At 69.6% G+C, this 56,849-nt stretch carries 53 protein-coding genes and 3 pseudogenes (2 of these 56 running past the window's edge); 34 read left to right on the top strand and 22 right to left on the bottom strand.

All coding sequences use genetic code 11. The annotated features are described in order from the left end of the window. The 3 genes from ACIBJH_RS04230 to ACIBJH_RS04220 all read left to right on the top strand — a co-directional run. Window positions 1–497, top strand: the end of a protein-coding gene (locus ACIBJH_RS04230) for an FtsK/SpoIIIE domain-containing protein (protein WP_399115279.1). Its footprint begins 805 nt before the window's first position; 497 of the gene's 1,302 nt are visible here — the last part of the coding sequence; the start codon falls outside the window, past its left edge; the stop codon is at window positions 495–497. 11 nt (window positions 498–508) lie between these two features. Continuing rightward, complete coding sequence (locus tag ACIBJH_RS04225; RefSeq protein ID WP_399115599.1) at window positions 509–706, top strand: hypothetical protein; 198 nt, start codon at window positions 509–511, stop codon at window positions 704–706. A gap of 242 nt (window positions 707–948) precedes the next feature. Beyond that, window positions 949–2,355, top strand: coding sequence for a replication initiator (locus tag ACIBJH_RS04220; RefSeq protein ID WP_399115598.1), 1,407 nt, complete (start codon window positions 949–951; stop codon window positions 2,353–2,355). A 400-nt stretch (window positions 2,356–2,755) separates the two neighbouring features. On the opposite strand, the gene ACIBJH_RS04215 is transcribed toward ACIBJH_RS04220, so the two are convergent. The 3 genes from ACIBJH_RS04215 to ACIBJH_RS04205 all read right to left on the bottom strand — a co-directional run bounded on the left by ACIBJH_RS04215 (window position 2,756) and on the right by ACIBJH_RS04205 (window position 5,912). After that, window positions 2,756–3,838: a hypothetical protein gene (locus tag ACIBJH_RS04215; protein WP_399115278.1), complete on the bottom strand. Its 1,083-nt coding sequence runs from the start codon at window positions 3,836–3,838 to the stop codon at window positions 2,756–2,758. After that, window positions 3,835–4,317 carry a hypothetical protein gene (locus tag ACIBJH_RS04210; protein WP_399115277.1) on the bottom strand — a complete coding sequence of 161 codons (483 nt, stop codon included), beginning with the start codon at window positions 4,315–4,317 and terminating at the stop codon, window positions 3,835–3,837. Before ACIBJH_RS04210 ends, ACIBJH_RS04215 begins: the two co-directional genes overlap by 4 nt. Before the next feature lie 146 nt (window positions 4,318–4,463). Further along, a complete protein-coding gene (locus ACIBJH_RS04205; protein ID WP_399115276.1) occupies window positions 4,464–5,912 on the bottom strand; it encodes a recombinase family protein in 1,449 nt (482 codons plus the stop codon). Between the two features lie 23 nt (window positions 5,913–5,935). Here ACIBJH_RS04205 and ACIBJH_RS04200 point away from each other — a divergent pair, with 23 nt between their 5' ends. From ACIBJH_RS04200 to ACIBJH_RS04185, 4 genes are all read left to right on the top strand, one after another. Beyond that, entirely contained in the window at window positions 5,936–6,061 is a 126-nt protein-coding gene (locus ACIBJH_RS04200) for a hypothetical protein (protein ID WP_399115618.1), read from the top strand. A gap of 135 nt (window positions 6,062–6,196) precedes the next feature. Next, window positions 6,197–7,138: an ABC transporter ATP-binding protein gene (locus ACIBJH_RS04195; RefSeq protein WP_399115275.1), complete on the top strand. Its 942-nt coding sequence runs from the start codon at window positions 6,197–6,199 to the stop codon at window positions 7,136–7,138. Beyond that, complete coding sequence (locus tag ACIBJH_RS04190) at window positions 7,135–8,493, top strand: ABC transporter permease (RefSeq protein ID WP_399115274.1); 1,359 nt, start codon at window positions 7,135–7,137, stop codon at window positions 8,491–8,493. The genes ACIBJH_RS04195 and ACIBJH_RS04190 overlap by 4 nt, the downstream gene beginning before the upstream one ends. Before the next feature lie 13 nt (window positions 8,494–8,506). Then, complete coding sequence (locus ACIBJH_RS04185) at window positions 8,507–11,239, top strand: alkaline phosphatase family protein (RefSeq protein ID WP_399115273.1); 2,733 nt, start codon at window positions 8,507–8,509, stop codon at window positions 11,237–11,239. Between the two features lie 92 nt (window positions 11,240–11,331). Here the strand turns inward: ACIBJH_RS04185 and ACIBJH_RS04180 are convergent, their stop codons facing one another. The 5 genes and pseudogenes from ACIBJH_RS04180 to ACIBJH_RS04160 all read right to left on the bottom strand — a co-directional run. Beyond that, window positions 11,332–12,804 carry a metallophosphoesterase gene (locus ACIBJH_RS04180; protein WP_399115272.1) on the bottom strand — a complete coding sequence of 491 codons (1,473 nt, stop codon included), beginning with the start codon at window positions 12,802–12,804 and terminating at the stop codon, window positions 11,332–11,334. A gap of 67 nt (window positions 12,805–12,871) precedes the next feature. Then, complete coding sequence (locus ACIBJH_RS04175) at window positions 12,872–14,038, bottom strand: serine hydrolase domain-containing protein (RefSeq protein ID WP_399115271.1); 1,167 nt, start codon at window positions 14,036–14,038, stop codon at window positions 12,872–12,874. A 37-nt stretch (window positions 14,039–14,075) separates the two neighbouring features. Then, window positions 14,076–14,531, bottom strand: a complete 456-nt coding sequence (locus ACIBJH_RS04170; RefSeq protein ID WP_399115270.1) for an organic hydroperoxide resistance protein — start codon at window positions 14,529–14,531, stop codon at window positions 14,076–14,078. Window positions 14,532–14,659: 128 nt separating this feature from the next. Continuing rightward, window positions 14,660–15,127: a MarR family winged helix-turn-helix transcriptional regulator gene (locus ACIBJH_RS04165; protein ID WP_399115269.1), complete on the bottom strand. Its 468-nt coding sequence runs from the start codon at window positions 15,125–15,127 to the stop codon at window positions 14,660–14,662. Further along, window positions 15,124–15,777 (bottom strand): annotated as a pseudogene (locus tag ACIBJH_RS04160) (energy-coupling factor ABC transporter ATP-binding protein); the annotation flags it as partial. The gene ACIBJH_RS04165 and the pseudogene ACIBJH_RS04160, both read right to left, overlap by 4 nt. Window positions 15,778–16,037: 260 nt before the next feature. Here ACIBJH_RS04160 and ACIBJH_RS04155 point away from each other — a divergent pair. Further along, window positions 16,038–16,391 (top strand): SsgA family sporulation/cell division regulator, encoded by a 354-nt coding sequence (locus ACIBJH_RS04155; protein ID WP_019066592.1) that lies wholly within the window; start codon window positions 16,038–16,040, stop codon window positions 16,389–16,391. 21 nt (window positions 16,392–16,412) lie between these two features. On the opposite strand, the gene ACIBJH_RS04150 is transcribed toward ACIBJH_RS04155, so the two are convergent. From ACIBJH_RS04150 to ACIBJH_RS04135, 4 genes are all read right to left on the bottom strand, one after another. Continuing rightward, a complete protein-coding gene (locus ACIBJH_RS04150) occupies window positions 16,413–18,035 on the bottom strand; it encodes a penicillin-binding transpeptidase domain-containing protein (RefSeq protein WP_399115268.1) in 1,623 nt (540 codons plus the stop codon). 182 nt (window positions 18,036–18,217) lie between these two features. Next, entirely contained in the window at window positions 18,218–19,849 is a 1,632-nt protein-coding gene (locus ACIBJH_RS04145; protein ID WP_399115267.1) for a penicillin-binding transpeptidase domain-containing protein, read from the bottom strand. A gap of 82 nt (window positions 19,850–19,931) precedes the next feature. After that, window positions 19,932–20,129, bottom strand: a complete 198-nt coding sequence (locus tag ACIBJH_RS04140; RefSeq protein ID WP_399115266.1) for a DUF397 domain-containing protein — start codon at window positions 20,127–20,129, stop codon at window positions 19,932–19,934. Further along, window positions 20,086–20,961, bottom strand: a complete 876-nt coding sequence (locus tag ACIBJH_RS04135; protein ID WP_399115265.1) for a helix-turn-helix domain-containing protein — start codon at window positions 20,959–20,961, stop codon at window positions 20,086–20,088. Before ACIBJH_RS04135 ends, ACIBJH_RS04140 begins: the two co-directional genes overlap by 44 nt. A 118-nt stretch (window positions 20,962–21,079) precedes the next feature. Here ACIBJH_RS04135 and ACIBJH_RS04130 point away from each other — a divergent pair, with 118 nt between their 5' ends. Both ACIBJH_RS04130 and ACIBJH_RS04125 read left to right on the top strand, forming a co-directional pair. Beyond that, a complete protein-coding gene (locus tag ACIBJH_RS04130; protein WP_399115264.1) occupies window positions 21,080–21,304 on the top strand; it encodes a hypothetical protein in 225 nt (74 codons plus the stop codon). After that, a complete protein-coding gene (locus ACIBJH_RS04125) occupies window positions 21,301–21,711 on the top strand; it encodes an ATP-binding protein (RefSeq protein ID WP_399115263.1) in 411 nt (136 codons plus the stop codon). Before ACIBJH_RS04130 ends, ACIBJH_RS04125 begins: the two co-directional genes overlap by 4 nt. A gap of 44 nt (window positions 21,712–21,755) precedes the next feature. Here the strand turns inward: ACIBJH_RS04125 and ACIBJH_RS04120 are convergent, their stop codons facing one another. Then, the gene (locus ACIBJH_RS04120; RefSeq protein WP_399115262.1) at window positions 21,756–22,103 is read right to left on the bottom strand and encodes a hypothetical protein; all 348 of its coding nucleotides are present in this window, start codon (window positions 22,101–22,103) and stop codon (window positions 21,756–21,758) included. Between the two features lie 238 nt (window positions 22,104–22,341). Here ACIBJH_RS04120 and fxsT point away from each other — a divergent pair, with 238 nt between their 5' ends. After that, window positions 22,342–24,744, top strand: a complete 2,403-nt coding sequence (gene fxsT, locus ACIBJH_RS04115) for an FxSxx-COOH system tetratricopeptide repeat protein (RefSeq protein WP_399115261.1) — start codon at window positions 22,342–22,344, stop codon at window positions 24,742–24,744. Window positions 24,745–24,905: 161 nt separating this feature from the next. Here fxsT and ACIBJH_RS04110 read toward each other — a convergent pair. The 3 genes and pseudogenes from ACIBJH_RS04110 to ACIBJH_RS04100 all read right to left on the bottom strand — a co-directional run. Next, window positions 24,906–25,140: pseudogene (locus tag ACIBJH_RS04110) on the bottom strand (penicillin-binding protein); the annotation flags it as partial. Between the two features lie 67 nt (window positions 25,141–25,207). Continuing rightward, complete coding sequence (locus tag ACIBJH_RS04105) at window positions 25,208–26,587, bottom strand: hypothetical protein (RefSeq protein ID WP_399115260.1); 1,380 nt, start codon at window positions 26,585–26,587, stop codon at window positions 25,208–25,210. Window positions 26,588–26,609: 22 nt separating this feature from the next. Continuing rightward, window positions 26,610–28,352, bottom strand: coding sequence for a dolichyl-phosphate-mannose--protein mannosyltransferase (locus ACIBJH_RS04100; protein WP_399115259.1), 1,743 nt, complete (start codon window positions 28,350–28,352; stop codon window positions 26,610–26,612). Window positions 28,353–28,447: 95 nt separating this feature from the next. On the opposite strand from ACIBJH_RS04100, the gene rsmI reads away from it, so the two are divergent. From rsmI to ACIBJH_RS04050, 10 genes are all read left to right on the top strand, one after another. Then, on the top strand, window positions 28,448–29,299 hold the full coding sequence (rsmI, locus tag ACIBJH_RS04095; RefSeq protein ID WP_399115258.1) for a 16S rRNA (cytidine(1402)-2'-O)-methyltransferase: 852 nt from the start codon (window positions 28,448–28,450) through the stop codon (window positions 29,297–29,299). A gap of 281 nt (window positions 29,300–29,580) precedes the next feature. Continuing rightward, window positions 29,581–30,009 (top strand): hypothetical protein, encoded by a 429-nt coding sequence (locus tag ACIBJH_RS04090; RefSeq protein ID WP_399115257.1) that lies wholly within the window; start codon window positions 29,581–29,583, stop codon window positions 30,007–30,009. A gap of 47 nt (window positions 30,010–30,056) precedes the next feature. Next, window positions 30,057–30,965: a TatD family hydrolase gene (locus tag ACIBJH_RS04085; protein WP_399115256.1), complete on the top strand. Its 909-nt coding sequence runs from the start codon at window positions 30,057–30,059 to the stop codon at window positions 30,963–30,965. Window positions 30,966–31,085: 120 nt separating this feature from the next. Then, the gene (locus tag ACIBJH_RS04080) at window positions 31,086–32,384 is read left to right on the top strand and encodes a ubiquitin-like domain-containing protein (RefSeq protein ID WP_399115255.1); all 1,299 of its coding nucleotides are present in this window, start codon (window positions 31,086–31,088) and stop codon (window positions 32,382–32,384) included. Window positions 32,385–32,501: 117 nt separating this feature from the next. Continuing rightward, window positions 32,502–33,398 (top strand): 16S rRNA (adenine(1518)-N(6)/adenine(1519)-N(6))-dimethyltransferase RsmA, encoded by an 897-nt coding sequence (rsmA, locus tag ACIBJH_RS04075; protein ID WP_399115254.1) that lies wholly within the window; start codon window positions 32,502–32,504, stop codon window positions 33,396–33,398. Beyond that, window positions 33,399–34,328, top strand: coding sequence for a 4-(cytidine 5'-diphospho)-2-C-methyl-D-erythritol kinase (locus ACIBJH_RS04070; RefSeq protein ID WP_399115253.1), 930 nt, complete (start codon window positions 33,399–33,401; stop codon window positions 34,326–34,328). It abuts the gene before it with no gap. Between the two features lie 193 nt (window positions 34,329–34,521). Further along, window positions 34,522–35,301: an MHYT domain-containing protein gene (locus tag ACIBJH_RS04065; RefSeq protein ID WP_399115252.1), complete on the top strand. Its 780-nt coding sequence runs from the start codon at window positions 34,522–34,524 to the stop codon at window positions 35,299–35,301. 166 nt (window positions 35,302–35,467) lie between these two features. Then, the gene (locus ACIBJH_RS04060; protein ID WP_399115251.1) at window positions 35,468–35,659 is read left to right on the top strand and encodes a hypothetical protein; all 192 of its coding nucleotides are present in this window, start codon (window positions 35,468–35,470) and stop codon (window positions 35,657–35,659) included. Between the two features lie 98 nt (window positions 35,660–35,757). Continuing rightward, window positions 35,758–37,755 (top strand): nitrate- and nitrite sensing domain-containing protein, encoded by a 1,998-nt coding sequence (locus ACIBJH_RS04055; protein WP_399115250.1) that lies wholly within the window; start codon window positions 35,758–35,760, stop codon window positions 37,753–37,755. 250 nt (window positions 37,756–38,005) lie between these two features. Further along, the gene (locus ACIBJH_RS04050; protein WP_399115597.1) at window positions 38,006–39,007 is read left to right on the top strand and encodes an N-acetylmuramoyl-L-alanine amidase; all 1,002 of its coding nucleotides are present in this window, start codon (window positions 38,006–38,008) and stop codon (window positions 39,005–39,007) included. Here the strand turns inward: ACIBJH_RS04050 and ACIBJH_RS04045 are convergent. After that, window positions 38,985–39,317: an NUDIX domain-containing protein gene (locus ACIBJH_RS04045; protein ID WP_399115249.1), complete on the bottom strand. Its 333-nt coding sequence runs from the start codon at window positions 39,315–39,317 to the stop codon at window positions 38,985–38,987. The genes ACIBJH_RS04050 and ACIBJH_RS04045 overlap by 23 nt on opposite strands. Here ACIBJH_RS04045 and ACIBJH_RS04040 point away from each other — a divergent pair, their 5' ends adjacent. The 7 genes from ACIBJH_RS04040 to ACIBJH_RS04010 all read left to right on the top strand — a co-directional run bounded on the left by ACIBJH_RS04040 (window position 39,318) and on the right by ACIBJH_RS04010 (window position 47,698). Next, window positions 39,318–39,989 (top strand): YdcF family protein, encoded by a 672-nt coding sequence (locus ACIBJH_RS04040; RefSeq protein ID WP_399115248.1) that lies wholly within the window; start codon window positions 39,318–39,320, stop codon window positions 39,987–39,989. A 28-nt stretch (window positions 39,990–40,017) separates the two neighbouring features. Continuing rightward, window positions 40,018–40,725: a WbqC family protein gene (locus tag ACIBJH_RS04035; protein WP_399115247.1), complete on the top strand. Its 708-nt coding sequence runs from the start codon at window positions 40,018–40,020 to the stop codon at window positions 40,723–40,725. Window positions 40,726–40,897: 172 nt separating this feature from the next. Beyond that, a complete protein-coding gene (locus ACIBJH_RS04030; protein ID WP_399115246.1) occupies window positions 40,898–42,700 on the top strand; it encodes an ABC-F family ATP-binding cassette domain-containing protein in 1,803 nt (600 codons plus the stop codon). Window positions 42,701–42,890: 190 nt separating this feature from the next. Beyond that, window positions 42,891–44,621, top strand: a complete 1,731-nt coding sequence (locus tag ACIBJH_RS04025; protein ID WP_399115245.1) for a PQQ-binding-like beta-propeller repeat protein — start codon at window positions 42,891–42,893, stop codon at window positions 44,619–44,621. Between the two features lie 52 nt (window positions 44,622–44,673). After that, entirely contained in the window at window positions 44,674–46,446 is a 1,773-nt protein-coding gene (locus ACIBJH_RS04020) for a PQQ-binding-like beta-propeller repeat protein (protein ID WP_399115244.1), read from the top strand. Between the two features lie 206 nt (window positions 46,447–46,652). Then, window positions 46,653–47,345 (top strand): LuxR C-terminal-related transcriptional regulator, encoded by a 693-nt coding sequence (locus tag ACIBJH_RS04015; protein WP_399115243.1) that lies wholly within the window; start codon window positions 46,653–46,655, stop codon window positions 47,343–47,345. 47 nt (window positions 47,346–47,392) lie between these two features. Beyond that, entirely contained in the window at window positions 47,393–47,698 is a 306-nt protein-coding gene (locus ACIBJH_RS04010) for a hypothetical protein (protein ID WP_399115242.1), read from the top strand. Here the strand turns inward: ACIBJH_RS04010 and ACIBJH_RS04005 are convergent. After that, the gene (locus tag ACIBJH_RS04005) at window positions 47,689–47,892 is read right to left on the bottom strand and encodes a DUF397 domain-containing protein (RefSeq protein ID WP_399115241.1); all 204 of its coding nucleotides are present in this window, start codon (window positions 47,890–47,892) and stop codon (window positions 47,689–47,691) included. The two genes, ACIBJH_RS04010 and ACIBJH_RS04005, sit on opposite strands and share 10 nt — an antisense overlap. Window positions 47,893–47,938: 46 nt before the next feature. Between ACIBJH_RS04005 and ACIBJH_RS04000 the strand changes: the two are divergent. Beyond that, window positions 47,939–48,406, top strand: a pseudogene (locus ACIBJH_RS04000) (class I SAM-dependent methyltransferase); the annotation flags it as partial. 97 nt (window positions 48,407–48,503) lie between these two features. Here ACIBJH_RS04000 and ACIBJH_RS03995 read toward each other — a convergent pair. Continuing rightward, a complete protein-coding gene (locus ACIBJH_RS03995) occupies window positions 48,504–48,824 on the bottom strand; it encodes a hypothetical protein (protein ID WP_399115240.1) in 321 nt (106 codons plus the stop codon). A gap of 21 nt (window positions 48,825–48,845) precedes the next feature. Continuing rightward, window positions 48,846–50,534, bottom strand: a complete 1,689-nt coding sequence (locus ACIBJH_RS03990) for a sodium:solute symporter family protein (RefSeq protein ID WP_399115239.1) — start codon at window positions 50,532–50,534, stop codon at window positions 48,846–48,848. A 147-nt stretch (window positions 50,535–50,681) separates the two neighbouring features. On the opposite strand from ACIBJH_RS03990, the gene galT reads away from it, so the two are divergent. The 4 genes from galT to ACIBJH_RS03970 all read left to right on the top strand — a co-directional run bounded on the left by galT (window position 50,682) and on the right by ACIBJH_RS03970 (window position 54,626). After that, on the top strand, window positions 50,682–51,740 hold the full coding sequence (gene galT, locus ACIBJH_RS03985) for a galactose-1-phosphate uridylyltransferase (RefSeq protein ID WP_399115238.1): 1,059 nt from the start codon (window positions 50,682–50,684) through the stop codon (window positions 51,738–51,740). Further along, on the top strand, window positions 51,740–52,705 hold the full coding sequence (gene galE, locus ACIBJH_RS03980; RefSeq protein WP_399115237.1) for a UDP-glucose 4-epimerase GalE: 966 nt from the start codon (window positions 51,740–51,742) through the stop codon (window positions 52,703–52,705). Before galT ends, galE begins: the two co-directional genes overlap by 1 nt. 10 nt (window positions 52,706–52,715) lie before the next feature. Further along, window positions 52,716–53,858 (top strand): galactokinase, encoded by a 1,143-nt coding sequence (galK, locus tag ACIBJH_RS03975; protein ID WP_399115236.1) that lies wholly within the window; start codon window positions 52,716–52,718, stop codon window positions 53,856–53,858. A 153-nt stretch (window positions 53,859–54,011) separates the two neighbouring features. After that, on the top strand, window positions 54,012–54,626 hold the full coding sequence (locus ACIBJH_RS03970; protein ID WP_399115235.1) for a Uma2 family endonuclease: 615 nt from the start codon (window positions 54,012–54,014) through the stop codon (window positions 54,624–54,626). On the opposite strand, the gene ACIBJH_RS03965 is transcribed toward ACIBJH_RS03970, so the two are convergent. After that, on the bottom strand, window positions 54,613–55,839 hold the full coding sequence (locus ACIBJH_RS03965; RefSeq protein WP_399115234.1) for an MFS transporter: 1,227 nt from the start codon (window positions 55,837–55,839) through the stop codon (window positions 54,613–54,615). The two genes, ACIBJH_RS03970 and ACIBJH_RS03965, sit on opposite strands and share 14 nt — an antisense overlap. Before the next feature lie 67 nt (window positions 55,840–55,906). Continuing rightward, window positions 55,907–56,362 carry a GNAT family N-acetyltransferase gene (locus ACIBJH_RS03960; protein ID WP_399115233.1) on the bottom strand — a complete coding sequence of 152 codons (456 nt, stop codon included), beginning with the start codon at window positions 56,360–56,362 and terminating at the stop codon, window positions 55,907–55,909. Window positions 56,363–56,623: 261 nt separating this feature from the next. Between ACIBJH_RS03960 and ACIBJH_RS03955 the strand changes: the two genes are divergently transcribed. Further along, a protein-coding gene (locus ACIBJH_RS03955) for a response regulator transcription factor (RefSeq protein WP_019066623.1) crosses the window boundary here: on the top strand, window positions 56,624–56,849 show its 5' end (the start). The gene runs 542 nt beyond the window's last position; 226 of the gene's 768 nt are visible here — the first part of the coding sequence; its start codon is at window positions 56,624–56,626; its stop codon lies beyond the right edge, outside the window.

Raw genomic sequence — 56,849 nt, 5'->3', positions numbered from 1 at the left:
AGAAACTGCGGCCCACACCGGTCGTCGTGATCGTCGACGAGATCGCGGAACTGTACCTGTCCGACGGCACCCGTGAGAGCAAGGCGGAGGCCGAGCAGTGCTCCACGCTTCTGCTGCGCCTGGGCCAGCTCGGGGCCGCGCTCGGCCTGCACCTGGTCGTCGCCGGCCAACGCGTCGGCTCCGACCTCGGCCCCGGCGTCACCGCCCTACGCGCCCAACTCGGCGGCCGGATCTGCCACCGCGTCAACGACCCCGGCACAGCCGAAATGACCCTCGGCGACCTCAACAAAGACGCTGTCGCCGTCGCTCAGACGATCACAGCGGAGGAACGCGGCGTGGCCGTGTGCACGGGCCCCGACGGCGGCTGGAGCCGAGCCCGCTCCCACCTCACCCCGACCGAAGAGGCCGTGTCGACGGCACGGAAGTACTCCGGCATGACCCCTGAACTGCCCACCCTCGACCGCGCCCTTGCGGCGCTGGAAGGAGACGACAATTGACCAGCGGAGATGTGATCAGTCAGGGTACGGCGTTCACGTTCGCGGTGATCTTCGGGATCATCACCGTCCTCCTCGTCCGCTCCCGCGACGTGCGCGCCTGGGAAGCGGTCTGCGTCGGCCTGTTCGGCGTCTACCTCGGCCAGACCCCGGTGGTCTTCACCATCCACGGCCTCGTCATCTGGCTGATCAGCGGCTTCTCCCACACCTGAGCAGAAGGGACCCACCACCATGCCCATGTCTCGCGTGAGGTGCCCGTTCTGCAAGGGCGACGGAGCCCGCAGAACCTGGACCGGACGACTGCGCCGCTGCCGCGTCTGCCGGGGCACCGGAACCATCCGCTGACCCACCCTCACCACCCCCAACCAGGCAAGGGAGCGACCCCCATGACCCACCACGCGCCACCAACCACCCACCGTGCCGCTTCGGCGGCCCACCCCGGAAGGTCACCACCATCACCCCGGAGTACACCCCGGCTGACAGGCGCGCCGCCCTCGACCGCGCGGCGCGCCTGCGTCAGCTTCCCGAAGCAGACCGCGACGCAATACGCATCGCTCAAGACCCTCAATTCCCGCGCTGGCTGGAGCAGATCACCGCAACCGGCGGCTGCGCCCACCCCGTCCACCTCTCCGGCTCGACCACCACCCTCGACGGCACAACCGGCGAGATCCTCCAGCACTACGACACGCGCACCGAGCCCGGCGAACGCCTCCTGGTCCGCTGCCGTAACCGACGCGCCACCGTCTGCGCCCCCTGCTCTCGCCTCTACGCAGGCGACACCTACCACCTCGTCCGCGCCGGTCTCCTCGGCGGCAAGAACATCCCCGTCACGATCCGCAACCGGCCCCGGCTCTTCGTCACCCTGACTGCCCCGTCGTTCGGGCCGGTCCACCGCGCCGGGGAGATCTGCCGACCGCGCCGGGACGGCGGCACCTGCGAACACGGACGCTCCCTCGGATGCGGTGCCGTCCACGCCCCAGATGCGCCAATCGTCGGCCAACCGCTGTGCGCCGACTGCTACGACTACCTCAGCCACGTGTTGTGGCACGCGCACGCCTCCAAGCTGTGGGACCGGTTCGTCATCGACGTACGGCGCCGCCTGGCCTCCTCGGCCGGCATCGTTCAGTCCCGCTTCGCGGCGCACGCCCGACTGTCCTTCGCCCGCGTTGCCGAGTACCAGAAGCGGGCGGCCGTTCACGTCCATGCCGTCGTTCGGCTCGACGGCCTGGCCGGACCTGACGACGAGCCTCCTGCCTGGGGAACGGCCGACCGGTTGATCGATGCCGTATGCGCCTCGGTTCGGCGGGTCCTGGTCCGCATGCCCTACAGCCCGGCCGTGGGTGAACTGGCATTGCGCTGGGGTGCCCAGGTCGATGCTCGCCCGCTGCGTGCTGACGGCGACGGACCCGACGACGACGCCGTGGCCGCGTACGTCGCGAAGTACGTCACCAAGGGTGCCAGCGAGACTGGAGCCGGCATCGACCACAGAGTTACCAGCTGGGACGAACTGGCCACCGCACCCGTGACCGAACACGTCCGCACCCTCATGCGCACGTGCTGGCGTCTCGGAGGCCTTGCCGAGTATGAGCCGCTGAACTTCCGCCTCTGGACACACACCCTCGGCTACCGAGGGCACATCCTCACCAAGTCCCGCGCCTATTCCACGACCTACGCAGCGCTCCGCGCCGAACGCGCCCACCACGTAGGCCACACCGAAATCCCCGATTCGATCACCGATCGGCACTGGCGCTACGCCGGCTCCGGCCACACCCCCGGTGCCGCACTCATCACCGCTGGAATCGCCGATGACATCGCCATGAACCGTGAGGTCGCCTGCGAAGAGCGTGAGGCGCCCCGGTGACCAGACACCGCAACGAACAGTGGGTGCGGGCCGTCGAGCGCCAAGCGGCCAAGTTCCCCACCCGGATAGGACCGAAGAGCGCTACGCGACTCGCGCGGCTCCTCGGACATACAGGGAAGGAGTCTTAAGGTGATCGACTCCAAGGGGTTCGGTGTCTGCGCTCAGCGGTCGGCATGGTTGACGAAGTAGCTCACGACGATGAGTACCCCGAGAATCCCTACACAGAGGATGCCGAGGGCCGTCCAGATACCCCCTCCGTCCACCGCAGAACGCACCCCGCCGGCCAGCCCACCGACGGCCATACACACGCCGATGACGACTGTTCGCGGGCTCTGGGGTCTCAGCCAGTGCCGCAGGTCTGGACGGCGGCGACCAGGCGACGGTGGGCCGGCGGAGTGTGTCATTGGTACCTCACCTTTCCCGGTTCCGCCGGGGCGTCCACATGGGTGTCACCTGGTGCCTTGTTCGCACCGGGCGGCGTGTAGTAGAAGTCGACCCCCGTCGCGACCACGGCGACCGGCACGCCGAATATCTTCTCCCCGAACTTGCCGATCGTGTTGATGAACGTGGGGCGATGGTGCTTCCCCGTGACGTCGCTCAGGAGCGCACCCTTGGCGAGGTGCTTGCTGGCCTCGCCGCCAGCCGCAGCGGGGGCGCCGCCGATCGCGCCCTGTACCGCTCCATTGATGTCTCCCTTCACGAGCGCCTCGCCGCCATCCATCCAGGCGCGGTAACCGAGGAACTCGGCAACGGGCTTGATCGTGCCGCTGCCCCACTTCTTGGGCGGCGTGTACTCCTCCGAGTCCGTCTGAGTCCGCTGCGCCTGCTCGGCGTCGGTGCTCGCGTCCTTGAGAGAGCCGTAGTACGTGCTGCCGAACTCGTGCTTGTCCTTGGTGAGTTGCCACAGGCCCCAAGAACAGGTCGAGTCCGCTTCCGCTGCCCGGCCGAGGATCGCGTCGATGCGCCGCTGCAAGGCGTCGAAGTCGTCCTGCGTCACCACCACCTGGGAATCTCCGTGCGACATCCGCTGTGGCTGGACGCTACGGCTTAGCGTGCCGTCGGCATGGATCGTGATGCCGGCAGGCGGGTTCTCGCAGAGAACCTTCAGCTCGTTCCTCGCCGCCTTGATCTTGTCGTGTGCGGAACTCAGCAGGTTTCCGATGCTCTCCGCTTCAGTGACGGCGTCGGTGAACTCGTCCGACACCCGGACGACAAACGGCTTGGTGACGGAGGCGTTCTCGCCCTTCCACTCGGTGCCCTGGGCAAGGCTGCGCATGCTCCCGGCCTCCTGGGCGACCTTGTTCAGCAGCACCGCCATGGCAGCCCAGTCGTCGGCCGCCGACTGTAGGGCGGAGAGATTGACATGGAAGAGTTCTTCGAAAGTCGGCATCAGCCCCCTGCCGTTCCCGGCGTCGCCGCCGTTGATGTCCGAAGGGTTCCGATCCGCTTCGGAATCCCTGGTCCCACGCTGAACAGCCGTCACATGATGGGACCTTCCGCCTTCGGAACAAGGGGTGCGTCGGAATCCGAGGTGGACGGCGGTACATCCAGGTACTCAGAGATCTTGGAGACCTGCATCTCCGCAGCAACGAACTGGTCATCCTGCTTCGACGACTTCACCGAGTAGTCGAGATGGTTGGAGATCTGCGCGCAGGCGTCGAGCAGCACCTGAAGCTGCTCATGCCAGCCCTCTCCGGCCTTGGCCAGAGCAGCGCCCATGGCGAACCCGTCGTTCTCCAGGCTCTTCGCGGCAGCCTCGGTGTGTGACTGCGCATGCCTGCCGGCGCTCGACAAGTGCTGGTGCAGCAGGAACGCGGCGTGGCCGATCTTCCCCATGTCGTCGGCCTTGACGATCAGGTCAGCGCCTCCGGGCGACGGTCCGCCGGGATCCATGTCGGGCGTGCCGTCCAGCCGCATCGCGGCCTTCGCCTTCAACTCCGCCCACTCCTGATCGAACGACATGCCTTCACGCCCCCGTTGTCGTGGATCCAACAAGGCTACCTCTGAGGACATATCAGAGATCGCCAGCGGCGATAGGAGGGTGTTAAGAAGAGTGCGGCCACCGTCAGCGAGCTGTGTAGCTCACCACTCCCGTTCTTTCTTTCTGACTAGTCCAGCGGGTTCGGCTTGATGTCCACCCGGCCCGTGTCGAACCCCCTGCCCTTCCGAGTAGGCGGACGAACGATCACGGCAGCGAACAGGAACCGATAGATCGCGTTCATGCGCTCGTAGTCCTCCGCCTCTTCCAGCCTCTGCCAGTTGGTCTCGGCATCCGGCCCGGCGATCCCCTCCAGGACGACGACCGGCCTCTTCACGGTCTTCCGCTGACGCTCCTTCACCCGCTTGAGGACAACGGCACGCATGGCATGGAAGTCGGCGGTCGTGAAGTCGTCGTCCGTGAGCCACAGTTGTTTCAGCTCCTCCAGCTTCGCCCGGTCCTTCTCGTCGGCGAGAACATCAGCCTCGGGGCGCGTGGTCGCGGCGGGCTCGTAGCCGGTGGTGTCCAGGTTGGTCAGGACCTTGATCGCGACATCCCGCGCGAAGGCTTCGAGAGGTACCGCAGATACGGATCGATCGCACTTCTGCTGATCGACGTCATCGGCGCGAGTGCACCGGTAATAGGCGTACCGGATGCTGTTCGTGCCGGCCATGCGGGCCCCACACGCGCACGTCACCACTCCGCGCAGCACGTAGTACCGAGTCGGCCGCTTCTGCTTGTCCTTGGCCTGCGCGGCCCGGTACTCCCTGAACCGCTGGACCTCGTCCCACTGGCCGCGATCGATGATGGCGGGCCACGTCCCCGTTCCCACTTCCTCGCCCTGGTGGATCCGGACACCCGCCACAAAGTTGGACGACAGCAGATGGCGGACGTTCTCCGGCTGCCACGTCTTGCCCTTGGACGACAGCACTCCCCGTGCGGTCAGGTCCTGGGCTATGCCCATGGGCGACTCACCGTCCAGGTACCGGCGGAAGACCTCGCGGACGATCTCCGCCTCTTCCTCGACGATCGCCTGACCGTTGCTTGTGTAGCCGTACGGACGGTTGCCCACGTGCGGTCTGCCTTCGCGGGCCTTGTCTTTGAGTGCTTCCTTCAACCGGCGTGACGTGTCGTCAGAGGAGCGGCACGCGTGGGCCACCTCGATGCGGAGGATGAACCGGTCGTCGGGGTCCGACAGATCGCGTCGGTTCGCCTCGCCGTGCAGGAGCACGCGCTTGTCGTCGGCTATCGACAGAAGCTCTTCGAGATCCTTGGGCTGCCGCATGAGGCGGTCGGGGTGGTAGACGATGACGTGCCGGATCTCTCCTTCCGCCATCACCCTCAACATGTCGTCCCAACCCGGCCGCTTGCGGTTGCGCTGCCACGCCGAACGGTTGTTGTCCACGTAGACGTGGGTTGCCCCGACACGGAGTTGGAGCCGTTCGGCTATCTCCCGGCAGATGCGTTCCTGTCGGTCGACTCCGGTCTGATCCTCGTCCTTGGTGTGGGAGATGCGGCAGTAGATCGCTGCGGGCTCGCCGGGGGTGATGGTGGCCTTCGCTAACTTCGATCGGCTCATGACAAACACTGTATGAGCCCGGTATGACATCGATCATCGTCGGCGCGGCCATCGGGGCCGTCTTCTTCAAGGAGCGGTTCGGGGCGCCCCGGATCGCCGCCGCCGTGCTGCTGGTGGCCGGGATCGGGCTGATGCTGCGGGCGGGTTGACCGTTCGGGTTGACCGTTCCTTCACCCGGCTTGCCGACGACTTGACGATCCGTTCCATGGGCGTTCAGACGGCTGTCTGTGTGTGTGATGTGTGGTGTCCCTAAGGTCCCTGAGGATTCAGGAGAGAAGGGGCTCATGGAGACACTCCACGCGGTCCGGGCGGGCGGGATCACCAAGTGCTTCGGCGATGTCGTCGCGCTCGACGCCGTCGATCTGGAGGTGACGCAGGGCCAGATCCATGGTCTGGTCGGGCCGAACGGGGCCGGCAAGACCACCCTGCTCGGTCTGCTGCTGGGGCTGGCCGTCGCCGACAGCGGGCGGCTGGAGATCCTCGGCCGGCAGGTCGGGAGGGCGTTCGCCGCTCCCGACGGCGTGGCCGGTTTCGTGGACGGCCCCGGCCTCTACCCCTCTCTCACCGCCCGGCAGAACCTCGCCGCGCTGGCCGCACTGCGCGGCGGCGGCGAGGCACATACGTCAGGCATAGACGACGTACTCGACCAGGTCGGCCTCACCGATGTCGCCGACGACAAGGCTCGTGGCTTCTCGCTCGGTATGCGCCAACGGCTCGGCCTCGCCGCCGCACTGCTCACCAGACCCCGGCTGCTCGTGCTCGACGAACCGTCCAACGGCCTTGATCCGGCGGGCAAGAGACATGTGCACAGGGTGCTCAGCGGACTCGCCGCCGACGGGACCGCCGTGGTGCTCTCCAGCCACCGTATGGACGACCTGGAGGCGCTGTGCTCGGAGGTCACCATCCTCGCCACCGGACGGGTGGTGTTCTCCGGCCCGTTGAGCAAGCTGGCCGCCGAGAGCCGTGAACTCGACTACAGATTGCGGACGTCCGACGCACCGGCCGCGCACCGGCTCGCCGCCGAGACGACCGGTGTCCGGATCGTCGACGACAGCGGCGTACGGCAGGACACCGAGATGCTCGTCGTCCGCGCACTGACACCCGCCCTCGACGAACTGGTGGCCGGACTCGTCCGGTCGGGCATCGCGGTGCGCGAACTCGCCCCCGTGGTCTCGCCGTTGGAGGCCGCGTTCCTCGCGCTCACCGATCAGGAGGCGGGCCGATGACCACCGCAACCGCAACCACCGTCGCCGAACGCACCGCCACAGCCCCCCGCGTCTCCGTCGCACGCGGCTACCGCTTCGAACTCGTCAAGCTCGTCTCGCAGTGGCGGGTCCGGCTGCTGGTGCTCGCCTGCTGGATCGCCCCCGCGCTCTTCGTCGCCGGGGTGAGCGGACAGAGCACCCTCCCCTCCGACACCCTCTTCGGCCGCTGGATGCACGCCACGGGGTGGGCCGGGCCGCTGGTCATGCTTGGTTTCGCGGGTACTTGGGCGTTGCCGCTGCTCACATCCCTCGTCGCCGGTGACGTATTCGCCGCCGAGGACCGGCTCGGCACCTGGCGGCATCTGCTGGTGGCGGTCCGTTCGCCCGCGCGGATCTTCGTGGCGAAGGCGCTGGCCAGCGTCACCGTCATCCTGGCGCTGGTGGCGGGACTGGCCGTCTCCAGCACGGTCGGCGGGCTCCTGGCCGTAGGCAACCAACCACTCGTCGGCCTCGACGGCCACCTGCTCGCGCCGGGTGACGCGGCGGGCGCGGTCCTGCTCTCCTGGACCGCAGCCCTCGCCCCGACCCTGGCCCTCGCCGCGATCGGCCTCCTCGGCTCGGTCGCGCTGGGCCGGTCCTCGATGGGCCTGCTGCTGCCCGTCCTCGTCGCACTCGCGATGCAGGTCGCCCAGATGCTGCCCCTGCCCGTAGCCGTACGCCTCGCCCTGCCCGGCTACGCCTTCATCGCCTGGAACGGCCTGTTCACCAGCCCGGCCCAGCTCACCCCGCTCCTGATCGCCGTAGCGGTCAGCCTGGCGTGGACGGCGCTCGCCACCGCCCTCGCCCATCTCCTGTTCGTACGACGGGACTTCACCAACCCGGCCTACGACGGCTCCGGGCGCCGCGCGTTCACCTTCGGCGTGCTGCCGCTGGCCGCGCTGACCGCCGTCACCGTGGGGGCGGTCGCCGTGGCGACTCCGTCGACGGGCTCGGGGATCGAGCAGGCGAAGGTGCAGAAGTCCCTCGCCACCGTCTTCGCCCACCTCTACCGCCTCCAGACGCGGCAACTCCACCGCCCCGCCGTCACCGAGGCCCAGCTCCGGACCTCGGCGGCCTGCACCAAGAGCGACGGCCAGGCCGCCCAGGAGGGTGCGGGCAACGACTGGCGCTGCGTCGTGAGCTGGCATCTCCCCGGGGTCGCGGTCACGGGGTCGGCGATCTATCAGCTCGACATCACCTCGGACGGGCGGTTCGTGGCGGACGGCGACGGTCCCAAGGAAGTCAACGGCTACTTCCTGGTGCGGACTTCGACCGGTGACGCCCCGAATCCGCTGTGGCAGTTCGACGGCAACGTCGAGCTGCTCGAAACCCAGTGAAGGGAACAGTTCCGTGCAGGTAATCCGCCAGCGTCGGATCAGCGAGAAGAAACAGGTCAACCTCTTCGGCAGACATGTCGGCCGCCGGGCACTGCTGGTGACGACGGGTATCGCCGTCGCCCTCGGTGTCACGGGCACGGCGGTCGCCTCGACATATCAGTTCGGCACCCAGCAGGTCGGCCAGACCACCGCCAACGGCCAGGTCATCTCCAGCGACCAGTACATCAAGCCGTACGGCAGCCGCACCGTCATCAACGACGGCAAGATCATGTCGTCCACGGTCAGCCCGGACGGCACCCACCTCGCCGCCTCGATCGCCGACGGCGACGCCTCTCTGGTGGTCATGGACCTGGCCACCGGTCAGATCAAGCAGAAGGTCGGCACCGGCACGGCGGACGACCTGCGCATCAGCAGCGGCGCGGTCGGCCAGGAGGGCCCGACCTACTCGCCGGACGGCAAGCAGCTGTGGCTCGGCCAGGCAGGCGGCTACACCAAGTTCACCGTCAACGCCGACGGCACCCTCGCGAGCCCCACCGCCGTCCCGATCCCGGCCGACGGCGCCAAGCAGGCCCTTGTGGGCGCGGCCGTCTTCTCCCCCGACGGCTCCACCGTCTACTCGGCGGTCAACGGCCAGAACAAGGTGGTCGCCATCGACGCGGCGACCGGAACCATCAACCAGACCTGGTCAGTCGGTACCGCCCCGCGCGGAATCGCCCTGGTCGACGGCAAGTTGTACGTCAGCAACGAGGGCGGGCGCCCGGCGAAGCCCGGCGACACCACCATCAACTCCTACGGCACCGACGTGCCGGCCAACCCGAAGACGGGCGCCAGCACCACCGGCACGGTCAGCGTCATCGACACCGCGGACCCGTCGGCCGCCGTCGGCACCATCGCCGTAGGACTGCACCCGACCGCCGTGTACGCCAAGAAGGGCGCGGTGTTCGTCACCGACACCGCCGACAACAGCGTGTCGGTCATCGACACCCGCAAGGACAAGGTCGTCCAGACGATCGCGACCCAGCCGTGGCCGGAAGCGTCCGTCGGCTACGAGCCGAACGCGGTGACACTCACCGACGACGGCCGGCTGCTGGTCACACTCGGCCGCGCCAATGCGGTCGCCGTCTACCGCTACAGCTCCCCGCAGCAGCCCGCCCGCTACGTCGGCCTGCTCCCCACCGACTACTTCCCCTCGGGCATCACTGCCGACGGCAAGCAGATCGTCGTCGCCAACACCCGTGGCGTGGACGCCCTCCGCCCCGACGCGGCCGGCCACAACACGCACGACACGACGTCGAGCGTCACGCAGTTCACGCTGCCCGGCGACCTGACCGTCAGGTCCCAGACGGCCAAGGTCTTCAGGCAGAACGGCTGGACACCCGGCTCGGTCACCACGGCCAAGGGCAAGAGCCGCGCGAAGGCCGTCCCGGTCCCCGCCCGCCTCGGCGACCCCTCGACGATCAAGCACGTCTTCCTGCTCGTCAAGGAGAACCGCACCTACGACCAGGTCCTCGGCGACCTCCCGCAGGGCAACGGCAACGCCTCGCTCACCCAGTTCGGCGAGAACGTGACGCCCAACCAGCACGCGCTGGCCGAGCAGTTCGGGCTCTACGACAACTTCTACGACATCGGCACCAACTCCGCCGAGGGCCACAACTGGCTGATGCAGTCGGACAACCCGGAGTACACCGAGTCCTCGGCCGGCGAGTACACGCGCAGCTACGACACCGAGAACGACGTCCTCGGCCACCAGAAGTCCGGGTTCATCTGGACCGGCGCGCAGGCGGCCGGGAAGACGGTGAAGGACTTCGGCGAGTTCCAGTCGCTGGAGACGAAACCCTCCGGCGCGACCTGGCAGAACCTGTACTGCGACAGCAAGAACATGGCCGCGACCGGAGCGGAGACCGCCTACCCCATCAAGACGGGCTCGGCGATCCCCTCCCTCAACGACGTGTCGGTGCAGGGCTTCCCGCTCTTCGACCTCGACGTGCCGGACATCTACAAAGAGCAGATCTGGCAGCAGGACTTCGACAAGAGCGGCCCGGCGAACCTGAACATGTTCTGGTTCTCCAACGACCACACCGGCGGCCCCGCCAACGCCGCCGCCGAGGTCGCCGACAACGACCTCGCGGTCGGCAGGATGGTCGACAAGATCACCCACAGCAAGTACTGGAAGGACTCGGCGATCTTCGTCGTAGAGGACGACTCCCAGGCGGGCCTCGACCACGTAGACGGCCACCGAGCCCCGGTCCAGGTGATCAGCCCCTACGCCAACCACGCCACGGTCGACGACCACTACTACTCACAGATCACCATGGTCCGCACGATCGAGCAGATCCTCGGCATCCACCCGATGAACCAGCTCGACAGCGCGGCCACCCCGATGTACGACGCCTTCACGAGCAAGCCCGACAACACCCCGTTCACCGCGGTCCCCAACCGCACCTCCCTCACCCTGGGCGTGAGCCCCCAGCCGACCTGCGGCACGGACACCCCGGCGGGAGCGCCGACGACGGTCTCGGTCCCGTCGGCCGAGAAAACACTCGCGGCGGAGTGGAAGACCTGGGCCTCCCACCAACGCCTCACAGGCCCCCACGCGGTCCCCGACTACGCCAACCCCACCCAGATGAACCGCTACACCTGGTACCAGACCCACAACTGGACCAAGCCCTACCCCGGCGACAAGAAGCTCTACACGCCGGATGAAGTCCCCGGCGCATACCTCCCGTCCCCGGAGAACGACGGCTGACAAACACCGCCCCTAAAGGCGGCCCGCAGGGCCAGCCTTTAGGGGCGCGGGGAACCGCGCGCCCAGCCCCAACGGCGCAGCACCCGACAGACTCAGGCAACAGACACCCCGAGCGACCCAACACCAGACAGGTCATGGGCCCGAACGCTGTTACGGTCAGTCGCCGCCCGCCCCAGCGCATGATGCGGCCACAGTCCACCCGCCACCCGCCGAGACCGCTCCCCCCACTCCCGCGCCTCGATCCCACCGGCCTTGTAGTGGTTGAGGGCGTAACCCCCGGAGTGAACCCGCAGCAGCAGAAACCCCCCGGGATAGTCCTTCGCGGCAGTGACCTCCTGCTGCACGACATGCGGCGCCCGCACCAACGGCGTCCGCTTGTTCCGGTGGGTGTGTCCCGCGTGGTGCAGGAAAACCCCCGGTGCCGAGGCATACGCGTCGACGATCGCCCGCGCCTGCCGCCGATCCAGCTGCTGCCCCCGGGTCACCGGAAACACGGAGTCCCGTACGGTCAGCGGATGGTGGCCGAAGACGACGGTCGGCCGGTCCGGCTCCGCCCTGAGCCGCGCCCGGAACCAGGACAACTGCTCCTCACCGAGCCCACCCGCGTCACCCCCGTTTCCGGCCTTGGCGTACGTGTCGAGCCCGATGATCCGCAGCCCGCCGAGATCGTGGGCGAAGTACCCGGGCCCGCCGCCGAAGCCGTCGCCGAACCCCTCCCGGAACGTGTCGGCGGAACTCCCCGCCCGGTCGTGGTTGCCGCGTACGACGAGATAGTCCCGGCCGAGCGTGCCGAAGCCGTCCAGAATGCGCCTGGCCTCCGCCAGGTCCGCCGGTGACCCGCCCGCCGAGATGTCCCCGGCGGCCAGCAGCACGTCCGCCCCGCGCAGCTTGGCCTCCTCGACCAGCGCCCGGGTCATGATCTCCGGATAGGCGGCGAGGCCCGCCGCCTGCGACACCCCGCGCAGCAGCGGGAAGCCCGCCATGAGGCCCGCGGTGGTCTCGCCGAGGTGCAGGTCGTTGCAGAGGGCGATGGACAGCAGGTGCCGGCCGGGCGGGGGCTGCGGCGTGGTGAAGGAGTACGTGCCGGTCAGGGACCCGAGCCCGTGCCGCGAGGTGCCGACGGCGTTCCCGCGCACGTGCTGCAACGGCGTCGGTACGGCGGTCACACCCCCGGAACGGGCCCGGTAGTAGTACGTCTGCCCGGGCTCCAGGCCGGTCAGCTCCACCTGGTGGTGCGCGGTGGGCCGCTCCTCGGCCGCGACGCGGTTGAGCCGGGCCGGGTGGGTGCCGTAGACGACCTCGCCCTCGGTGACCGCGGGGATCGGGTGGCCGAAACCGTCGTCGGTGCCGGGTATCCGGGTGTGCCAGGTGATGATCGCGCTGTCCTCGGTGAGGGTGACCAACTCCAGGTGTACGGCGGTCAGTTGGCGGAATCCACCGCGCCCGGGACGGGCGTGGGCGGCACGCAGCAGCGCCGGGACGAGGAGCGTGCCGGAGCGCAGGACGTCGTAGGGAGTGGGGAGCGCGGCGAGGGCCGCGAGGGGAGCCGAGATGCAGCAGCGCATACCCCATTGTTGCCCCAGGGTCGTGAACTCCGGCGGTGCCGCCGACGGCCGCAGCCGTACCAGTGCGCTACGACAGTGCGGTGCGCACCGCTCTGACCAGGGCCTGCGCTCGTGGATCAGCCGTCACACTCTTTCGGAACGAATTCGTCACATACCCGAACGCGATGCCCGAATCCGGGTCCGCGAAGCCCAGGGCGCCGCCCCGGCCCGGGTGCCCGAAGGAGCCGTCCGAGAGGAGCGGGGACGCGCCGCCGTGCAGCATGTAGCCCAGGCCGAAACGGGTGTTGATCACGAGGATGCGGTCGGGCCCCGCAGAGCGTTCCGTACGGGCCAGCTCGACCGTCTCGGGGGTGAACAGCCGTGTCCCGCCGTCCACTTCGCTGATCAGGGAGGCGTAGAAGCGGGCCAGGCCGTCCGCCGTCGCGATGCCGTTCGAGGCGGGGAGTTCGGCGGCCCGGTACGCCGGGTCGTTCTCGTCCGGCATCGGCGTGATCGCGCCGAACGCGCGCCGGGTGAGGGAATCGGGGTTCGCGTACGCCTCGGAGACCGAGCGCTTGGGGCGGACACGGAGAACCCCCGCGTCCGCGGCCGGCGGCGCCTCCATCTGCGCCACCCGGCCCACCCGCCCCGCCTCACCGGACGGCAGCCCCACCCACAGGTCCGCCCCGACCGGACCGGCGATCTCGTCCGCGATCCACTCGCCGATCGACCGGCCGGTCACCCGCCGCACCAGCTCACCGGTCAGCCAGCTGTACGTCTGCGCGTGGTAGCCGTGGTCGGTGCCCGGCTCCCACACCGGCGCCTGGGCAGCCACCGCCGCGGCGCCCTGCACCGGGTCCGCGGCCTGCTCCGGGGTCAGCGGATGGTCCAGCACCGGGACGCCCGCGCGGTGCGCGAGCAGGTGCCACACGAGGGTGCGTTCCTTGCCGGCGGTCTTGTACTCCGGCCAGTACTCGCCCACGGGAGCGTCCAGGTCCAGTTCCCCGCGCCGCGCGAGCAGCAGTAGAGCGGCGGCGGCCACGCCCTTCGTCGCCGAGCGGACGATCTGGGCCGTGTCCCGCTGCCAGGGTGCGGTGCCGTCGACGTCCTTGGTGCCGGCCCACAGGTCGACGACCCGGTGCCCGTCCCGGTACACGGTCACGGCCGCGCCCCGGTCCCCGCGCGCCTCGAAGTTGGCCGCGAACGCCTCCCTGACCGGCTCGAAGCCCTGGGCCACCACGCCGTTCACGTCCACGTCCGCACTCCTGGTCCCGCCGATCCGCTGTCCTACCTCAACCAAGCAGGATCGTGACGTCGATGTTCCCGCGCGTCGCGTTCGAGTACGGGCAGACCTCGTGGGCCGCGTCCACCAGCTTCGCCGCGATGCCCGGGTCGAGGACCGGGAGGGAGACGCTGAGGGCGACCGCGAGGCCGTAGCCGCGCTGCTTGTTGGGGCCGATGCCGACCTTCGCGGCGACCGTGGAGCCGGTCAGGTCGAAGCCGGCCCTACGGCCGACCAGGACCAGCGCGTTGTGGAAGCAGGAGCTGTAGCCGGCCGCGAAGAGCTGCTCGGGGTTGGTGCCGTTGCCGTCGCCGCCCATGGCCGGGGGCATCGCGACCTGGAGGGCGAGCTGGCCGTCCTGGCTGCTGACATAGCCGTCCCGGCCGCCGTGGGCGGTGGCCTCGGCGACGTACATGATCTTCGTCGGGCGGGTGTCGACGGCGGTGGCAGCGGCGTCGTCGGTCATGGCGGGACCTCCCCCAGAACGGAAACACAGGGCGGAAAGACAGGAGCGGGCAACTACATCGTGCACAAGATACTGACCGGTAGGACGGTCGTGGCTACCAGGGGGTAGCAACCGCCGGTAACCCGAGGTCAGCGGGCCCGCTCCGCCGCCGCCCCAGCGCGCTCCGCCAGCCGCCACAGCTCCGCGCGCAGCCGTACGACCTCCGGCATCTCCAGCTCGGTCGCCGCGAGCAACGCGCCCGGCACCCGGGCCGCACGTTCTCTCAACGCGCTGCCGCGTTCCGTGCACGCGACCAGCACCGAGCGCTCGTCGTGGGCCGCGCGCTCGCGGTGGACGAGTCCGGCCGCCTCCAGGCGCTTCAGGAGCGGCGACAGCGTGCCGTAGTCGAGGCGCAGGGCGGCCGAGAGGTCCTTGACCGTGCTCTCGCCGCGCTCCCACAGGACGAGGAGGACGAGGTACTGCGGGTAGGTCAGCTCCAGCTCCTCAAGGAGCGGGCGGTACGCGGCCGTCAGCGCGCGCTGGGCCGCGTACAGCGCGAAGCACAGCTGCTCGTCGAGGAGCAGCGACCCGGCAACCGTATGGTCCTCGTTCGTCACGCGCCCATTGTCACGGACCGCGGGTCGAACCCGAAGGGCAACTCCAGACGATGGGCCCGCATCAGCGCGCCGTCGGAGAGGAGTTCGCCGGTCGCGCCGTCCGCCGCGATGACACCCTCGCTCAGGATCAGCGAACGCGGGCACAGCTCCAGCGCGTACGGCAGGTCGTGCGTGACCATGAGGACGGTCACGTCCAACGACCGCAGGATGTCGGCCAGTTCGCGCCGTGAGGCGGGGCCGAGGTTGGAGGACGGCTCGTCGAGGACGAGGATCTCCGGCTCCATGGCCAGTACGGTCGCCACCGCCACTCTCCTCCGCTGCCCGAACGACAGATGGTGCGGAGGCCGGTCGGCGAAGTCCGCCATGCCCACCGACTCCAGTGCCGTGCGCACCCGTTGCTCCAGCTCGGCGCCCTTCATCCCGGCCGCCGCCGGACCGAACGCCACGTCCTCCCGCACCGTCGGCATGAAGAGCTGGTCGTCGGGGTCCTGGAAGACGATCCCGACCCGGCGCCGGATCTCCGCCATGTGCCGCTTGCCGACCGGGAGTCCGGCCACCGTCACCGTGCCCGCGCCGCCGGTGAGGATGCCGTTGAGGTGCAGCACGAGGGTGGTCTTCCCGGCGCCGTTCGGGCCGAGCAGGGCGGCGCGCGCCGCGCAGGCTCACGGCGATGGCTCCGGCGGCGACGGCTCCGGTCGCGGCGGACATGGGGGCGTCGATGAATCCGTCAGGCACATGCACAGGATGATTTTAGATGGTTGTTGCGAGTCCTTTGCAAGAGCGAGAAGGTCCCCTTCGGTATGTGAGATCTGTCGCCCCGGAGGGCGGACGCGGGAAAATATGCGACATTGGGGTAGTGGAAGCGGATGCACAGCTTTCACACAGGTCACTCAGCGTAAGGGGCCGCCCGATGTCCGTAGTCGAACAGTACGCGCGAGCCCATATCGTCACCGACGAGGACGTGGACCGGCTGGACCCCGCCGCCGTGCCCGTCGTCCTGCGGTACGACCCCGAATCCGATCCGCGAACCGTCCGTATCGACCTGCCCGGACCGCATGCCTGGACCTTCGACCGCGAGCTGCTGGAAGAGGGGCTGCGCGCCCCCGCGGGCAGCGGCGAGGTGCGCGTGTGGCCGTGCGGGCGGGTGCAGGCCGTGGTCGAGTTCCACTCCGAACAGGGCGTCTCCGTCGTCCAGTTCGAGACGAAGACGATCATGCGGTTCCTGCGGCGGACCTATACGGCCGCCGCACCCGTCGGCACCTGAGGCTCAGCCTCAGCCTGGGCCTCAGCCGCCGAGACCGCTGCCCAGCTTCAGCAGGGCGCCCACGATCGGACCCGCCGTGTCGCCGCCGTGGCCGCCCGCCTGGACCACGCCGGCGGCCACGAGGTCGCCCTTGTACGCGGTGAACCAGCCGTTGGGCTTCTTCTGGCCGTCGACCTCCGCCGAGCCGGTCTTCGCGCCGTAGTCGGGACCGAGTCCGGCCATCGCCTTCGTCGCCGTGCCGTAGTCGGCGGTGTACTTCATGACTTCCTTCAGCTCGGCCTGCGTCGTCGACGACATCGTGCGCGAGGCCTTGGCGATCGTGCGGTTGTCGACCGTCGGGGAGACCAGGTACGGCTGGTGGAAGGTGCCCGTGTCGACCGTGGCCGAGACCGACGCCATGTTCAGCGGGTTCATCCGGACCCCGCCCTGGCCGATCAGCGAGGCGCCCATCTGCGCGCCGCTCTGCACCGGGACCGAGCCGTCGAAGGTGGGGACGCCGATGGCCCAGTTGTTGAGGCCGAGGCCGTAGACCTGCTGGGCCTCCGTCGTCAGGTCGCTGTTGGTCAGCTTGGGCGCGAAGTTGATGAAGGCGTTGTTGCAGGACGCCCCGAAGGCCATCTTGAACGTGCCCTTCTTGATCTCCGAGTCGTCGTCGTTGTGGAAGGTCCAGCCCGCCAGCTTGTACGTCTTGGGGCAGGGGTGGGACGCGTCCGGGGTGATGAGGTTCTTCTCGAAGAGCATCGTCGACGTGACGATCTTCATCGTGGAACCCGGGGCCAGTGAGCCCTGGAAGGCCACGTTGAAGCCGTGCGAGGCGTTCGCGACGGCCAGGATCTCGCCGGTCGACGCGCGCATCATCACGACCGAGGAGTTCTTCTGCTTGCTGACCTGCGTCTCGGCCGCCGCCTGGAGGGTCGGGCTGATCGTCGTCTTCACCTTGCCGGGCGTGCCCTTGCTCAGCTCGACGAGCGTCTTGTCGGACTCCTTGGACGTCTTGCCGCGGACCACCCGCAGCTCGATGCCCGCCTTGCCGCCCGCCTTCTTGCCGAACTTCTCCCGCAGCCCGTCCAACACCGGCCCCAGCGACGGGTACTTGGCGGTCGTCAGCTCGCCGCCGTCCCGGTCGTAGGCCTTGATCGGCGGGGTGCCGGACTCGCCCGTCACCAGGGTGTCGCCGTCGGCGAGATCGGGGTGGACGACGGAGGCGTGCCACTGGACGTACGGCTTGCCGTCCTTCGCGCTGCGCACGACGGTGAGCGAAGTGGCGTACGTCATGGGCTTGTTGATGCCCTTGTACGACACCGTGCACTTCACGGAGAACGGGACCTTGGCGCCGGTGGGGGTGCCCTCGGTGACGGTGATGCCCTTCATGTGGGCGTTCTTGCTGTAGCCGGTGAGCAGTGCGGTGGCCGCCGTCGACTTGTCGGTCGCGGCGGCGGCCAGGGCGACCTTGCCGTGCTGCCAGTCGGCCAGGTACCGCTTCGCGGTCGTCTGGACCTCGGCCGCCGTCAACGGGCCCTTCTTGATGGCCTTGTGGTCCGCGGCGGTCGACGTGCGCGCCTCGGCCGACGCACCGCCGTCGTACAGCGCGTAGGCACCCACGCCCGCGCCGACGACGGCCACGGCGATCACCCCGCCGACCATGGCGGGTCTCGCCTTCCGTCGCTCGGCGACGCGCCTTCTCTTGCCCCTCGTGCCCACAGTTCCCGATCCTCCGCGAATCCCTTTGGGCCCCCGTCGCCCTCGGCTCTCTCACACCCCAACGACCACGCCCACCCTAGAGTCCCGTCCTGTGCGGGTGAGTTCACTTTCCACCAGGAGTGAGTTCAGCCACTCGCCGCCAGTACCGCCCGGACGATCGGTCCGGCGGCGTCGATGCCGTGGCCGCCGTCCTGCGTCATGGCCGCCGCGGCGACATCGCCCCGGTAGCCGGCGAACCAGCTGTTGGACTTCGACTGCCCGTCCACCTCGGCCGATCCCGTCTTGGCGCCGATGTTCGGACCGAGCCCGGCCATGATCCCGGCCGCGGTGCCGCTCGTCGCGGTGCGGTACATCATCGCCCGCAACTGTGCCGACGTATTCGCCGACAGGCCCCGCGCGGTGGCGAGTTGGCGGTCGTCGAGGCTCTGCGCGACGAGCACCGGCTGGCGGAACGTGCCCGTCTTCGCGGTCGCCGTCACCGACGCCATGTTCAGCGGGCTCATCTGCACCTGGCCCTGGCCGATCAGGTTCGCCGCGGTGTCCGGACCGCCGGACGCGGGAACCGAGCCGTCGAAGGACGGGATGCCGGTCTTCCAGTTGTCCCGGCCGAGCCCGAAACGGTCCTCGGCCTCCCGGGTCAGCGAGTCCACCTTGACCGAGTCCGCGAACTTCACGAACGCCGTGTTGCAGGAGCGGGCGAAACTCTCGGCGAGCGTCGCGTTCTCGTCCGGCGCGAGGCCGGTCAGATTGTGGAAGGTCTGGCTCTCCGACACCGCGGAGGGCGGGCAGGGCGCCGGCCCGGTCATCGTCGTCAGCCCGTTGTCGATGAGCGTGGCGGCACTGATGATCTTCATCGTCGAGCCAGGCGCCAACTGCCCCAGGAACGCGGCGTTGAAGCCGTCGTCGCGGTGGTTGGCGATCGCCAGCACCTGCCCGGTGCTCGGCTGCAGCGCCACGATCGACGACTCCGAGTACTTCGTCACGGCCTTCTCGGCGGCGGCCTGCGCGCTCGCGCTGAGCGTCGTACGCACCTTGCCGGCCTTGCCCTTCTCCAGGGTCAGCACCGTGGTGTCGGCCGAGCCCTCGGCCTCGTGCTTGATCGCCAGCTCGATCCCCGGCGAACCGCCCGCCTTGTCACCGTACTTGGAGCGCAACTCGTCGAGTATCGGCCCGAGCGACGGATACTTCTCCTTCGTCAGCACGGTCCCGTTCCGGTCCACGGCCTCGATCGCGGGGCTCGCGGACTCGCCGGTGACGAAGGTGTCGCCGGTCTTCAACTCCGGGTGGATGACGGACGGTTGCCAGTCGACGAGGGCCCGTCCGGTGGTCTTGCCGCGGACGACGGTCAGTTGGCTGGTGTACGTCAGCGGCTTGGACTTTCCGTCGTATGACACCGTTGCCTTCACCGTGAACGGCACGGTCGCCCCGGTCGTCGTACCGGGGGTGATCTTCACCCCGGTGATGTGCCCGGCCCCGCTGTAGGACTCCAGTACGGGATCGGCCGCCGCGTCGTTGTTCGTGTACGACGCGGCCGTCACCGCCTGCCCCTTCTCCCAGGCCGCGAAGAACTTGGCCGTCGTGGCCTTGACCTCCGACGCGCTCGGCGGCCCGCTCTTCACGGACGCGGGCCCGCCGGAACCGCCGACACCTGAACTGTCGTTCAGTGCGGACACGACGTTGTAGGCCCCGTACCCCGCCCCTCCCACCATCACGGCGAACACACTGCCGATGACGGTGGCCTTTACCCCCGTGCGCATGCGTCTTTCCTCTCCCCGTTAACAGTGCTTCGACTGTATGGGGCGTGGGGGAAAGTTGTGAGGGGTGTTTCCTTTTGTTGTCCTAACGGAGACTGGAGATGAAGGGGGACCAGGCGGAGGCGGGGAGCAGTAGGACGGGGCCGTTCGGGACCTTGGAGTCACGGACGGGGACGGTTTCGGTGACTCCGTCGGCGACCTCCAGGCATTCGCCGCCGGTGCCGTTGCTGTAGCTGCTCTTACGCCAGCGGGCGGCGCTCAAGTCGGTCTTCGTGCTTGCCATTTCGATAGTCCTCTGCCGCTGCCTGGATCATGGCCAGGGACGCCTCGGGTGACAGTGCGGCGGCCCTGAGCAGATCGTACGACTCGCGGTAGTCCTTCACGAGCGCCGGATAGTCGATGAGTTGGCCGCTGTGCAGGCTCTCGACGTACACCACCGGTGGGGCGTCGGCGAAGGTCATGGTCCTGGTCATGCCCATCATGAACGGGTGGGTCGAGGAGGTTTCCGGGACGATCTGCAGAATGGAGCGAGTGGTTGTGATGACGTGCGTGACGTGCTCCAGCAACTCGGTCATTCCGTCATCGGCGAGCACTCGGCGGCGGATCACGGACTCGTCGAGGATCGCCCAGAACGCAGGAGGGTCGTCGGCCTCGAAGAGGCTGGCTCGTCCCATCCGGGCGGACACCTTCTTCTCCACCTCGGCGTCTCTGGCCCGAGGCATGGCGGCTCGTACGATCGCGCGAGCATAAGCCGACGTCTGGAGCAGGCCAGGCAGCAGCATCGGTGCCCAGTCCTCGATGGTGCCCGCGTGCTGCTCCATCTCCGCCACATCGGCGAAGTACTCCGCGTGCCCCGACTGCTTCGCTTTCCGCGCGTCTTCACAACGGCGCTCGAAAAACCCGTCCGTCCCGAGGACCTTGTCCACGTGCCGGGCCAGATCCAGCGGCATCCGCCGCTCCCCGTGCTCGATCTGGCTCAGGAACGGCACCCCCCGATAACTCCCCTCCGCCAACTGCTCCAGCGTCAGACCCGCGAGTTCCCTCTTGAAGCGCAACTCCGCGCCGTAGAAGGAGGGGACGTTCGCCGACGCGTCGGTGTCCTTGCGAGGAGGCACAACTCACCACCGCCATTTGCTCGTTGACAGGCGTAACTCGAACTCCTTTCACGGTAGGGCCTGTCACGTCACTGTGTGAGTGATTCATCACAGAGAGCACAGAAAGGCGCACGTCGACATGCCCCCACAATCCACGTCCGGCCCCTACGACACGGTCCTCTGCGCGGAGGAACTCCGTGACGCCCTCGCCGCCCACGGCATCACGCTCCCGTCCCTCCGCGCTGACCTGCCCAGCCTCGCGGGTGCCTCCGGCGGCTCCGGCGGACTGGTCGGGCTGGGCAACTGCAACCTCGACACGGCCCGCCGCCTCGCCGCCGTACTCCGAGAGGCGGCGGAACGATGAACGCGACGCAGCATTTCGAGGCCGCCCTGCTCGCCGTACCGAAGGCGGTCCCCGAACTACGGCACGCGGTGCGCGGTTACCTCGGCGGCGACGGCCCGCACCCCGAAGTGGAGCTGTGCGTCAGCGAGTTGGTGAGCAACGTCATCCGCCACGTGGGCGAGGGCACGCCGGTACGGGTACGGGTCGCCCGGGTCGGTCGGGGCGGCCTGGCCGGTGACGACCGTATCCGGGTCGAGGTGACCGACCCCGACCCGCGCGCCCTCCCCGTCCTCCTGGACGCCACCACCGACACCGGCCTCGGCGCGGAGTCGGGCCGCGGGCTGATGCTGCTGGACGCGGTGGCGGTGCGGTGGGGGGTGGAGCAGGGGGTGTCGGGGAAGGTGGTGTGGTGCGAGGTGCGGGACTGAGACTCCCGGGTTTCGCCGCACGCGGGTGCCTTTGCCGTCAACGGTCAGCAGTGCACGTCCACTTCGGTGACCCTGTTGTTGGCGTCCAGGAACCGCTGACCCCCTGCCGGGACGAGGTCGTACGTGTTGTTCGCGTACCACACCGTGAAACTGTTGCCGTGGGCCCTGGCGAAGTTGAAAACGCCGTAGATGTAGTTGGGTCCACAGCCGTCCATGTTCCAGACTCCGCCGGACGTGTCGTACAGGCAGGCCCGCCCGGGATCGCACTTGAAGGTCACGTACTGGGGATGGACGTCGACAGCTGAAGCGGTGCCGGAGCCGCCGATGAGCGCGCCGGCTCCCAGCGCGAGAGCAACAGCCGTACGGACCATGTGCTTCTTGAGCAACTGCATACGGAAACTCCCCTGTCTGGGGCCTCACAGTGATGGTCACTGTGATGGTCGGCCTCTTGGCGTCAGACCGTAGGGGCCGCCCGTGGACACCGGCCAACCTTTCGAGCACCGTCGAAACGTAAGGGTCATCGGCTGGGATTGGTTGAAAGCCCGTGTGCGGTGGTCTGGGTGGGTTCTAGTCTCGGTGGCGGCAGGGTGCGGGGCCGGTACGGGGGTTCGGGTGGCTGGTGGAACGCGGTTGTTCGTCTCGCACGCGGGGGCGGACCAGGCCTGGGCGGAGTGGGTGGCCTGGCAGTTGCAGGACGCCGGGTACGACGTGGAGTTGGCCGTCTGGCACTGGGGCGCCGGCGAGAACATCGTCCAGAACATGGACGAGGCCTTGGCGGCCGGGCCGATGGTCGCGTTGTTCTCGTCCGCGTACTTCGAGTCGGAACGGTGGACCACCCAGGAGTGGACAGCGAAGCTGGCCACGCGCGAGAAGCTGATCCCGGTCCGGATCGAGGACTGTGTCGTACGGCCGATGATGCGGGCGTTGCGTGCACCGGCGCTGTTCGGTCTGGCGGAGGAGAAGGCGCGGGAGGTGCTGCTGGGGGCGGTGGCGGGGCCGGCGGGGGTTCCGCGGGTGGCTCCGGGGTTTCCGGGCCAGGGCGGAGCGGGCCGGTTGCGGAGGATGGGGGCGAGCGGGCCGCGGCTACCGGGCACGTTGCCGAGGGTGTGGAACGTGCCCGCGCGTAATGCGGGGTTCGTGGGCCGGGATGCGCTGTTGGTGGAGGTGCGGTCTCGGCTGACGGTCGGTCGTCCGGTGGCGGTGGTGGCGCTGGATGGCCGTGGGGGTGTGGGCAAGACGCAGCTGGCTGCCGAGTACGCGCACCGGTTCTGCGGGGAGTACGAGCTGGTGTGGTGGGTGCGGGCGGAGGACCCGGCGCTGATTCCGGGGCAGTTGGCTGCGTTGGCGGTGGAGACGGGGGCTGCGCAGGCGGATACGCCCTTGGAGGATGCGCTGCGGGCGCTGGGGCGTGAGCTTGGGTCGCGGTCGCGGTGGCTGGTCGTCTTTGACAACGCGGAGGATCCTGAGGCGCTGGCGGACTTCGTGCCGTCCGGGGCGGGGCATGTGCTGATTACCTCCCGCAACCCCGACTGGCATGGTGTGGCCGCGCCGCTGGATGTCGATGTGTTGGCGCGGCGGGAGTCGATCGATCTGCTGCGTCGGCGGACGGCGTGGCTGACGGAGGCCGATGCGGGGCGCCTGGCGGAGGCGTTGGATGACCTGCCGCTGGCCTTGGTCCAGGCGGCTGCGGTGCTGAGGACGACGACCGTGGACGACTACCTGGCCTTGCTGGTCAGCAAGGCCAGCGAGGTCACCGATGAGGGCAGGCCGCGGGACTACCCATGGTCGCTGGCCGCGCAGATCCGGCTGAGCATGCAACGGCTGCGGGAGCAGGACCCGGAGGCGGCAGAGGTGATGAACGCCTGTGCACTGCTGGCCCCGGAACCGTTTGCCCTGCCCACCAGCACGAAGCGGAAGGCTGACGAGGAGTCGTCCGCAGGCCGGGTGGTGGCGGACTGGCGCACCAGAAACCGTGTCCTGTCGGCATTGCACCAGCACGGGCTGGCCCGGGTGGCGGGCGGGAGCCTGCACCTGCACCGTCTGACCCAGGCCGTCCTCAAAGACCAGCTCACCGACGGGGAGCGTGCAGCCGCGGCGCGCAACGCTAGCGTCCTGCTCGCCGCGGCGTCTCCCGGGGAGGCGGAGGATCCTGCGTCCTGGCCTCGCTGGCCCGACCTTCTGCCCCACCTGTTGGCCATCGACTCGACCGACCTCGTAACCGCGGACGTCCGCTTCGCCGCATGCGAAGCATGCGTCTACCTCCTGGAGCGTGGCAGCGCACCGGCAATCCTGCCTCGCCTCGAAGACCTCCACCAAGCCTGGAACGCCCTGCTGGGTCCTGATCACGCTCACACCTGGTGGGCTGTCAACTACTTGGCCATGGCATTCGCCGCCGTCGGTGATCACGAGCGTGCCCTTGCACTGCACCAAGACTTGTTCGACCGGCGGCAGGTGTTGGGCGGGGACGCCCCCGAGACCCTGATTGCTGCGATCAACCTCGCGGTCCGGCTGGCGGATGTGGGTCGGGTGGAGGAGGCAGTGGTGTTGGGTGAGGAAACGTTGGCCCGGCAGCGGCGGGTGTTGGGTGAGTACCACCCCGACACCTTGATCACCGCGTCTAACCTGGTGGCTCATCTGGCGGATGTGGGTCGGGTGGAGGATGCGCTGGTGTTGGGTGAGGACACGTTGGCCCGGCGGCGGCGGGTGTTGGGTGTGGATCACCCCAACACCCTGATCACCGCGATCAACCTCGCGATCAGGCTGGTGGATGTGGGTCGGGTGGAGGATGCGCTGGTGTTGGGTGAGGACACGTTGGCCCGGCAGCGGCGGGTGTTGGGTGAGGACCACCCCGACACCTTGATCACCGCGTCTAACCTGGTGGCTGATCTGGCGGATGTGGGTCGGGTGGAGGATGCGCTGGTGTTGGGTGAGGACACCCTGGCGCGCCGTCAGCGGGTGTTGGGTGAGGACCACCCCGACACCCTGACCACCGCAAGACTGCTAGACAGCCTCACTCGGCCGAACGCTGGCTGATACGCCTACGAGGGGGGAGGAATCCTCAAGGCGTCCCCCAAGAGATGCGATGGCAATCCAACCGCCTCGTAGACCAGCTACACCCAGCCCGCCGCAAACCTGCCGACGCCCAGACCCAAACCGCCCTCCGCTCATCCAAAGGCGACCAACCACACCCAGTACGCGGTCACCGCCCGCCCCTTTTCCCAGGCCGCGAAGAACTTGGCGGTCGTGGCCTTGACCTCCGACGTGCTCGGCGGCCCGCTCTTCACGGACGCGGGCCCGCCGGACCCCCCCCACACACACACCCGAACTCCCGCCCAGCGCGGACACGAGGTTGTACGCCCCGTATCCCACCCCTCCCACCATCACGGCGAACACACTGCCGATGACGGTGGCTTTTACCCCCTTGCGCATGGGGCGTGGGGAAAGCTGTGAGGGGTGTTGCCTCTTGTTGTCTCAACGGCGACCCGCCGAAGAGCGATCAGGCAGGCACCCCCGCCGCGTCGAGGAGCCGGTGCATGTCCTCGGTGGGAAGCGCGGGATTGCCGGCGACGGAGCCGAGCAGGTCCGGGTCGGCGAGCAGTTCACGGATCCGAGGCAGGGGCAGCCGCGGGTCCTGGGCGGCCGGACCGCGCAACCCCCCGTCACGGCTGAGCCGGTCCAGGTCCTCCGGGGTCAGCGCGGGATCACGCAGCGCCAGCCGGCGGTGGTCCGGGTCCGCGGCGTCGAGGAAGCGGGCGGCCATTCCCGCCGACGGGAATCCGGGCCTGGCGATGAGCATCATCACGGCCCGGTGCGTGCCGTGCAGATACAGGTCGAGCAGCAGCTCCGGCGGCGGCTCGGGATGGAACTCGCACAGCAGCAGCCGTACGGCGAAGTCCTCGTCCCGGGCGAGGAGTTCGACCATGTCCGGTGGCAGGGCCGGGCACACCGCGGCGCTGCGGCGCAGCCAGGTGTGCGCGGAGGTCGCGCACCGGCGCAGGAGGTCGACGTCCTCGCGGGCGTCCCACACCCAGTTCAGCGGGGACAGGCGGGCCTCGGGATCCACGGTGTAGTCGATGGCCGCGCGTTCCGCCTCCGTCAGTTCCGGCCGGGCGGAGACGACGAGCCGGATGTGCGGGTCCGGGTCGACGGCCAACTGCCGTACGAGATCCGGGGGGAGGGAGGGGTTCGCGGCGACCGAGGCCCGGCGCGGCCGGGCCAGCAGGTGCTCGGCGAGCTCGCGGCTCAGCCGCCCGGTCTCCAGAACCTGGTACAGCAGGTGGGAGCCGACGAGGCTTTCGAGCAGCCACGCCGTCCGGTCCTCGTCCTCGTGGCAGACGTGCATCGCGGCGGCCTGCCGTACCTTCACGTCCTCGTCCTGGAGCAGCAACTCCCGCGCGGCGTCCGGCAGTTCCTCCCACGCGCGGCAGGACGCCCCGCGCAGGACGCTGTCCGGGTGGTCCGCGAGGCCGGCCAGGACATGGGCGGGGACGGTGGACCACTGGACGGTCTCGTGGCGGATGCGCTCATCGGGGTGCTTCAGCAGCCGCTCGTACGCCCAGTCGGGCAGCGGTTCCACCCGGCCCCGGTACGGCGACGGCCCGATGGCGAGGGCGAGCAGGACCTTCGGGTCCGGATCGTCGATGAGCCGGGCGCGCTGGGCCGGGTCGGCGGCGGCGCTGTCGGCGAAGTCCTGGCGGAGCCTGCGATCGGGGTACGCCAGGATCGCGTCGACGACCTCCGGCGGCAGGTCGGCGCGCTGGGTGATGGTCCACCGCACGTCCCGGTGGTCAAGTCTGAGCAGTCGCAGCAGCACGCTGCCCGGTGACGCCGGGTTCCAGGACAGCGCTCTGAGCGCGGAGTCGAGGTGATCGTCCATGTCGTTCCCCCCCCGGCCCCGCCTAGACCCACGTATCCAGCCACATCCGCGACCGCCACTGATCAATAGGAATCGACGTCCCCGTGTACAGCGGCCAGAAGTAGATGAAGTTCCAGGTGATCAGCAGCACCAGCACGCCCGCACCGACCGCCCCCGTGACCCGGCGGGTCTCGCTGGAGCCCGGTGGGCCGATGATCACGCCGATCAGCATCGCGACCGCCAGGCACAGGAACGGCAGGAAGACGATGGAGTAGAAGAAGAAGATCGTGCGGTCCTGGTACAGGAACCAGGGGAGGTAGCCGGCCGCGACGCCGCAGGCGATCGCTCCCGCCCGCCAGTCGCGGCGGAACGCCCAGCGCCACAGGACGTAGAGGATCGCGAAGCAGGCGGCCCACCACAGCATCGGCGTGCCGATGGCGAGGACCTCGCGGGCGCACTTGTCGCCGGCGTTCACCGGGCAGCCGTCCGCGCCGGGGGACGGGGACTCGTAGAAGTAGGAGACCGGGCGGCCGTCGACCAGCCAGCTCCAGGGGTTGGACATGTACGTGTGCGGCGAGTGCAGGCCGACGTTGAACTCGTAGACCTCGTGCTCGTAGTGCCACAGGCTGCGCAGCCAGTCCGGCAGGACGTGGCTCCAGGTGCCGCCCTTGCCGTCGGTCGCGGCCCAGTTGCGGAAGTAACCGCCGGTGCCGTTCGCGGGGGAGAGGATCCAGCCGATCCAGGAGGTCAGGTAGACGGCGAGGGCGACCGGGATGGTGGCCAGGAAGCCGAGGCCGAGGTCGTACTTCAGGACCGCCACGTACGCGTTGCGGGCGCCCGCGACCTTGCGGGAGCCGACGTCCCACAGCAGCATCATCACGAAGAACGCGGCCGTGATGTACAGGCCGTTCCACTTGGTGCCGATCGCGAGGCCGAGCAGCAGGCCCGCCGTCCAGCGCCAGGGGCGCCAGCCGAAGGAGAGGGTGTCGCCGGTGTGGGCGTCGGGGCGGACCCGGCCGTAGGCGTCGGCCGGTAGTGCCGCCGCGAGTTTCTCTCTGGCCTTGTCGCGGTCGATCAGCAGGCAGCCGAACGCGGCCACCACGAAGAACATCAGCACGCCGTCGAGCAGTGAGGTGCGGGCCATCACGAAGGCCAGGCCGTCCAGTGACATCAGGACGCCCGCGACACAGCCCAGGAAGGTGGAGCGGAAGAGGCGGCGGCCGATGCGGCACAGCATCAGCACGGTCAGCGTGCCGAGCAGCGCCGTCATGAAGCGCCAGCCGAAGGGGTTGAAGCCGAAGATCAGCTCGCCGATGCCGATGACGTACTTGCCGACCGGCGGATGCACGACGTAGGCCGCGTCCGTGGGGATCGAGACGTGTCCGCCGGTCTTCAGGATCAGGTCGTTGGCGTTCTTGTCCCAGTTGACCTCGAAGCCGCGGTGGACCAGCGCCCACGCGTCCTTGGCGTAGTACGTCTCGTCGAATATCACCGCCTTCGGACTGCCCAGGTGGTAGAAGCGCATCACGCCGGCCATCAGCGTGACCAGCAGCGGGCCGCCCCAGCCCGACCAGCGGGTGAGGCGGTCGACGAGCCCCGGCGAGAAGCCGAGCGTCGCCCACAGCCGGGGGCTGGGCTCCGCGTACGGCGGCGACAGCCGGTCCCGTACATCGCTTCTGGGCCCCGCCGTGTAGCCGAAACGGCGCAGCCGCTGCTGCCACGACGGCCGCTGCTCTTGGGGGGCCTGGCCCTGCCGGGTGTCCGTGGAGGACGCGGTACTGGTCACCGCGCCATCGTAGGGAACAGCGCTGTGTGAGTCCCGTGCATGGGTGGTCTCGGTCCGGATGCGTCCGGATCTGTCGGCCCTGCGAGGATGGGAACGTGACTGGAACCCTTGTTTTGGCGGGCACCCCCATCGGCGACATGCAGGACGCCCCTCCCCGGCTCGCGGAGGAGCTGGCCGGGGCCGACGTGGTCGCCGCGGAGGACACCCGGCGGCTGCGCCGGCTGACCCAGGCGCTCGGGGTGCAGCCCAAGGGGCGGGTCGTGTCGTACTTCGAGGGCAACGAGTCCGCGCGGACCCCGGAGCTGGTCGAGGCGCTGGTGGGCGGCGCGCGGGTGCTGCTGGTGACGGACGCGGGGATGCCGTCCGTGTCCGACCCGGGGTACCGGCTGGTCGCCGCCGCCGTGGCGAAGGACATCAAGGTGACCGCGGTACCGGGACCGTCCGCGGTGCTCACCGCGCTCGCGCTGTCGGGGCTGCCGGTGGACCGGTTCTGCTTCGAGGGGTTCCTGCCGCGGAAGGCGGGCGAGCGGCTGTCGCGGCTGCGGGAGGTGGCCGGTGAGCGGCGCACCCTCGTCTACTTCGAGGCACCGCACCGGCTCGACGACACCCTCGCGGCGATGGCCGAGGCGTTCGGCGCGGAGCGGCGGGCCGCCGTGTGCCGGGAGCTGACGAAGACGTACGAGGAGATCAAGCGCGGCCCGGTCGGCGAGCTGGCCGCGTGGGCCGCGGAGGGCGTGCGCGGCGAGATCACCGTCGTGGTGGAGGGGGCGCCGGAACAGGCCGAGGAGCTCGGCGCGGAGGAGCTGGTGCGGCGGGTGCGGGTGCGCGAGGAGGCGGGGGAGCGGCGAAAGGAAGCGATCGCCGCGGTCGCGATCGAAGCGGGTGTTCCCAAGCGCGAGGTGTTCGATGCGGTGGTGGCCGCCAAGACCGCGCAAAAACCCCTCTGAGCTGGGGCGGAATCCCCTCTGAGCAGGGCGCTCCTCCCATGAGCGTGCGCCCCATGGCGGGGCAAAGCGCGGTCGCCGAATGCAAAGTCCCGACCGGGTCGGAAGGGCGATTCGACAAGGAAAGTCCAAATCGCCTCCAACAGTCGACAGGACTGGTGCGTTCGCCCTGCCCGAGGCGTCCACTGGAGTGAGGGACGCACCCGTCCCTCGCCTCCAACGGGATTCCGGGGGGAATCCCCTCGCGGGGGCGCTTGTCCAGCGGAAAGCAAGCAGGAGCTGGCATGAGTGAGATCGCAGGGCAGACCGGCCTCCGGGGCGCTGCCACCGCCGTGGTGAACGAGTCGTACTCCTTCGCCTGCATGCGGTGCGGGCACGGCTGGGAGCAGGCATACGAGATCGAGCACCACGTCGACACCGACGGCCACCAGTTCGTGATGTACGTGGCGGACGGCCAGGTCGTGCCGTCGCCCCTGAGCCGCCCCGCGTGCCACAACTGCGACGGGCATGTCGTGCGCATCATGCGGGCGGGCCAGGTGTCGTCGGTACGGGACGCGGCGCAGCGGCAGTACCAGACGCCCCGGCCCCGCGCGGCGACAGCGGCGGAGGGGGCGGACGACTCCGTGACTCCGCTGCCGGAGCCCGCGGAACACCACCACTGGCACCTGTCCGACCTGCTGCACCCCTTCCACCACCACCGCAAGGCGAGCTGACCGCCTCCGGCGACCGGGTGGGCATGCCCCTTTCGTAGGATCGGGGCATGCCTGCCTCCAGCGACAAGAACGCGGCGCCTCCGCTCCCGGAGCCCCTCCGGGTGCCGGTCGCCGACTCCCACACCCACCTCGACATGCAGTCCGGCACGGTGGAGGAGGCGCTCGCCAAGGCGGCCTCGGTCGGTGTCACGACGCTCGTGCAGGTCGGCTGCGATGTGAAGGGCTCCCGCTGGGCCGCCGAGACGGCCGCCCGCCACGACGCGATCCACGCGACGGTCGCCCTCCACCCGAACGAGGCCCCGCGCATCGTCCACGGCGACCCTGGGGGCACCTCCCAGCCCCCTGGGGCTGGGGGAGGCTGGTCGCGGCAGGGGGCCAGGGTCCCCGGTGGCGATGCCGCCCTCGACGAGGCCCTCGCGGAGATCGACCGGCTGGCAGGACTCCCGCATGTCAGGGGCGTCGGCGAGACCGGCCTCGACCACTTCCGCACCGGACCCGAGGGCAAGGCGGCGCAGGAACTCTCCTTCCGCGCGCACATCGAGATCGCCAAGCGGCACGGCAAGGCCCTGGTCATCCACGACCGCGACGCCCACGCCGACGTCCTGCGCGTCCTCAAGGAGGAGGGCGCCCCCGAGCGGACCGTCTTCCACTGCTACTCCGGCGACGCCGAGATGGCCGAACTCTGCGCGAGCGCCGGGTACTTCATGTCGTTCGCCGGCACCGTCACCTTCAAGAACGCCCAGGACCTGCGCGACGCGCTCGCCGTGGCCCCCCTGGAGCTGGTCCTCGTGGAGACCGACGCCCCGTTCCTCACCCCCGCCCCCTACCGCGGACGGCCCAACGCCCCCTATCTCATTCCGGTCACGGTCCGCGCGATGGCCGCCGTCCGGGGCATCGACGAGGACGCCCTGTCGACGGCTCTCGCCACCAACACGGCCCGCGCCTTTGGTTACTGAGGTTCCAGGACTCACTCGAACACAACCCTGAGTAGCCGCGTCGCTTTGGAGAGTGACGGTCGCTCCGCTAGGTTCTGTTGGCCCGATCCGGACCCTTCTGGCCTTCTGGAGCGTGTCGGCGTGAGCAACTACGAGACCTACGAGACGTACGACCGCGGTGTGCGCGCCGATGTGTACACCGACGGGTACACCGACGCGACCCAGGTGTACGAGGACACGTACCGCCCCGCCTACGAGGCGCCGGAGCCCGTGTTCCCGCGCCAGGCGGTGACCGTCGCGCCGGGCCGCGCGGACCGCAGACGAAGAGCCGACCGTACGGCCACCACAGGCTCCACCATGCGCCGTCTGGTCCCGCAGGCCCTGGTCGTCGCGTTCCTCGCCGGCGGCACCACCGCTTTCGTCGCCAAGGACAAGGCGATCGAACTGAACGTCGACGGCAAGCCGCGCACCCTGCACACCTTCGCCGACGACGTCACCGAACTCCTCGCCCAGCAGGGCGTCGAGGTCGGCGAGCACGACGTGGTGGCCCCCGGCCGCGACGCGGACCTCGCCAGCGGCGACGAGGTCGCGGTCCGCTACGGCCGCCCCGTGCGGCTCACCATCGACGGGCAGCGGCGCGAGGTGTGGACGACGGCCCGCACGGTCGACGGCGCCCTCGAACAACTCGGCGTACGGGCGGAGGGCGCGTACCTCTCGACCTCCCGCTCCCAGCCCATCGGCCGCGCCGGACTCGCCCTCGACGTACGCACCGAACGCACCGTCACGATCATGGCCGACGGCCGCGCCCGCACGATCCGCACCAACGCGGCGACGGTCGGCGAGGTGGTCCGGGAGGCGGGCATCGGCCTGCACGGCGAGGACACCACCTCGGTCCCGCCCGGGAACTTCCCGCGCGACGGCCAGACGATCACGGTCCTGCGGGTCACCGGCACCCGCGAGATCCGCGAGGAGTCGATCCCCTTCGAGGTGGAACGCACCGACGACTCCACCCTCTTCAAGGGCACGGAGGTCGTCGAACGCGCCGGCCGCCCGGGCCTGCGCCGCGTCACCTACGCCCTGCGCACGGTCAACGGCGTCAAGGAGAAACCGCGCCGCGTCGACGAGGAACTGGTCCGAGAACCCCGCTCCCAACTCGTGAAGGTCGGCACCAAACCCATGCCCACCTCGGTACAGGGCGCCGACCAGCTCAACTGGCACGGCCTCGCCACCTGCGAATCCGGCGGCCGCCCCGGCGCGGTGGACCCCTCCGGCACCTACGGCGGCCTCTACCAGTTCGACACCCACACGTGGCACAGCCTGGGAGGGTCGGGCCGTCCGCAGGACGCGTCAGCAGAGGAACAGACGTTCAGAGCGAAGAAGCTGTACGTGCGAAGGGGCGCGAGCCCGTGGCCGCACTGCGGGACAAGGCTGCACGGCTGAGGGGGGATGGGGTGATGGGGGATCGGGGGCGCAGCCCCCATCCCCCAGGGGCGCGGGGAACTGCGCGACCAGCCACAGCGGACCGGTAGACGAAGAACCGCCCCGTAACCTAGGTACGTGAGCAGCAACCCCGACGCCCTCCTGGGCCCAGCCGACATCCGCGAGCTGGCGGCAGCCTTGGGCGTCCGCCCCACAAAACAGCGCGGCCAGAACTTCGTGATCGACGCGAACACGGTCCGCCGCATCGTCCGCACCGCAGACGTCCGCACGGACGACGTGGTCGTGGAGGTGGGCCCGGGCCTCGGCTCACTCACCCTCGCCCTGCTCGAAGCGGCCGCCCATGTGACGGCCGTAGAGATCGACGACACCTTGGCGAGCGCACTCCCGGCGACGGTCACCGCCCGCATGCCGCAGCGGGTGGACCGCTTCGCACTCGTCCACTCGGACGCGATGCAGGTCACCGAACTCCCCGGCCCACCCCCCACCGCCCTGGTCGCCAACCTCCCCTACAACGTGGCCGTACCGGTCCTCCTCCACATGCTGGAGTACTTCCCGACCATCGAGCGCACGCTCGTGATGGTCCAGGCGGAGGTCGCCGACAGGCTGGCCGCGCCGCCCGGTTCGAAGGTGTACGGCGTCCCGTCCGTGAAGGCGAACTGGTACGCCGAGGTCAAGCGGGCCGGCTCCATCGGCCGTACCGTCTTCTGGCCGGCGCCGAACGTGGACAGCGGCCTCGTGTCGCTCACCCGCCGGGCGCAGCCGCTGAAGACGACCGCCGACCGCCGCGAGGTCTTCGCCGTGGTCGACGCGGCCTTCGCGCAGCGCCGCAAGACCCTGCGGGCCGCACTCGCCGGCTGGGCGGGCTCGGCGGCGGCGGCAGAGACGGCGCTCGTCGCGGCCGGGGTGTCCCCGCAGGCGCGCGGCGAGTCGTTGACGGTCGAGGAGTTCGCCCGCATCGCGGAACACAAGCCCGAACCGGCGGAACACAAGGCCGAACCCAAGGAGTCCGAGTAAGTGAGCGTGACGGTCCGCGTCCCCGCCAAGGTCAACGTCCAGCTCGCGGTCGGCGCGGCGCGCCCCGACGGCTTCCACGACCTGGCCAACGTCTTCCTCGCGGTCGGCCTGTACGACGAGGTCACCGTGACCCTCGCCGATGAACTCCGCGTCACCTGCTCGGGCCCGGACGCGGCCCAAGTCCCCCTGGACCGTACGAACTTGGCGGCACGGGCGGCCGTAGCACTCGCCGAGCGGTACGGGCGCGACCCCGCCGTGCACATCCACATCGCCAAGGACATCCCCGTCGCGGGCGGCATGGCGGGCGGCAGCGCGGACGGCGCGGGCGCGCTGGTGGCGTGCGACGCGCTGTGGGGCACGGGCGCCTCGCGGGCCGAACTGCTGGACATCTGCGCCGAGTTGGGCAGCGATGTGCCGTTCAGCCTGGTGGGCGGGGCGGCGTTGGGAGTCGGGCGCGGCGAGAAGCTCACGGCACTGGAGACCGGCGGCACCTTCCACTGGGTGTTCGCGATGGCCGAGCGGGGACTCTCCACCCCGGCGGTGTTCCGGGAGTTCGACCGCCTGGCGGAAGGGGTCGACATCCCCGAACCCGTCGCCTCGCAGCCGCTCCTCGACGCGCTCGCGAAGGGCGCCCCGGACGCGCTGGCCGCCGCCGTCTCCAACGACCTTCAGCCCGCGGCCCTTTCGCTCTTCCCGGAACTCGCCGACACCCTCGCCGCGGGCCGCGCCGCGGGCGCCCTCGCCGCGCTGGTCTCCGGCTCGGGCCCGACGACGGCGTTCCTCGCCCGCGACCCCGGGTCGGCGGCGAAGGTGGCCCAGGCGCTGACGGCCTCGGGGACATGCCGGACGGTACGTACGGCGGCGGGTCCGGCGGCCGGCGCGACCGTGATCGCCCGACCTTCACACCAGGTCCACGAAAACCCCGCCTGAACTGCGAAAATGCGCATGTGCGGTGTTATCGAAACCACATTGATTTAATGTTCGCCAATCAACCCCAAGGTCCCTTTCGCGGCATATGTCCCACAGGGTGCGGCTGGCATGATCAGCCAACCCCGGTCCTCGTTACCGGCGGTACTCCCTGCGCGCGCGGTCTCGCCGCGCCACGCCCGAGAGGAACCTCCCCATGGGCCACATGGACCATTTCAGCGCCGGCTGGGTCACCCCGGTCCTGTCCTACGCGATGGCCTGCGTCGGCGCCGCGCTCGGACTGCGCTGCACCGTAAGGGCACTTGAGACGGACGGCGCCTCCAAACGCAACTGGCTGACCCTCGCCTCCGTAGCCATCGGCTCCGGCATCTGGACCATGCACTTCGTGGCCATGCTCGGCTTCAGCGTCGAAGGCACCCCCATCCGCTACGACGTCCCGCTCACCGTCCTCAGCCTGCTGATGTCGATCGGCGTGGTCGCCGCCGGTGTCTTCACCGCCGGATACGGCCGCTCCCGCGTCACCTCGGTCGCCTTCGGCGGACTCGGCACCGGCCTCGGCGTCGCCGCCATGCACTACACCGGCATGGCCGCGCTCGACCTGCACGGCGAGATCGACTACGACCCCCGGCTCGTCATCGCCTCCGTCGTGATCGCCGTCGTCGCCGCGACCGCCGCGCTCACCCTCACCCTGATCGTGCGCGGCCCGGTCCTCGCCACGCTCGCCGCCCTCGTCATGGGACTCGCGGTCAGCACCATGCACTACACCGGGATGTACGCCGTGAGCGTCACTCTCGCCCCCAGCAGCGCGAACCTCTCCGGCGCCACCGCCACGGAGTTCATCTTCCCGCTCGCCGTCGTCCTCGGCTCCTTCCTCTTCCTGGCCTCCGCCTACGTCGCCCTCTCCCCGACCGGCAAGCGCCACGAGTCGGCGTTCGCGGCCGAGTTGCTGCGCGAGGTCGAACTCGCCACGGTCTGAACCGACTTCGGCCCGCATTTCCGGCGATGCCCCCGGGCCGCCGACACCGGTCGCCGCGCGCGTTTCGAACCGACCGCGGTCCACCCCGACCTCAACCAGCCCCACGGCAACGGCTCCCCGCTCCCTCGGGTGCCGATCGCCGATCGGTATACCGAACGAACGCGCCATGGACCGTCCCGACTTCAACCGCCCCTACGGCACCGGCCCCCACGTTCCGGGGCGCCGAGGCCGGCCGCATATCGGCGCCGAACACGCCCTGGCCCGAGCCGACTCCGGCTCCCCACGCGGCGCCGGACCGCCAACTCCCCGGGCCGCCGCCCCCGAATCGCTGCGCGAGGTCGAACTCGCCACGGTCTGAGCCCACTTCGGCTCTCCCCACGGCACCGGACCGCCAACTCCCCCGGCGGCCACCGCCGTTCGAACCACCCGCACTTCCCCTCCCGAACGAGGTCCCCCATGCGTGTCCTCCGCGCACCGGCCCGACTGCGCCCCAGATCCGTCCGCGCGAAGATCGTCGCCCTGCTGATGCTGCCCGTCGTGTCCCTGATGGCCCTCTGGGGCTTCGCCGCGGTGACGACCGCGTCGAGCATCGCCGACACCGAGACCGCCAAGGACGTCAACTCCGAACTCCTCACCCCCGTGGCGGAGTTCATCACCGCCGTGCAGGGCGAGCGGACCGCCGCCCTGCGCCGCGCGGACGCCCCGGGCGCCTTCAAGGCCGCCACGAAGGCCACCGACACGGCCGCCGCGGCGCTCCGCGACGGTGTCAACGACTCCAGCTCCGACGCGGCACTCATCGACTCCTCGCTGCCCGGCCGGATCGACAAACTGGAGGCCGACGCCGACGGCCTCGCGGCGCTGCGCACGAGCGCCACCGCCAAGGGCGCCAAGTCGACCGCCACCTACGCCGGTTACTCGGCGATCGTCGAGCACGGCTTCTCCGTCACCGGTGCCCTCACCGGCGACAAGACCGCTGCCGACGCCTCCGAGGCGCGCGTAGTGCTCGAACTCTCCAGGGCCCGCGAGGCAGTTGCCCAGGAACAGGCACTGCTCGGCGCCGCCCGCACCGGGGGCGAACTGACCAAGGAGCAGTACGCGCTGTTCGTCGGCGCCGTCGCCACCCAGCGCGAACTGCTCGAACCCGCCGTCGCCGACCTCAAGGCCGCCCACCGGACGGCGTACCGCAAGGTCCTGGACGGCACCGGCTACGCCCAGTTCCAGGCCGTCGAGAACCGGGTGCGCAGCGCGGGCCCCGGCACCTCCGCCGTGTCCGCCGGACTGCTGCGCGGCTGGGACTCCGCCGCGGGCGGAGTGCTCACCGGGCTCGACGCGGCCGAGACGAAGGCCGGTACGGGAGCCACGGCCGCCGCCGACCCCTTCGGCTGGGACACGCTCGGCGCCTCCGGGATCGCCGTCGTCCTCGGCCTGGTCGGCGTGCTGCTCTCGCTGCTCGTCTCCGTGCTCGTCGGCCGCGGCCTCATCGTCGAACTCCTCGACCTGCGCAACTCCGCCCTCGAAGTGGCCGGCCACAGCCTCCCTCGGGCCATGCGCCGACTGCACGCGGGCCAGGGCGTCGACATCGACGCCGAGGCCCCCATCCGCCGCCTCGCCGGCGACGAACTCGCCCAGGTCGGCACCGCGTTGACCGCAGTCCAGCGCGCCGCCCTCAGGGCCGCCTCCGAACGCGCCGAACTCCTCAGCGGCATCTCCGGCGTCTACGTCAGCCTCGCCCGCCGCAGCCAGGTCCTCCTCCACCGCCAACTCGACCTGCTCGACGCGATGGTGCGCCGCCAGCGCGACCCGGCCGAACTCCACGAGCTGTACCGCGTCGACTACCTGGCCACCCGGATGCGCCGCCACTCCGAGAGCCTGCTGATCCTCTCCGGCATCGCGCCCGGCCGGGGCTGGCGCGACCCGATCCCGCTGACCGACATCCTGCGCGCGGCCGTCGCCGAGATCGAGAACTCGTCCCGGGTGCAGATCTGGGCCGTACCGAAGGTGTCGCTGAACGGCGGTTCGGTCGCCGACGTGATCCACCTGCTCGCCGAACTCGTCGAGAACGCAACGGCGTTCTCCCCGCCCAGCACCCAAGTACAGCTGCGCGCGGCCCGGTTGCGGGAGGGCGTCCTCATCGAGATCGAGGACAGCGGCTTCGGCATGAAGGACGACGCGCTGGCCGACGCCAACCGCAAGATCCAGTCCGAGAAGGTCGACCTCCTCGACGCCAAGCAGATCGGCCTCTTCGTGGTCAACCGACTGCGCGAACGCCAGGGCCTCCGCGTCGAGATACGGCACTCGCGCAGCGGCGGCGTCACGGCCGCCGTACTCATCCCCGAGGGCCTGATGCGCGACGACATGCCGGTGGGCGAAGTGCAACAGGCCACCGGCGGGCGGGGGTTGGCACCGGCGTCGGCTCTGGTCCCGCAGCAGCGACTGCGGGGGGCAGGTGCCTGAGGCACCCCCGCACCCTTGCCGCCTCCGCACCATCTCCACACAGATGTACCGCAATAGCAGTACAGGTGGGGCGGATGGGGCGGATAGGTTCGTTCGATACTTCAAGTGCACTGCTGGAAGGGTCAGTTCCGTGTCCGACACCCCCACACCGTCGTCCCCCACCCCGTCCCACCGCAGAAGGCGGTCCCTCTCGCGTCGCGGCGCGATAGGGGCCGCCGGAGCCGTCGCCGCCGGGGCCGCCCTCACTCCGGTGGTGTTCGCGGCCACCGACTCCGGCTCAGACTCGGACTCAACCCCCGACACGACCCCGTCGGGCACGAAGCCGGAGACCTTCCCGGCCACCCGTACGGCAACCGCCACCGGTACCACCCCCACCACCACGACCTTCGCCGCGTCCTACGTCGGCCTCCGCTGGACCGGCGACGCAGCCGGCGCCGGCATCCGCCTCGCGGACGGCGACTGGCAGCAGACCGGCACCGGTTGCGCGACGATCGACGGCGGCGGTACGGCGTTGATCGCGGCCGACGAGGCCACCACGTACGAGGTGAGGACACCGCCAGGCGCGACGGACGTACGCACGGCCGCCATCGACTGCACCCGAGGCCCGGACCACACCTTCCACGTACCGTCCGAGCCGACCCGAGTCCGCGGCGTCCGCTACCTCTCGCGCCCGGCCTGGGGCGCCGACGAGTCGAAGCGGTACAAGGACGGCAAGGTCAACTCGCCCGAGGCGTACTACCCGTTGCAGTCGATCACGGTCCACCACACGGACACCCCGAACGCCGACCCGGACCCGGCCGCGACCGTCAGAGGGATCTACGAGTACCACGCGGTGACCCTCGACTGGGGCGACATCGGCTATCACTTCCTCATCGACGAGGCGGGCGTCGTCTACGAGGGCCGCTACTCCGGCGACGATCTCGTCCCGGCCTTCAACCCCGACGGCAACCTGGTCACCGCCTTCCACACGGCAGGCTTCAACTCGGGCAACCTGGGCATCGCCCTCATCGGCAACCTGGTGTCCCAGGCCCCCACGGATGCGGCCAAGTCCTCCCTGATCCGCCTGATCAAGGTCATCGCCCGCTTCAAGGGCCTCGACCCCCAGGCAAAGATCACCTACACCAACCCGGTCAACGGCGTGAAGAAGGACAACGAGACGATCAGCGGCCACCGGGACTGGCTCCAGACGGACTGCCCGGGCCAGACGATGTACGACCTGCTGAGCGAGGTCAGGTCAGCAGCGGCCCGTTGACCTGCTGAGCGAGCAGCAGCGCCAGGGGGCCGCCCTGGAGCAGGAAACGCCCCTGGGCGGCAGCCTGGATCGCATCGTCCATCGGCCACCACATCACCTTGAAGTCCGCTTCGCTCGGCATGAGTTGCTGCGGTCCCAAGGTGAGGCCTTCGGCCAGGAACAGGTGGACGCGGGCGATGGAGTTCAGGGTGATGGCGTACGCGCCGAGGGGGCGCCAGGTTTCGGCGGTGACGCCGGCTTCCTCGCGCAGTTCGCGCCTGAAACACCAACTGCGCAGCATCAAGACCGTCCGCACCAGCGAGGAGTACACGTGACCGACCGTCAGGAGGCCACGATCAGTGACGCGGACCGGGCCGACGCCCGCGCGCTCTGGGATTTCCACCAGATGGGTCACGAGCTGCGGCCCTGCTCCGCCGCGATCGCCCTCGGCAGCCTCGATCTCGGTGTGGCCGGCGCCGCCGCCGACCTGTACCACGCCGGTATGTTCCCGGTCGTGGCCTTCACCGGTGACATCAGCGGCGCCACCAGGGAGCGGTTTCCCCGGGGCGAGGCCGTCCACTACCGCGAGCACGCGCTCTCCCTCGGAGTGCCGGACGAGGCCATCCTTCTGGAGCCGAAGGCCACCAACACCGGCCAGAACATCGGCTTCTCCCGCGAGGTGCTGGAGAACGCGGGGATCGCGGTGACCACCGTGCTGCTGATCTCCATGCCCTACATGCAGCGCCGCGCCTACGCGACATGCCGCAAGTTGTGGCCCGAGGTTGAGCCGGTCTGCGTCTCCCAGTCGCTGTCGTTCGACGAGTACGTCACGACCCACGCCGACGAGAAGCAGTTCATCGACATGCTGATGGGCGACATGGAGAGGGTGATGGAGTACCCCAAGCGTGGTTTCGCCATCGAGCAGCACGTTCCGGAAAGGGTCCGCGATGCCTTCGACCGTCTCCGCGTCCGCGGTTACGACAGCTGGCTCCTGCCTGCCTGACAGTGCCGCGCGCCCGAGTACGCGGCCGGTGGGCTCGTGCGCGATCCATCAACCCAACCTGCTGCCCCGTCTTTCCACTCTGGCGAAGCTCTACACGGCCAATGTGTGGGTGGTCCTCGACGACGTCCAGTTCGTCCGCCGCGACTACCAACACCGCGCTCGCCTCGCCGCGCTCGACGACCCACAACGGCAGCAGTGGCTGTCTGTCGAAACCCGCCTCCCGCACGGCCGCGCAACGTTGATTCGCGATGCCCGACTCGCCGACCCGCGGCGCAGTGCCCGCCGCCTCGGCCAGCTGCCCGCGCAGCACTACCACGCCAGCCCCCACTGGCAGTTGCTGCATGCCTCACTCGAACCCGTCGTCCGTTCCCTCGCCGAGGGCGTCGGCACAGCGGCCGTCGCCGAGGCCACCACCCGCGCCCTGCTGAACCTCTTGGGCTGGCGCGGCACCATCGTGCGCAGCAGCGACCTCGCCGCTTCATCCGACCGCTCGGTACGTCTGGCCGACCTCACCACCGCCGTCGGCGCCGGCACCTATCTCTGTGGCACCGGCGGCCTGCGCTACCTCGACCACCGCCCCTTCGCGGAGCGACAGCTCAACGTCCACGCCTTCCGCCCGCCCACGGCCGCCGAGAACCTGTGGACCGGAGCCGCGAGGATCACCGCCCTCTGGGCACTCGCCGCATACGGACCTTCCCGCGTGAGGGCTGCGTTCGACGCCCTGCGCACACCCTGACCACCGTCTACGGATCTTCATCGTGCTCCTTCGGCGGCATTCGCCGCAGGGGCGCGACCAGCCGCGACGGCACGCCAGACGACCCACGCCACCCCCCCTGACCTGCACGGATCCCCAGCCCTCCGCCGCGCATTACCCTGGGAGGCTGACCGTCCCCCCTGTCAGGAGAGAAATGGCCGTCAACCTGGTCAATGTCGAGAACGTCAGCAAGGTGTACGGCACCCGTGCCCTGCTCGACGGTGTCTCGCTCGGTGTCTCCGAAGGGGACCGGATCGGGGTCGTGGGCCGCAACGGAGACGGCAAGACCACGCTGATCCGGATGCTCGCCAAGCTGGAGGAGTCCGACACCGGACGTGTCACGCACTCCGGCGGACTGCGCCTCGGCGTCCTCACCCAGCACGACTCCCTCGACCCGGAGGCGACCGTCCGCCACGAGGTCATCCGGGACATGGCCGACCACGAGTGGGCGGGCAACGCCAAGATCCGCGATGTGCTGACGGGACTGTTCGGCGGGCTGGACCTGCCCGGCTTCCCGCAGGGGCTCGACACCGTGATCGGCCCGCTCTCCGGTGGTGAGCGCCGCCGTATCGCGCTCGCCAAGCTGCTCATCGAGGACCAGGACCTGGTCGTCCTCGACGAGCCGACGAACCACCTCGACGTCGAGGGCATCGCCTGGCTCGCCCAGCATCTGCGCGAGCGGCGCTCCGCGCTCGTCTGCGTGACCCACGACCGCTGGTTCCTGGACCAGGTCTGCACGCAGATGTGGGACGTGCAGAAGGGCGACGTCTACGAGTACGAGGGCGGCTACACCGACTACGTCTTCGCCCGCGCCGAGCGCGAGCGCATCGCCGCCACCGAGGAGACCAAGCGGCAGAACCTGGTCCGCAAGGAGCTGGCCTGGCTGCGCCGGGGCGCCCCGGCCCGTACGTCGAAGCCGCGCTTCCGCGTCGAGGCCGCCAACGAACTGATCGCGGACGTGCCGCCGCCGCGCGACACCAGCGAGCTGATGAAGTTCGCGTCGTCGCGGCTGGGCCGTACGGTCTTCGATCTGGAGGACGTGACCGTCCAGGCCGGGCCCAAAGTCCTTCTGAAGCACATCACTTGGCACCTCGGTCCCGGCGACCGCGTCGGCCTGGTCGGGGTCAACGGCGCCGGAAAGACCTCCCTGCTGCGTGCCCTCGCCGACGCCGCCCGCAGCGACGGCGAGACCCAGCCGGTGGCCGGCAAGGTCGTCGTAGGGAAGACGGTCAAGCTGGCCTATCTCTCGCAGGAGGTGGCCGAACTGAAGCCCACGCTGCGGGTGTTGGAGGCCGTGCAGCAGGTGCGGGAGCGGGTCGATCTCGGCAAGGGGCGGGAGATGACCGCCGGGCAGCTGTGCGAGACGTTCGGCTTCAACAAGGAGAAGCAGTGGACGCCGGTCGGGGACCTGTCCGGTGGTGAGCGGCGACGGCTGCAGCTGCTGCGGCTTCTCATGGACGAGCCCAACGTCCTCTTCCTCGACGAGCCCACCAACGACCTCGACATCGAGACCCTGACCCAGCTGGAGGACGTCCTCGACGGCTGGCCCGGTTCGATGATCGTGATCTCCCACGACCGGTTCTTCGTCGAGCGCACCACCGACAAGGTCTACGCCCTTCTCGGCGACGCCACCCTGCGGATGCTGCCGCGCGGCATCGACGAGTACCTGGAGCGGCGCCACCGTATGGAGGAGGCGGCAGCCGCTGCCGTCCCCGTCGTGGAGAAGGCCGTGCCCGCCGTGAGCGCCGCCGACCAGCGGGCCGCGAAGAAGGAACTCCAGAAGATCGAGCGGCAGTTGGACAAGGTCTCCGAGAAGGAGGCCAAGCTGCACGCCCAGATCGCCGACAACGCCACGGACTTCGCGAAGGTGGCCGAACTGGACGCGCAGCTAAGGGACTTGGGCGGCGAGCGCGAGGAGCTGGAGATGCGGTGGCTGGAACTCGCCGAGGACGCGTGAAGGGTGAGTGAAGGCGCATAACGGCGCTGTCACGGGCCGGTTCTCCCTTGGGTACAGGGGTGAACCGGCCCGTTGTCCATGGACAGCCGAGTGATAGAAAGGGCCGTCTGAGACCTGCTTGAATGCGCCTCCGGGTCCTTCGCGAACCTCGGAGCGTGGCTAAAAATCAGTGAACGAGGGGGAGCCGCTGATGACTCAGCCGCCCGAACAGCCGCCGTCCGGCGGTTACGGAGCGCCGCCGAACCAACCGCCACAGCCACCGTCCGGCGGATTCGGCGCTCCCGTCCAGCCGACGCCCGGCTACGGCTATCCGCAGCAGCCGGGTCCGTACAACTCCGGTCCCTACGGCAATCCGCAGCAGCCGGGTCCGTACGCCCAGCCGCAACAGCCCGGCCCCTACGGTCAGCCGCCCCAACAGGCCGGCCCCAACGGCGGCTACGGCTACCCCCCGCCCCCGCCACCGCAGTTCGCCCCGCCCCAACCCCCCTCCGGCCGCGGCCCCTTCAAGGGCAGGCCCGCCCTGCTGATCGCGGCGGCGGTCGCCGGGCTGCTGGTCGTCGGCGGCACGGTGTGGGCGGTCACCGGCGGCGGTGACGACAAGAAGCCGGTCGCGGAGAAGAGCGGCAGCCCCACGGCCTCCGGCACGAGCAGCGCCGACGACCCCGCCAACCCCGGTGACGGCAGCGGCGACGGCGGCAAGGACCCCGAGAACCTCAACGAGGGCCGCAAGTCCGGCGAGGCGAAGGTGCTCTGGTACAAGGAGGCACCGGACGCGCCCGGTTCCGGCGCCGACGCCCCCGGCATGTGGATCACCGGCAGGACCGCGGTGAAGGCCGCGTACAAGGAGGTCGTCGCCTACAACGTGGGCAACGGCAACCCGACCTGGCCCACGATCACCTTCCCCCAGAAGATCTGCGCGGTCACCCCGGAGAAGTCGGCCGGCGACAAGATCGTGGTGGCGTACATGAGCGGTGTCAGCGACAGCGCCAAGTGCAACCACCTCCAGCAACTCGACCTGAACACCGGGGCGAAGGGCTGGACCGCGACCGTCGCGGACGGCGACCTGTTCGACAGCGCGCTCAGCATCGGACTGACCATCACCGGCAAGACCCTGATGGTGGGCCGTTCGCAGTCGGGTGTGGCCTACGACCTCGCCACCGGCAAGCAGCTCTACGAGAAGAAGAAGTACGGCGCGGCCTGCTTCCCGTCCGCCTTCGCGGGCGGCAGCAGGCTGCTCGTGGTCTCGTCCTGCGGGGCGGGCTCCGACACCGCGCACGACGAGGTGCAGGAACTCGACCCGGCGACCGGCGGCGCCAAGTGGACGAAGGCGATCCCCAAGGGCTGGACGGTCTCCCACGTGTACTCCGTGGACCCCGTCGTCCTCTACATGACCGACGCGGACAACAAGCACTGGAACATCTCGACGCTGAAGAGCGACGGTTCCGTCCGCTCGCAGGTCGACTCCAAGGCGTCCTTCGCGGCCGGCTGCGGCACCTTCAACGACGATCTGCAGGGCTGCGAGGACGTCGCGGCCGACGCGAACACCCTCTACCTCCCGACCGCCGCGACGACCGGCCCCAACCAGATCGTCGCGATCGACCTCGCCACCGGCAAGGAGAAGTGGCGCGTCAAGTCGCCCGAGGACGAGTCGATGCTGCCGGTCAAGGTCGAGGGCGGCAAGCTCATCGCCTACGTGGAGGCCGCCTACGACGCGGGCGGCCAGGTCGTGTCCGTCCCGACGACCGGCTCCTCGCACACCACGACGAAGCTGCTCCAGCTGCCGGCGGGCACCGCGAAGATCGAGTCGAGCTTCTTCTCCCGGGACGTCGACTACGTCGACGGGCGCTTCTACATCTCGTCGACCCGGCTGAACGGCAATGACGACACGAAGGAGAAGTTGATGCTCGCCTACGGCAAGTGACGCCTTCCGCCGTCCTGTTCGCCTCCGTCGACCCGTCCCCGAGGTACCCGTCATGACCCAGCCGCCCCCGCCCCCGCCGAACCAGCCCCCGCAGCCGGGCGGCTTCGGCCCGCCCCAGGACCAGCCCCCGCAGCAGCCCCCGCCCCCACCGGGTTACGGCTACCCGCAGGCGCCGCCCCCGCCACCGCCCCAGCAGCCGGGCTACGGCTACCCCGGCCAGCAGCCCAACCCGTACGCGCAGCCCCCGCAGCAGCCGTACGGTCAGCAGCCCAACCCCTATGGCCAGCAGCCCGGTTACGGCTACCCGGGGCCGGGCCAGCCCGGTCAGCCGACCATGCCGTTGCACCCGCAGCCGGGTCAACCGGGCGGCGGCGGACGGAAGTTCGGGGCGTCCGCGGTGATCATCACGGCGGCGGTCGTGGCGATCGCGCTGATCGTCGGCGGCGGGATCTGGTACTCGTCCTCGTCCGGCAAGGACGACAAGGCCGACGCCAAGAGGACCAGCGCCGACTCGACTCCCTCCGACAGTAAGGGCGGTACGGGTGGCACCACGTCCGGCGGCAAGGAGAAGGTGCCCGCCGACACCGCCTCCAAGGTCCTCTTCCAGGTCCCGATGCCCAAGGTCGCCGACACCATGGTGACCACCGGCTCCTGGCTCACCGACAAGGTGTACGCCAAGAGCGGGGCCGCCGAGATCGACGGCTACGACCGCGACTCCGGCGCCAAGCTGTGGACGATCAAACTCCCCGGCCCGGTCTGCCAGGCCACCAGGAACACCACCACCGACGGCAGAACGGCGATCATCTACGAGCCCGCCATGCCGACCAAGGCCAAGCCCTCGAACGGCTGCAGCCAGATCGCCGCGATCGACCTGAACGCGGGCACCAAACTGTGGACCAAGACCGCCAACTCCGGTGACCAGCCGATCAGTTTCGAGAACGTCACCGTCAGCGCCAACACGGTCGCCGTCGGCAGCACCAACGGCGGCGCCGCCTTCGACATCGCCACCGGCAAGGTCCTGTGGAGCCCGAAGGTCGCCGACTGCTACGACGACGGCTACGGCGGCGGCGCCAAACTGGTCGCGGTCCGCAAGTGCGGCACGTACGACTCGCCCACCCTGCACATCCAGACCATCGACCCCACCTCCGGGAAGGTGCTCTCGGACTACACGATGGCCCAGGGCATCGAGTACGCCAGCATCGTGTCGACCGACCCGCTGGTCGTCGCGGCCGACGTCGGCGACAGCGCGGGCGACGGCAGCGGCATCTCCGACTTCTTCTCCATCGACAACAGGACCGGCGCCCTGCGCGCCCACATCTCGGCACCGGGCAAGCAGTACGCGGCCCGCTGCGACGGCATCACCCGCGTCGAGGCCTGCACCGAACTCGCCGTAGGGAACGACCGGTTGTACGTCCCCACCGAGGAACACGACGGCTCCGGCGACTCCTACAGCAAGACCAACGAGATCGTCGCCTTCGACCTCGCCACCGGCAAGCAGACCGGCCAGCGCGCCGACGCCGGCGACGGCTACACCATCACCCCGCTGCGCATGGACGGCAGCAACCTGCTCGCCTACAAGTACCCGCCCTACGACAAGGGCGGCCAGATCGTCAGCATCGACGGCGACTCCTTCAAGGAGACGACGCTGCTGGAGAACCCGAGCACCGAGACGGTACGGGACGCGGAGACCAGCTTCCTGCCGGACTACGCGGAGATCCTCTACGCGGAGGGCCGGCTGTACATGTCGGCGGTCTACGCGGACAAGCCCTCGTCGTCCTCCACCGACGACAAGGACCTGGCGATCGCCTTCGGCACCACAGGCTGAACCACCCCTCCCCTCATGTGTGAATGCCCCGGAATGCGAAAAAGTCCGTCGATCCGGGGCACTTCTCTCCAGTAGGGGCAGCGCAACGTCGAACAAGCGTGTAGCTTCCGGGGGCATGAAGAACGGGGGTGCTGGGGGCCCTCTGTTCTTGGGGACCAGTGGGCATCCATAGTGGGCATCCATTGGGGGGACTGGGGGGTTGCTCGATGGGAGTGCGGCTGATGGTGGTCGACGACCACCGATTGCTCGCCGAGGCACTGGCCTCGGCACTGAAGCTGCGGGGACACCGGGTGCTGGCCGCGGCGGCGCCCGCGGCGGGCGCGGCGGAACTGGTGATCACCCGCGCGCCCGAGGTGTGCCTGCTGGGCACGGCGACACCGGCCGAACCGGGCATCTTCGACCCGGTGGTGAAGATCAAACGGGAACGCCCGCAGGTGGCGGTCCTGGTCCTCGGCCCGGTCCCGAGCCCCCGCGGCATCGCCGCGGCCTTCGCGGCCGGCGCCTCGGGCTACGTACGCCACGACGAGCGCATAGAGGGCGTGGAACGCGCCATCATGAAGGCGAGGGCGGGCGAGGCGGCCGTAGCCCCACTGCTGTTGCAAGGCGCCTTCAGCGAGTTGCTCAACCCGGCGGCCCAGCCCGACGACGAGGGCCAACGACTCTTGCAGATGCTCACGCCGAGGGAGGTCGAGGTCCTGGTCCGGGTGGCCGACGGCGAGGACACCCGCCTGATCGCCGCCGGCATGGGCATAGCACCGTCGACGGCCCGCACGCACGTCCAGCGGGTCCTGATGAAGCTGGGGGTGGGTTCGCGACTGGAGGCGGCGGCCCTGGCGGCCCGCACAGGCCTGCTGGACCGGGCGGGCCCACTGACCAGTTCGGCGGGCCCGGAAGCGTAATGGATCGGCGGTGGGTGCGGGAGGAGTCCCGCGTCACGTGGGAGGCCATGAGCAGACGCGAACACGCGGCTGTCCTACGGTCCGTCCGCAAGGGCCAGTTGACACGGGACCCAGCCACGGCGCTGCTGGCGCTGCACTGGGCCTGGACCGTCATCGGCCCGCCCGGTGCGCGCAGGCGCTACCGCTGGCTGGACGCCTTCTTCGATGTCAGGCCCGCTGCTTTCCTCACGGACATCTACGACGGCACCGAGCGGAACGACGTCCGCACATACGTCCGTCGCGACGCCCGAAGGACCGAGGCGGCGTACCTGCCGTTCCTGGAGTCGCTGGGCGTGGATACGGGTCAGCGGTGACGATCGGCGCGTATGGCCTGGAGGAGGGCTGCGAGGGCCGTGGGGGTGGTGGTGAGGAAGGTGGCGGGGGTTTCGCTTTCGCGGAGGTGGAGGGTGGTGGGGGTGGTGGCGAGTTCGACGCAGTTGTTGCCGTCGCCGCTTCCGGAGAAGGACGACTTCTGCCAGTTGTCGGGGATGATCACGGTGCGCCTCACAGTTCCTTCGCCAGCCTATGGATGACGTCACGAACCCGCCCGGGTCGTTGCCGTGGACGCCTCACCGGGCCAGCACGAGATGGCCGTCGACCTGTTCGGTCACCTCGCACCACGTCTGTGCATCGTGGCCTCCGACGCCGTGTCGCACCTGAAGGCAACGATCAATACCTACGACGTGCTCTACAGCGTCTTCGGCGCCCTCGACTTCACCGACCCCCGTGAGCTGCTTCCCGCGGCTGCCAGTGCTCTCAAGCCGGGCGGACGTCTGGTGTTCTCCACTCTCGCGCACTATCTGAGCGGCGCCCCCGCGCAGGCGGACGTGGTGGCCGCCGCTGTCCCGGCGAAGACGCCGGAGGGGGAAGCCGTCACGATGCGCCGGTGGGTGCTTCAGGAGCAGGTCTGGGTGAAGGTCCTGGACGAGGCCGGGTTCACCGAAACGGGAGTTGACGTGTTGCCGTCGACCGTCGAGGGACCACGCACCGCGGACACGCTGCTGGTGACCGCAGTGCGCTAGCCGCAGTACGGGTCGATGGTGGCCGGGTCGCTGCGGGCGTCGATACACCTGGCTGCGGGCGCGACCAGCCACAGCCCACCCGTACCCGGCAGACGACCTAAGCCCCGTCTTCCTTCTCCGCGACCTCCGCCAGTTCCACCGGAGGTGTGGGTCGCAGCTTCAGCCACCCCAGGAAAAAGATCCCGAGCAGCAACATCGCGATCCCGGTCCACAGGTTGATGTTGACCCCCTCGGACTTGTCCAGCGACGAATCCGACGGGTTGATCCCGGCGATCGTGACGATCACGCCGTAGACGACGAACAACCCCCCGATGATCAACCGCAGATCGAACAGCCGGGACGCGGTCGTCGACTTGCCCTCCAGCTCGCTGACCTCGCGCTGGACGTCCTTCTCGGAGTATCCGGAGTTTTCGGACATGGTCTCTCAATCCTCCCGCGGCTAGAACGAGAACGGGATGTAGCAGACGGCGGCCAGGATGACCGCGCCCCAGCCGAGCAGGGCCGGCCGGCGGTACCACGCGTCGTCGCCCGCGGCGGGCGCCTCGGTCATGCCGGGGGACGTCGTGCCGTAGACCAGGCCCTGGAGCTGTTCGGTCGGCTTCGGTTGCGTGAACAGGGACACCGCGAACATGACCACCGCACCGGCGACGAACCCGGCGATCGCGGAGACGAAGTTGGCGCCCTGGTCGGAGGGGATGGAGATGATCCCCTGCTTGTAGATCCAGAAGTAGTTGACCATCGCGGTGACCGTGCCCGCGAGGAGGCCCCAGAACCCGGACTTGGGCGTGGCCTTCTTCCAGAACATGCCGACGATGAAGACGACGAACATCGGCACGTTGAAGAAGGAGAACAGGGTCTGGAGGTAGCTCATGATGTTGGAGAAGGACGACGCCAGGAACGCCGTGCCCACCGACGCCGCCACGCCGAGCACCGTGATCAGGCGGCCGAAGCGGACGTAGTACCCGTCCTCGCGGTCCCGGACGACGTACCTGGCCCAGATGTCGTTCGTGAACACGGTGTTGAAGGACGACACGTTGGCCGCCATACCGGCCATGAAGGCCGCCAGCAGACCGGTCACCGCGATGCCGAGGACACCGTTGGGCAGCAGCGTCCTCATCAGGTAGGGGATCGCGTGGTTGTACTGCAGGTAGTAGCCGGGTGTGCCGATCTTCGGGACCAGGGCCTCGGCGACCAGGCCCGGGATCATCACCAGGAAGACGATGAAGACCTTCGGGTACGCGGCGATGAGCGGGGTGCGCTGGGCGGCGGAGAGGTTCTTCGCGGAGAGCGCGCGCTGTACCTCCGCGAAGTTCGTCGTCCAGTAGCCGAACGACAGCACGAAGCCCAGCCCCAGCACGATGGTCAGCCAGTTCGCCCCCAGCGGGTTGGCGCTGCCGATGCCGGTGCCGCCCCACGCGGTGGTGAAGTTGTGGCCGTGGGTCGCGTCCAGCTTGTGGGTCAGCCCGTCCCAGCCGCCGACCTTCTTCAGGCCGAGGTAGGAGATCGGGATGAGGGCGGCCAGGATCACGAAGAACTGGAGCACTTCGTTGTAGATCGCCGACGACAGGCCGCCGAGGGTGATGTACGCGAGCACGAAGGCACCCGCGACGACGATCGCCACCCACTGCGGCCAGCCCAGCAGCGCCTCGACGACGATCGCGAGGGCGTACAGGTTCACACCGGCGATCAGGATCGCGGCGAAGGCGAACAGGAACGAACTCAGCAGGTGTGCCCACTTGTCGAAGCGGAGGAGGAGGAACTCCGGGACCGAGCGCACCTTCGAGCCGTAGTAGAAGGGCATCATCACCAGGCCGAGGAAGACCATGGCCGGGATGGCGCCGATCCAGTACCAGTGCACGGTGTACGCGCCGTACTGCGCGCTGTTCGCGGCCATGCCCAGGATCTCGGTGGCGGCCAGGTTGGCGGAGATGAAGGCGAGACCGGTGATCCACGCGGGCAGGGAGCGCCCGGAGAGGAAGAAGTCGAGGCTGGTCTTCACCGATCTGCGGGCGGCCAGACCGATGCCGAGGACGACGACGAAGTAGATCGCCAGGATCGTGTAGTCGAGCCCGTTGGTGGGGAGCCGGAGCTCGGCGGCGAGGGAGGTGGGGGGCTGCAGATTCTGCATCAAGCGCTCACCTTGTTTGATGTTCTTCGTTTGGTGTTCTTTGTTTGATTTTGATGGTGACGACTGGGGGGATCGGTGGTTTGATGTGTTTAGTTCTGTGTGAAGCCCGGATGTGGCGTGGATGTACGTACGGATGGAGAGCCCGGCGTGAAGAAGACCTCGACCCGGTTGGCCGACGGTCGTGAGCTCATCTACTACGACCTGCGGGACGACACCGTGCGCGACGCGGTGGACCGCCGCCCGCTGGAGCGCACGGTCACCACTTCGGAGGTACGGCGGGACGTGCTGCTCGGCGATTCGGTGGCGATCGCCTCGCACCGCCAGGGCCGCATCTATCACCCGCCGGTCGACCAGTGCCCGCTCTGCCCGACGACGGGCGACCGGCTCAGCGAGATCCCGGACTCCTCGTACGACGTCGTCGTGTTCGAGAACCGTTTCCCCTCGCTCGCCGGGGACTCGGGCCGCTGCGAGGTGGTCTGCTTCACCTCCGACCACGACGCGTCCTTCGCCTCGCTGACCGAGGAGCAGGCGGCCCTCGTCCTGGAGGCGTGGACGGACCGGACGTCGGAGCTGTCGCATCTTCCCTCCGTCGAGCAGGTCTTCTGTTTCGAGAACCGCGGCGAAGAGATCGGTGTGACCCTCGGTCATCCCCACGGCCAGATCTACGCCTACCCGTTCACCACCCCGCGCACCGCGCTGATGCTGCGTTCACTCGCGACTCATAAGGAGGCGACCGGCGGGGAGAACCTCTTCGACGCCGTCCTGGAGCGTGAACTCGCCGGTGAGCGGGTCGTCCTTGAGGGTGAACACTGGGTCGCCTTCGTGCCGTACTCCGCGCACTGGCCCTACGAGGTCCACCTGTATCCCAAGCGCCGCGTGCCCGATCTGCTCGGGCTCGACGAGGCGGCGCGCACAGAGTTCCCCAAGGTCTATCTGGAACTCTTGAGGCGCTTCGACCGGATCTTCGGTGAGGGCGAGCCTCCGACGCCGTACATCGCCGCCTGGCACCAGGCGCCGTTCGGCACGCTGGAGGAGTTCGAGGGTGTGAGCAGGGACGACTTCGCGCTCCACCTTGAGCTTTTCACCATTCGCCGTACTTCCGGCAAGCTGAAGTTCCTCGCGGGTTCCGAGTCCGGCATGAGCGTGTTCATCAACGACGTGCCGCCGGAGTTCGCGGCACAGCGACTGCGAGAGGTAGCGAGTTGATGAGCGGTAAGTACCTGGTCACGGGCGGGGCGGGTTACGTCGGCAGCGTGGTCGCCCAGCACCTGCTGGAGGCGGGCCACGAGGTCACCGTCCTGGACAACCTCTCGACGGGCTTCCGTGAAGGGGTGCCGGCGGGTGCGTCGTTCATCGAGGGCGACATCCGCGACGCCGCCAAGTGGCTGGACTCGTCCTACGACGCCGTCCTCCACTTCGCCGCGTTCTCCCAGGTCGGCGAGTCCGTCGTCAAGCCCGAGAAGTACTGGGAGAACAACGTCGGCGGCTCCATGGCCCTCCTCGCCGCCATGCGCGAGGCGGGAGTCCGCAAACTCGTCTTCTCCTCCACGGCGGCCACGTACGGCGAGCCGGAGGAGGTCCCGATCGTCGAGACCGCCCGCACCTCCCCGACCAACCCCTACGGCGCGTCGAAGCTGTCGGTCGACTTCATGATCACGAGCGAGGCGGCGGCCCACGGCCTGGGTGCGGTCTCCCTCCGCTACTTCAACGTGGCTGGTGCGTACGGCAGTTGTGGCGAGCGGCACGACCCGGAGTCGCACCTCATCCCCCTGGTCCTCCAGGTCGCCCAGGGCAAGCGGGACGCGATCTCCGTCTACGGCGACGACTACCCGACGCCGGACGGCACCTGCGTCCGCGACTACATCCACGTGGCGGACCTGGCCGACGCGCACCTGCTGGCGCTCAAGGCGGCCACGCCCGGCGAGCACCTGATCTGCAACCTCGGCAACGGCGAGGGCTTCTCCGTCCGCCAGGTCATCGAGACGGTCCGCCAGGTCACCGGACACCCGATCCCCGAGGTCGTCGCCCCGCGCCGCGGCGGCGACCCGGCGTCCCTGGTCGCCTCGGCGGACCGCGCCAAGGAGCGCCTCGGCTGGAACCCGACCCGCGCGGACCTCGCGGGCATCGTCGCGGACGCGTGGGCGTTCGCGCAGAACGTATCGAAGGGTTAGGAGAGAACACGTGGGTGTACTTGAGGGCTTCGAGGAGCTGTACGGCACCGCTCCCGAGGGCGTCTGGGCCGCGCCGGGCCGGGTCAACCTGATCGGCGAGTACACCGACTTCAACGAGGGCTTCGTGATGCCGCTCGCCCTGCCGCACACGGCGGTGGCGGCGGTCTCGCGCCGCAGCGACGGAGTCCTCCGGCTCCACTCGGCGGACATCGAGGGCCCGGTCGTGGAACTGCATGTCGAGGAACTGGCCCCGCGCACGAACACGAGCTGGGCCGCGTATCCGGCGGGCGTGGTCTGGGTGTTGCGCGAGGCGGGTCACCAAGTGACCGGCGCGGACATCCACTTGTCGTCCACGGTCCCGACGGGCGCGGGCCTGTCGTCCTCGGCGGCGCTTGAGGTGGTCACGGCCCTGGCCCTGAACGACCTCTTCGAACTCGGCCTGTCCGGGCCGGAGTTGGCCCGCTTCTCGCAGCGCGCGGAGAACGACTTCGTGGGCGTCCCCTGCGGCATCATGGACCAGACGGCCTCGGCCTGCGCCGAGGAGGGCCACGCGCTCCACCTCGACTGCCGTGATCTGTCGATCCGTCAGATCCCGTTCGACCTGGCGTCGGAGGGCCTGTCGCTCCTGGTGGTCGACAGCCGTGTGAAGCACGCCCTCGGAGACGGCGAGTACGCGGAACGCCGTGAGGGCTGCGAGGAGGGCGCCCGCCAACTCGGCGTCCCCTTCCTGCGGGACGTGGCGTACGAGGACCTGGAGTCGTCACTGGCACGGCTGTCGGACGAACGCATCCGCCGCTACGTCCGCCACGTCGTCTCCGACGACCACCGGGTCGACCAGGTGATCTCCCTCCTGGACGCGGGCGAAGTCCGGGCGATCGGCCCGGTGTTGACCGAGGGCCACGCCTCCCTCCGCGACGATCTGCGCATCTCCTGCCCGGAGTTGGACCTCGTGGTCGACACGGCGGTCGGCGCGGGCGCCCTCGGCGCACGGATGACGGGCGGCGGCTTCGGCGGCTCGGCGATCGTCCTGGTCGAGGCCACGGACGCGGACACGATCACGAAGGCGGTCGAGGAGGCGTTCGCGGGGGCCGGTTACACCGCGCCGCGGGTGTTCCCGGCGGTGCCTTCGGCGGGGGCGCGGCGGGTGAGCTGATCCCGGGCTCGTCGTCTCCCCGCTCGCCGGCGGGTGGGGAGCGGCACCGGGGGCCGTCGGACCGGGCCGGTCACCCTTTGTGATGACGCACGCGGATTCCGGCGGTTACCGTGGACGCGCAGGCCGAGAATCCCGCCCATGGGAGGAATCACCATGACCGCCGAGCCCCTTGCCGAGCCGAGCGCTCAGCCCGGCTGCCACTGGCCGGTGCCGCCCCGGGATGGTTACACCGTGGACGACCTGTTCACCTTGCCCGACCTCCCGCCGCACACCGAGCTGATCGACGGGAGCCTGGTCTTCGTGAGTCCGCAGCGGGATTTTCACAGCACGATGATCGACCTGCTGGTAGGCGGCTTGCGCCGGACGGTTCCCGCGGAATTCAAGGTCCGTCGCGAGATGACCGTCGTTCTCGACCGCCGCAACGGCCCGGAGCCCGACATCTCGCTCGTCCGTGCCGAAGCCGTCACCGGCCTGGAGCAGACCCGCTTCCAGGCCGAGGACGTCCTGCTCGCCGTCGAGGTCGTCTCTCCGGACTCCGAGGCCCGCGACCGCGACACCAAGCCCCGCAAGTACGCCGCCGCCGGTATCCCGTACTTCTGGCTGGTCGAGATGGCAGAGGGCAACCAGCACCCGGTGGTCCGGGTCTACGAGATCGACCCGGTGAACAAGACGTACGCTCTGACCGGCATCCACCACGAGAAGCTCGACCTGAGCGTGCCCTACGGCATCGACGTCGACATCAGCCTGGACGCCCTCAAGGAGCTGTGAGCCTCCGCACCCCCGGCGCCAGCAGCGCCGCCCCCGTGGCCAGTACCACCAGCCCCGCGCATGCCGCGAGGGCGTGTCCCAGGCCCACGGTCGCCGCGAGTGGTCCGGCGATCAGCAGGCCGAGGGGGGCGAAGGACAGGGAGCCGAAGTAGTCGTAGGAGCTGACCCGGGAGAGGGACTCCTCCGGGATCTCGCGGTGGATCGTGGTGCTCCACAGGACGCCGAAGACGTCGCTGGAGACTCCGGCCGTGAACATCGCGACGGCGATCAGCCAGACCGGGGCCCGTACGGCGAGCAGGGCGACCGGTGCCGCCGTCGGGAACGTGGCCAGGACCGCCACCAGGATCGGGCGGCGGACCCGGACGCGGGAGGCCAGGCCCGCGCCGGCGATCGTGCCCAGGGCCTGCGCGGCGACGATCAGGGACCAGGCGCGGGCGCCGCCGAGGTGGCGGTCGGCGGTCAGGGGGCCGAGGACGCCCACGTTCGCGTTGAGCGCCGCCACCACGATCGACCACTGGGCCACCACGACCCACAGCCACTGGCGGGACGCGAACTCCTGCCAGCCGTCCCGGAGATCGGCCCAGCCGGAGGTCTTCCTGGGCGGGCGGGCCGGGACCGGGAGGCGGGCCGTCAGGGCCGCGCTGAGGGCGAAGGACGCGGCGTTCAGGGCCAGCGCCCAGCCGGGGCCGACCAGCGCCACCGTCACGCCCGAGAGCGACAGGCCGAGGAGCATCGCGCTGTTGGTGCCCACCCGCAGCAGACCGTTCGCCCGCTGCAGGCGGTCCGCGGAGACCACCAGCGGCACGATGCCCTCCATCGCCGGGGCGAACAGGGCCGTCGCCGTACCGGCCGCCACCGCCAGCAGACACAGCGCGAGGACGGGCGCGTGCCCGGACAGGACCAGCACGGCCAGGCCCGTGTACGCCCCGGCCCCCAGCACATCCGCGAGCGCCATCAGCCGGGCGCGTGACATCCGGTCCGCGATCACCCCGCCGACCAGGATGAGCACCAGCTGCGGCACCGCCTGGCAGGCCAGGACCAGGGAGAGCCGGCCGGGTCCGGCGCCGGGCAGGGCCAGCACCGCGAAGGCGAGGGCCACTCGGGCGAATCCGTTGCCGAGCACGGAGACGGTGCGGGCGGCGGCGAGGAGCACGAAGGGCCGTTCACGCCACAGCGATGATTTTCCGGCGTCCTGCGTCGAAGTGACTGTCACGGGCAGGGACTTTAGAGGGTCGACCTCAACGCACGTCCACAACCGGCCACTTCACCGACCGCCGTGGTCAGCCCAGTTTCTTGGTGAGGGTGTACTCCGTGATCCCTGGCGGATAGTCCGGGATCACGCACACCACCTCGTAGCCCTGCTTCTTGTAGAACTCCGGTGCCTGGAAGTCCCATGTCTCCAGCCGGGCCGCCACACAGCCGCGCTCTTCGCGGGCGACGCGCTCCGCCCGCGCGAGCAGTCGGGAGCCGAGACCCGTCCCCCGGTGCCGGCCGTCCACCCACAGATAGGTCACATGGAGCCAGTCCGCCCACGTGTGGCAGACCGCTCCGCCCGCCAGTTCCCCCGAGTCGTCCAACGCCCACACGTGGAGCGGAACTTCACGTTCGCGAGGGGTTCCGCGCAGCGCGCGCAGCACCGGGGACGCGGCCGTGTTGGTTTCGAGCAGCCGGGCGCGGAGCAGATCGCGTCGCTCTCTGTCGACTTCCGTCTCAATACGAAACATGCGGCTCACCATAAACGCGCCGGACAGTCAGTTCTGCAAATTGGGTTCCGCTGCTGCCCCCCGGCCGTACCCTGTGAACAGCACCGGTGGGGGCCGGTGCTGATCAGGGGGCGAGACAAGTCGGGTACGACGCCCGATGTGGGGGTAGCAGTCTCTGCACGGCGGCGGCCGTGCGGCTTCGGCAGCTCCCGGGCGTCGTACCCGCAACCATCGCTTCGTCTCCCGACGATGAGGTATCCCCTGCTCCACCAGGAGCCTGGGGAAGGGGGTTTCGTGGTTCGCATCCGAGTCCTGGTCGTCGACGACCATCGCATCTTCGCCGAGTCGCTCGCCGCGGCACTGGCGGCCGAGCCAGATGTCGACGTGTCCGCGGCCGGCAGTGGTCCCGCCGCGCTGCGCAGCATGGAGCGCGCGAACGCCGAGGGCCGCAGATTCGACGTCCTGCTGGTGGACGCCGACCTGGGCGGCAATGTGCAGGGCATTCGCCCCGCCGTGCCGG

It is taken from the genome of Streptomyces sp. NPDC050548 (assembly GCF_044457385.1).
Lineage (GTDB): Bacteria > Actinomycetota > Actinomycetes > Streptomycetales > Streptomycetaceae > Streptomyces.
This window is presented reverse-complemented; position numbering and strand designations above follow the sequence as displayed.

Bases quoted from the DNA above. Each gene is read 5' to 3' on its own strand.
- ACIBJH_RS04210 (WP_399115277.1), bottom strand. From the start codon at position 4,317: ATGTCGTTCGATCAGGAGTGGGCGGAGTTGAAGGCGAAGGCCGCGATG.
- ACIBJH_RS04205 (WP_399115276.1), bottom strand. From the start codon at position 5,912: ATGAGCCGATCGAAGTTAGCGAAGGCCACCATCACCCCCGGCGAGCCC.
- ACIBJH_RS04200 (WP_399115618.1), top strand. From the start codon at position 5,936: ATGACATCGATCATCGTCGGCGCGGCCATCGGGGCCGTCTTCTTCAAG.
- ACIBJH_RS04195 (WP_399115275.1), top strand. From the start codon at position 6,197: ATGGAGACACTCCACGCGGTCCGGGCGGGCGGGATCACCAAGTGCTTC.
- ACIBJH_RS04190 (WP_399115274.1), top strand. From the start codon at position 7,135: ATGACCACCGCAACCGCAACCACCGTCGCCGAACGCACCGCCACAGCC.
- ACIBJH_RS04180 (WP_399115272.1), bottom strand. From the start codon at position 12,804: ATGCGCTGCTGCATCTCGGCTCCCCTCGCGGCCCTCGCCGCGCTCCCC.
- ACIBJH_RS04170 (WP_399115270.1), bottom strand. From the start codon at position 14,531: ATGACCGACGACGCCGCTGCCACCGCCGTCGACACCCGCCCGACGAAG.
- ACIBJH_RS04155 (WP_019066592.1), top strand. From the start codon at position 16,038: ATGTCCGTAGTCGAACAGTACGCGCGAGCCCATATCGTCACCGACGAG.
- ACIBJH_RS04150 (WP_399115268.1), bottom strand. From the start codon at position 18,035: ATGGTCGGCGGGGTGATCGCCGTGGCCGTCGTCGGCGCGGGCGTGGGT.
- ACIBJH_RS04145 (WP_399115267.1), bottom strand. From the start codon at position 19,849: ATGCGCACGGGGGTAAAGGCCACCGTCATCGGCAGTGTGTTCGCCGTG.
- ACIBJH_RS04140 (WP_399115266.1), bottom strand. From the start codon at position 20,129: ATGGCAAGCACGAAGACCGACTTGAGCGCCGCCCGCTGGCGTAAGAGC.
- ACIBJH_RS04130 (WP_399115264.1), top strand. From the start codon at position 21,080: ATGCCCCCACAATCCACGTCCGGCCCCTACGACACGGTCCTCTGCGCG.
- ACIBJH_RS04125 (WP_399115263.1), top strand. From the start codon at position 21,301: ATGAACGCGACGCAGCATTTCGAGGCCGCCCTGCTCGCCGTACCGAAG.
- ACIBJH_RS04120 (WP_399115262.1), bottom strand. From the start codon at position 22,103: ATGCAGTTGCTCAAGAAGCACATGGTCCGTACGGCTGTTGCTCTCGCG.
- ACIBJH_RS04105 (WP_399115260.1), bottom strand. From the start codon at position 26,587: ATGGACGATCACCTCGACTCCGCGCTCAGAGCGCTGTCCTGGAACCCG.
- ACIBJH_RS04090 (WP_399115257.1), top strand. From the start codon at position 29,581: ATGAGTGAGATCGCAGGGCAGACCGGCCTCCGGGGCGCTGCCACCGCC.
- ACIBJH_RS04085 (WP_399115256.1), top strand. From the start codon at position 30,057: ATGCCTGCCTCCAGCGACAAGAACGCGGCGCCTCCGCTCCCGGAGCCC.
- ACIBJH_RS04065 (WP_399115252.1), top strand. From the start codon at position 34,522: ATGGGCCACATGGACCATTTCAGCGCCGGCTGGGTCACCCCGGTCCTG.
- ACIBJH_RS04060 (WP_399115251.1), top strand. From the start codon at position 35,468: ATGGACCGTCCCGACTTCAACCGCCCCTACGGCACCGGCCCCCACGTT.
- ACIBJH_RS04055 (WP_399115250.1), top strand. From the start codon at position 35,758: ATGCGTGTCCTCCGCGCACCGGCCCGACTGCGCCCCAGATCCGTCCGC.
- ACIBJH_RS04030 (WP_399115246.1), top strand. From the start codon at position 40,898: ATGGCCGTCAACCTGGTCAATGTCGAGAACGTCAGCAAGGTGTACGGC.
- ACIBJH_RS04025 (WP_399115245.1), top strand. From the start codon at position 42,891: ATGACTCAGCCGCCCGAACAGCCGCCGTCCGGCGGTTACGGAGCGCCG.
- ACIBJH_RS04020 (WP_399115244.1), top strand. From the start codon at position 44,674: ATGACCCAGCCGCCCCCGCCCCCGCCGAACCAGCCCCCGCAGCCGGGC.
- ACIBJH_RS04015 (WP_399115243.1), top strand. From the start codon at position 46,653: ATGGGAGTGCGGCTGATGGTGGTCGACGACCACCGATTGCTCGCCGAG.
- ACIBJH_RS04010 (WP_399115242.1), top strand. From the start codon at position 47,393: ATGAGCAGACGCGAACACGCGGCTGTCCTACGGTCCGTCCGCAAGGGC.
- ACIBJH_RS03995 (WP_399115240.1), bottom strand. From the start codon at position 48,824: ATGTCCGAAAACTCCGGATACTCCGAGAAGGACGTCCAGCGCGAGGTC.
- ACIBJH_RS03990 (WP_399115239.1), bottom strand. From the start codon at position 50,534: ATGCAGAATCTGCAGCCCCCCACCTCCCTCGCCGCCGAGCTCCGGCTC.
- galE (WP_399115237.1), top strand. From the start codon at position 51,740: ATGAGCGGTAAGTACCTGGTCACGGGCGGGGCGGGTTACGTCGGCAGC.
- ACIBJH_RS03970 (WP_399115235.1), top strand. From the start codon at position 54,012: ATGACCGCCGAGCCCCTTGCCGAGCCGAGCGCTCAGCCCGGCTGCCAC.
- ACIBJH_RS03960 (WP_399115233.1), bottom strand. From the start codon at position 56,362: ATGGTGAGCCGCATGTTTCGTATTGAGACGGAAGTCGACAGAGAGCGA.